This window comes from uncultured Dysosmobacter sp. (genome assembly GCF_947631165.1).
Lineage (GTDB): Bacteria > Bacillota > Clostridia > Oscillospirales > Oscillospiraceae > Oscillibacter.
In genome coordinates, this window is sequence record NZ_CANRKH010000006.1 from 55,775 (window position 1) to 105,820 (window position 50,046).

Annotated in this window: 64 protein-coding genes and 1 tRNA gene (1 of these 65 running past the window's edge); 51 read left to right on the forward strand and 14 right to left on the reverse strand. The window is 58.8% G+C overall.

What is annotated here, in order from left to right:
- On the forward strand, positions 1-939 hold the end of the coding sequence (gene leuS / locus Q0Z69_RS04745; RefSeq protein ID WP_298030159.1) for a leucine--tRNA ligase. 1,488 nt of this gene lie to the left of the window's left edge; only the last 939 of its 2,427 coding nucleotides appear in the window; the start codon falls outside the window, past its left edge; its stop codon occupies positions 937-939.
- A 296-nt stretch (positions 940-1,235) separates the two neighbouring features.
- Complete coding sequence (gene rpsU, locus Q0Z69_RS04750; RefSeq protein ID WP_021750944.1) at positions 1,236-1,418, forward strand: 30S ribosomal protein S21; 183 nt, start codon at positions 1,236-1,238, stop codon at positions 1,416-1,418.
- Positions 1,419-1,461: 43 nt separating this feature from the next.
- Here the strand turns inward: rpsU and Q0Z69_RS04755 are convergent, their stop codons facing one another.
- The gene (locus Q0Z69_RS04755) at positions 1,462-2,220 is read right to left on the reverse strand and encodes a hypothetical protein (RefSeq protein ID WP_298030162.1); all 759 of its coding nucleotides are present in this window, start codon (positions 2,218-2,220) and stop codon (positions 1,462-1,464) included.
- A gap of 81 nt (positions 2,221-2,301) precedes the next feature.
- Here Q0Z69_RS04755 and Q0Z69_RS04760 point away from each other — a divergent pair, with 81 nt between their 5' ends.
- The 3 genes from Q0Z69_RS04760 (at position 2,302) to Q0Z69_RS04770 (ending at position 4,197) form a co-directional block, all read left to right on the forward strand.
- Positions 2,302-2,826 carry a YqeG family HAD IIIA-type phosphatase gene (locus tag Q0Z69_RS04760; RefSeq protein ID WP_298030165.1) on the forward strand — a complete coding sequence of 175 codons (525 nt, stop codon included), beginning with the start codon at positions 2,302-2,304 and terminating at the stop codon, positions 2,824-2,826.
- Positions 2,827-2,949: 123 nt separating this feature from the next.
- Positions 2,950-3,519, forward strand: a complete 570-nt coding sequence (gene efp / locus Q0Z69_RS04765; RefSeq protein ID WP_298030168.1) for an elongation factor P — start codon at positions 2,950-2,952, stop codon at positions 3,517-3,519.
- Positions 3,520-3,750: 231 nt separating this feature from the next.
- Positions 3,751-4,197: a CD1247 N-terminal domain-containing protein gene (locus Q0Z69_RS04770; RefSeq protein WP_298030171.1), complete on the forward strand. Its 447-nt coding sequence runs from the start codon at positions 3,751-3,753 to the stop codon at positions 4,195-4,197.
- Between the two features lie 164 nt (positions 4,198-4,361).
- Here Q0Z69_RS04770 and Q0Z69_RS04775 read toward each other — a convergent pair whose 3' ends face one another.
- From Q0Z69_RS04775 to Q0Z69_RS04785, 3 genes are read right to left on the reverse strand one after another with little or no spacing between them, the layout of a single operon-like run.
- Entirely contained in the window at positions 4,362-4,973 is a 612-nt protein-coding gene (locus tag Q0Z69_RS04775; protein ID WP_298030173.1) for a hypothetical protein, read from the reverse strand.
- Between the two features lie 30 nt (positions 4,974-5,003).
- A complete protein-coding gene (locus Q0Z69_RS04780; RefSeq protein ID WP_298030175.1) occupies positions 5,004-5,387 on the reverse strand; it encodes a DUF5655 domain-containing protein in 384 nt (127 codons plus the stop codon).
- The gene (locus Q0Z69_RS04785; protein ID WP_298030178.1) at positions 5,387-6,226 is read right to left on the reverse strand and encodes a BadF/BadG/BcrA/BcrD ATPase family protein; all 840 of its coding nucleotides are present in this window, start codon (positions 6,224-6,226) and stop codon (positions 5,387-5,389) included. The genes Q0Z69_RS04780 and Q0Z69_RS04785 overlap by 1 nt, the downstream gene beginning before the upstream one ends.
- A gap of 200 nt (positions 6,227-6,426) precedes the next feature.
- Here Q0Z69_RS04785 and Q0Z69_RS04790 point away from each other — a divergent pair, with 200 nt between their 5' ends.
- Positions 6,427-7,875 (forward strand): nicotinate phosphoribosyltransferase, encoded by a 1,449-nt coding sequence (locus tag Q0Z69_RS04790; protein WP_298030181.1) that lies wholly within the window; start codon positions 6,427-6,429, stop codon positions 7,873-7,875.
- 120 nt (positions 7,876-7,995) lie between these two features.
- On the opposite strand, the gene Q0Z69_RS04795 is transcribed toward Q0Z69_RS04790, so the two are convergent.
- Entirely contained in the window at positions 7,996-8,730 is a 735-nt protein-coding gene (locus tag Q0Z69_RS04795; RefSeq protein ID WP_298030183.1) for a DUF554 domain-containing protein, read from the reverse strand.
- A gap of 110 nt (positions 8,731-8,840) precedes the next feature.
- Between Q0Z69_RS04795 and Q0Z69_RS04800 the strand changes: the two genes are divergently transcribed.
- From Q0Z69_RS04800 to Q0Z69_RS04820, 5 genes are all read left to right on the forward strand, one after another.
- Positions 8,841-9,758: a LysR family transcriptional regulator gene (locus tag Q0Z69_RS04800; protein ID WP_298030186.1), complete on the forward strand. Its 918-nt coding sequence runs from the start codon at positions 8,841-8,843 to the stop codon at positions 9,756-9,758.
- A gap of 58 nt (positions 9,759-9,816) precedes the next feature.
- Positions 9,817-11,379, forward strand: coding sequence for a cardiolipin synthase (gene cls / locus Q0Z69_RS04805; RefSeq protein ID WP_298030188.1), 1,563 nt, complete (start codon positions 9,817-9,819; stop codon positions 11,377-11,379).
- Positions 11,380-11,422: 43 nt separating this feature from the next.
- Entirely contained in the window at positions 11,423-12,301 is an 879-nt protein-coding gene (locus tag Q0Z69_RS04810; RefSeq protein ID WP_298030191.1) for an ATP-binding protein, read from the forward strand.
- The gene (locus Q0Z69_RS04815) at positions 12,301-14,697 is read left to right on the forward strand and encodes an SEL1-like repeat protein (RefSeq protein WP_298030194.1); all 2,397 of its coding nucleotides are present in this window, start codon (positions 12,301-12,303) and stop codon (positions 14,695-14,697) included. The genes Q0Z69_RS04810 and Q0Z69_RS04815 overlap by 1 nt, the downstream gene beginning before the upstream one ends.
- An 83-nt stretch (positions 14,698-14,780) precedes the next feature.
- A tRNA-Gln gene (locus tag Q0Z69_RS04820) sits at positions 14,781-14,854 on the forward strand.
- Positions 14,855-15,005: 151 nt separating this feature from the next.
- On the opposite strand, the gene Q0Z69_RS04825 is transcribed toward Q0Z69_RS04820, so the two are convergent.
- The 6 genes from Q0Z69_RS04825 to Q0Z69_RS04850 form a co-directional block, all read right to left on the reverse strand.
- Positions 15,006-16,076 (reverse strand): site-specific integrase, encoded by a 1,071-nt coding sequence (locus tag Q0Z69_RS04825; RefSeq protein ID WP_298030198.1) that lies wholly within the window; start codon positions 16,074-16,076, stop codon positions 15,006-15,008.
- A gap of 1,106 nt (positions 16,077-17,182) precedes the next feature.
- On the reverse strand, positions 17,183-17,470 hold the full coding sequence (locus Q0Z69_RS04830; protein ID WP_298030202.1) for a hypothetical protein: 288 nt from the start codon (positions 17,468-17,470) through the stop codon (positions 17,183-17,185).
- Positions 17,471-17,522: 52 nt separating this feature from the next.
- Positions 17,523-18,443 carry a PolC-type DNA polymerase III gene (locus Q0Z69_RS04835; RefSeq protein ID WP_298030205.1) on the reverse strand — a complete coding sequence of 307 codons (921 nt, stop codon included), beginning with the start codon at positions 18,441-18,443 and terminating at the stop codon, positions 17,523-17,525.
- A 44-nt stretch (positions 18,444-18,487) separates the two neighbouring features.
- Positions 18,488-18,991, reverse strand: coding sequence for a hypothetical protein (locus Q0Z69_RS04840; RefSeq protein ID WP_298030206.1), 504 nt, complete (start codon positions 18,989-18,991; stop codon positions 18,488-18,490).
- Between the two features lie 148 nt (positions 18,992-19,139).
- The gene (locus tag Q0Z69_RS04845) at positions 19,140-20,060 is read right to left on the reverse strand and encodes a BRCT domain-containing protein (RefSeq protein ID WP_298030209.1); all 921 of its coding nucleotides are present in this window, start codon (positions 20,058-20,060) and stop codon (positions 19,140-19,142) included.
- Positions 20,061-20,128: 68 nt separating this feature from the next.
- On the reverse strand, positions 20,129-20,515 hold the full coding sequence (locus Q0Z69_RS04850; RefSeq protein WP_298030212.1) for a hypothetical protein: 387 nt from the start codon (positions 20,513-20,515) through the stop codon (positions 20,129-20,131).
- A 151-nt stretch (positions 20,516-20,666) separates the two neighbouring features.
- On the opposite strand from Q0Z69_RS04850, the gene Q0Z69_RS04855 reads away from it, so the two are divergent.
- The 34 genes from Q0Z69_RS04855 to Q0Z69_RS05020 all read left to right on the forward strand — a co-directional run bounded on the left by Q0Z69_RS04855 (position 20,667) and on the right by Q0Z69_RS05020 (position 40,151).
- Positions 20,667-20,801: a hypothetical protein gene (locus tag Q0Z69_RS04855; protein ID WP_298030215.1), complete on the forward strand. Its 135-nt coding sequence runs from the start codon at positions 20,667-20,669 to the stop codon at positions 20,799-20,801.
- 91 nt (positions 20,802-20,892) lie between these two features.
- Positions 20,893-21,108 carry a helix-turn-helix domain-containing protein gene (locus Q0Z69_RS04860; protein ID WP_298030218.1) on the forward strand — a complete coding sequence of 72 codons (216 nt, stop codon included), beginning with the start codon at positions 20,893-20,895 and terminating at the stop codon, positions 21,106-21,108.
- Between the two features lie 14 nt (positions 21,109-21,122).
- On the forward strand, positions 21,123-21,365 hold the full coding sequence (locus Q0Z69_RS04865) for a hypothetical protein (RefSeq protein ID WP_298030220.1): 243 nt from the start codon (positions 21,123-21,125) through the stop codon (positions 21,363-21,365).
- 15 nt (positions 21,366-21,380) lie between these two features.
- The gene (locus Q0Z69_RS04870; protein WP_298030223.1) at positions 21,381-21,662 is read left to right on the forward strand and encodes a hypothetical protein; all 282 of its coding nucleotides are present in this window, start codon (positions 21,381-21,383) and stop codon (positions 21,660-21,662) included.
- A 33-nt stretch (positions 21,663-21,695) separates the two neighbouring features.
- Positions 21,696-22,292, forward strand: coding sequence for a helix-turn-helix transcriptional regulator (locus Q0Z69_RS04875; RefSeq protein WP_298030226.1), 597 nt, complete (start codon positions 21,696-21,698; stop codon positions 22,290-22,292).
- A 93-nt stretch (positions 22,293-22,385) separates the two neighbouring features.
- Entirely contained in the window at positions 22,386-23,111 is a 726-nt protein-coding gene (locus tag Q0Z69_RS04880) for a helix-turn-helix domain-containing protein (RefSeq protein WP_298030229.1), read from the forward strand.
- A complete protein-coding gene (locus tag Q0Z69_RS04885; RefSeq protein WP_298030231.1) occupies positions 23,108-24,553 on the forward strand; it encodes a replicative DNA helicase in 1,446 nt (481 codons plus the stop codon). The genes Q0Z69_RS04880 and Q0Z69_RS04885 overlap by 4 nt, the downstream gene beginning before the upstream one ends.
- Complete coding sequence (locus Q0Z69_RS04890; protein ID WP_298030234.1) at positions 24,550-24,738, forward strand: hypothetical protein; 189 nt, start codon at positions 24,550-24,552, stop codon at positions 24,736-24,738. Before Q0Z69_RS04885 ends, Q0Z69_RS04890 begins: the two co-directional genes overlap by 4 nt.
- A 26-nt stretch (positions 24,739-24,764) precedes the next feature.
- A complete protein-coding gene (locus tag Q0Z69_RS04895) occupies positions 24,765-25,532 on the forward strand; it encodes a ParA family protein (protein WP_298030237.1) in 768 nt (255 codons plus the stop codon).
- Positions 25,533-25,534: 2 nt separating this feature from the next.
- Positions 25,535-26,722, forward strand: coding sequence for a ParB/RepB/Spo0J family partition protein (locus Q0Z69_RS04900; RefSeq protein ID WP_298030239.1), 1,188 nt, complete (start codon positions 25,535-25,537; stop codon positions 26,720-26,722).
- On the forward strand, positions 26,716-26,976 hold the full coding sequence (locus tag Q0Z69_RS04905) for a hypothetical protein (protein WP_298030240.1): 261 nt from the start codon (positions 26,716-26,718) through the stop codon (positions 26,974-26,976). The genes Q0Z69_RS04900 and Q0Z69_RS04905 overlap by 7 nt, the downstream gene beginning before the upstream one ends.
- Before the next feature lie 120 nt (positions 26,977-27,096).
- Positions 27,097-27,315 (forward strand): hypothetical protein, encoded by a 219-nt coding sequence (locus tag Q0Z69_RS04910; RefSeq protein ID WP_298030242.1) that lies wholly within the window; start codon positions 27,097-27,099, stop codon positions 27,313-27,315.
- On the forward strand, positions 27,315-27,503 hold the full coding sequence (locus tag Q0Z69_RS04915; protein ID WP_298030245.1) for a hypothetical protein: 189 nt from the start codon (positions 27,315-27,317) through the stop codon (positions 27,501-27,503). Before Q0Z69_RS04910 ends, Q0Z69_RS04915 begins: the two co-directional genes overlap by 1 nt.
- Positions 27,500-27,694, forward strand: a complete 195-nt coding sequence (locus tag Q0Z69_RS04920; protein WP_298030248.1) for a hypothetical protein — start codon at positions 27,500-27,502, stop codon at positions 27,692-27,694. The genes Q0Z69_RS04915 and Q0Z69_RS04920 overlap by 4 nt, the downstream gene beginning before the upstream one ends.
- 57 nt (positions 27,695-27,751) lie before the next feature.
- Positions 27,752-28,423 carry a DNA methyltransferase gene (locus Q0Z69_RS04925; protein ID WP_298030250.1) on the forward strand — a complete coding sequence of 224 codons (672 nt, stop codon included), beginning with the start codon at positions 27,752-27,754 and terminating at the stop codon, positions 28,421-28,423.
- A 48-nt stretch (positions 28,424-28,471) separates the two neighbouring features.
- Complete coding sequence (locus tag Q0Z69_RS04930; RefSeq protein WP_298030252.1) at positions 28,472-28,984, forward strand: hypothetical protein; 513 nt, start codon at positions 28,472-28,474, stop codon at positions 28,982-28,984.
- A 62-nt stretch (positions 28,985-29,046) separates the two neighbouring features.
- The gene (locus Q0Z69_RS04935; RefSeq protein ID WP_298030253.1) at positions 29,047-29,334 is read left to right on the forward strand and encodes a hypothetical protein; all 288 of its coding nucleotides are present in this window, start codon (positions 29,047-29,049) and stop codon (positions 29,332-29,334) included.
- Positions 29,327-29,599, forward strand: a complete 273-nt coding sequence (locus Q0Z69_RS04940) for a hypothetical protein (protein ID WP_298030255.1) — start codon at positions 29,327-29,329, stop codon at positions 29,597-29,599. The genes Q0Z69_RS04935 and Q0Z69_RS04940 overlap by 8 nt, the downstream gene beginning before the upstream one ends.
- Positions 29,592-30,320: a hypothetical protein gene (locus Q0Z69_RS04945; RefSeq protein WP_298030256.1), complete on the forward strand. Its 729-nt coding sequence runs from the start codon at positions 29,592-29,594 to the stop codon at positions 30,318-30,320. The genes Q0Z69_RS04940 and Q0Z69_RS04945 overlap by 8 nt, the downstream gene beginning before the upstream one ends.
- An 87-nt stretch (positions 30,321-30,407) precedes the next feature.
- Positions 30,408-30,608 carry a cysteine-rich KTR domain-containing protein gene (locus Q0Z69_RS04950; protein ID WP_298030259.1) on the forward strand — a complete coding sequence of 67 codons (201 nt, stop codon included), beginning with the start codon at positions 30,408-30,410 and terminating at the stop codon, positions 30,606-30,608.
- A 74-nt stretch (positions 30,609-30,682) separates the two neighbouring features.
- Positions 30,683-31,051, forward strand: a complete 369-nt coding sequence (locus tag Q0Z69_RS04955; protein WP_298030327.1) for an HNH endonuclease — start codon at positions 30,683-30,685, stop codon at positions 31,049-31,051.
- A 397-nt stretch (positions 31,052-31,448) separates the two neighbouring features.
- Positions 31,449-31,961, forward strand: coding sequence for a P27 family phage terminase small subunit (locus tag Q0Z69_RS04960; RefSeq protein WP_298030262.1), 513 nt, complete (start codon positions 31,449-31,451; stop codon positions 31,959-31,961).
- A 3-nt stretch (positions 31,962-31,964) separates the two neighbouring features.
- A complete protein-coding gene (locus Q0Z69_RS04965) occupies positions 31,965-33,761 on the forward strand; it encodes a terminase large subunit (RefSeq protein ID WP_298030264.1) in 1,797 nt (598 codons plus the stop codon).
- Between the two features lie 24 nt (positions 33,762-33,785).
- Complete coding sequence (locus Q0Z69_RS04970) at positions 33,786-33,965, forward strand: hypothetical protein (protein WP_298030265.1); 180 nt, start codon at positions 33,786-33,788, stop codon at positions 33,963-33,965.
- Positions 33,962-35,293 carry a phage portal protein gene (locus Q0Z69_RS04975; RefSeq protein ID WP_298030266.1) on the forward strand — a complete coding sequence of 444 codons (1,332 nt, stop codon included), beginning with the start codon at positions 33,962-33,964 and terminating at the stop codon, positions 35,291-35,293. The genes Q0Z69_RS04970 and Q0Z69_RS04975 overlap by 4 nt, the downstream gene beginning before the upstream one ends.
- Complete coding sequence (locus Q0Z69_RS04980; RefSeq protein WP_298030267.1) at positions 35,283-35,981, forward strand: hypothetical protein; 699 nt, start codon at positions 35,283-35,285, stop codon at positions 35,979-35,981. Before Q0Z69_RS04975 ends, Q0Z69_RS04980 begins: the two co-directional genes overlap by 11 nt.
- Before the next feature lie 3 nt (positions 35,982-35,984).
- Positions 35,985-37,214 carry a phage major capsid protein gene (locus Q0Z69_RS04985; RefSeq protein ID WP_298030270.1) on the forward strand — a complete coding sequence of 410 codons (1,230 nt, stop codon included), beginning with the start codon at positions 35,985-35,987 and terminating at the stop codon, positions 37,212-37,214.
- A 14-nt stretch (positions 37,215-37,228) separates the two neighbouring features.
- Positions 37,229-37,588 (forward strand): SH3 domain-containing protein, encoded by a 360-nt coding sequence (locus Q0Z69_RS04990; protein WP_298030273.1) that lies wholly within the window; start codon positions 37,229-37,231, stop codon positions 37,586-37,588.
- A gap of 3 nt (positions 37,589-37,591) precedes the next feature.
- Positions 37,592-37,912: a head-tail connector protein gene (locus tag Q0Z69_RS04995; protein ID WP_298030275.1), complete on the forward strand. Its 321-nt coding sequence runs from the start codon at positions 37,592-37,594 to the stop codon at positions 37,910-37,912.
- Positions 37,913-37,922: 10 nt separating this feature from the next.
- Positions 37,923-38,270 carry a phage head closure protein gene (locus tag Q0Z69_RS05000; RefSeq protein WP_298030277.1) on the forward strand — a complete coding sequence of 116 codons (348 nt, stop codon included), beginning with the start codon at positions 37,923-37,925 and terminating at the stop codon, positions 38,268-38,270.
- A complete protein-coding gene (locus tag Q0Z69_RS05005; protein WP_298030280.1) occupies positions 38,267-38,623 on the forward strand; it encodes a hypothetical protein in 357 nt (118 codons plus the stop codon). The genes Q0Z69_RS05000 and Q0Z69_RS05005 overlap by 4 nt, the downstream gene beginning before the upstream one ends.
- Positions 38,616-39,113, forward strand: a complete 498-nt coding sequence (locus Q0Z69_RS05010; protein ID WP_298030282.1) for an HK97-gp10 family putative phage morphogenesis protein — start codon at positions 38,616-38,618, stop codon at positions 39,111-39,113. The genes Q0Z69_RS05005 and Q0Z69_RS05010 overlap by 8 nt, the downstream gene beginning before the upstream one ends.
- A 15-nt stretch (positions 39,114-39,128) precedes the next feature.
- On the forward strand, positions 39,129-39,710 hold the full coding sequence (locus Q0Z69_RS05015; protein ID WP_298030285.1) for a hypothetical protein: 582 nt from the start codon (positions 39,129-39,131) through the stop codon (positions 39,708-39,710).
- A 51-nt stretch (positions 39,711-39,761) separates the two neighbouring features.
- Positions 39,762-40,151: a hypothetical protein gene (locus Q0Z69_RS05020; RefSeq protein WP_298030287.1), complete on the forward strand. Its 390-nt coding sequence runs from the start codon at positions 39,762-39,764 to the stop codon at positions 40,149-40,151.
- Positions 40,152-40,282: 131 nt separating this feature from the next.
- On the opposite strand, the gene Q0Z69_RS05025 is transcribed toward Q0Z69_RS05020, so the two are convergent.
- On the reverse strand, positions 40,283-40,621 hold the full coding sequence (locus Q0Z69_RS05025) for a hypothetical protein (protein WP_298030289.1): 339 nt from the start codon (positions 40,619-40,621) through the stop codon (positions 40,283-40,285).
- 80 nt (positions 40,622-40,701) lie between these two features.
- Here Q0Z69_RS05025 and Q0Z69_RS05030 point away from each other — a divergent pair, with 80 nt between their 5' ends.
- Genes Q0Z69_RS05030 through Q0Z69_RS05040 form a run of 3 tightly spaced genes read left to right on the forward strand, consistent with a single transcriptional unit; the run spans position 40,702 to position 47,529 of the window.
- Positions 40,702-44,898 carry a phage tail tape measure protein gene (locus tag Q0Z69_RS05030; protein WP_298030290.1) on the forward strand — a complete coding sequence of 1,399 codons (4,197 nt, stop codon included), beginning with the start codon at positions 40,702-40,704 and terminating at the stop codon, positions 44,896-44,898.
- A gap of 2 nt (positions 44,899-44,900) precedes the next feature.
- On the forward strand, positions 44,901-45,278 hold the full coding sequence (locus Q0Z69_RS05035) for a hypothetical protein (RefSeq protein ID WP_298030292.1): 378 nt from the start codon (positions 44,901-44,903) through the stop codon (positions 45,276-45,278).
- Positions 45,271-47,529, forward strand: a complete 2,259-nt coding sequence (locus tag Q0Z69_RS05040) for a hypothetical protein (RefSeq protein ID WP_298030294.1) — start codon at positions 45,271-45,273, stop codon at positions 47,527-47,529. Before Q0Z69_RS05035 ends, Q0Z69_RS05040 begins: the two co-directional genes overlap by 8 nt.
- A 56-nt stretch (positions 47,530-47,585) precedes the next feature.
- Here Q0Z69_RS05040 and Q0Z69_RS05045 read toward each other — a convergent pair whose 3' ends face one another.
- Complete coding sequence (locus Q0Z69_RS05045) at positions 47,586-47,972, reverse strand: type II toxin-antitoxin system HicB family antitoxin (RefSeq protein WP_298030296.1); 387 nt, start codon at positions 47,970-47,972, stop codon at positions 47,586-47,588.
- Between the two features lie 35 nt (positions 47,973-48,007).
- A complete protein-coding gene (locus Q0Z69_RS05050) occupies positions 48,008-48,181 on the reverse strand; it encodes a type II toxin-antitoxin system HicA family toxin (protein WP_298030299.1) in 174 nt (57 codons plus the stop codon).
- Positions 48,182-48,272: 91 nt separating this feature from the next.
- Here Q0Z69_RS05050 and Q0Z69_RS05055 point away from each other — a divergent pair, with 91 nt between their 5' ends.
- From Q0Z69_RS05055 to Q0Z69_RS05065, 3 genes are all read left to right on the forward strand, one after another.
- Positions 48,273-49,385: a hypothetical protein gene (locus Q0Z69_RS05055; protein WP_298030302.1), complete on the forward strand. Its 1,113-nt coding sequence runs from the start codon at positions 48,273-48,275 to the stop codon at positions 49,383-49,385.
- On the forward strand, positions 49,385-49,780 hold the full coding sequence (locus Q0Z69_RS05060) for a hypothetical protein (RefSeq protein ID WP_298030305.1): 396 nt from the start codon (positions 49,385-49,387) through the stop codon (positions 49,778-49,780). The genes Q0Z69_RS05055 and Q0Z69_RS05060 overlap by 1 nt, the downstream gene beginning before the upstream one ends.
- Before the next feature lie 12 nt (positions 49,781-49,792).
- On the forward strand, positions 49,793-50,046 hold a 254-nt coding region (locus Q0Z69_RS05065; RefSeq protein WP_298030308.1), incomplete at its 3' end, for a hypothetical protein.

Here is a 50,046-nt window from a genome sequence, read left to right on the forward strand (position 1 = left end):
CAGTGGGCCGGTTCCTCCTGGTATTTCCTGCGGTATATGGACCCCCACAACGACAAGGCCCTGGCCAGCAAGGAGGCCCTGGACTACTGGTCTCCTGTGGACTGGTACAACGGCGGTATGGAGCATACCACTCTGCACCTGCTGTACAGCCGGTTCTGGCATAAATTCCTCTATGATATCGGTGTGGTGCCCACCAAGGAGCCTTACGCCAAGCGCACCAGCCACGGCATGATCCTGGGCGAGGGCGGCGAGAAGATGTCCAAGTCCCGGGGCAACGTGGTGAACCCCAACGATATCGTGGCCCAGTACGGCGCGGACACCATGCGGCTGTATATCATGTTCGTGGGCGATTTCGAGCAGGCCGCCACCTGGTCCACCGAGGCTGTGAAGGGATCTAAGCGGTTCCTGGACCGTGTGTGGAACCTGGCGGAGAGCGCAAAGGACAGCTATGACCTGACCCCCGCCAACCAGCCCATCCTTCACAAGACCATCAAAAAGGTCACGGACGATGTGGATAATCTGAAGATGAACACCGCCATCGCCGCTATGATGACCGCCCTCAATGAGCTGAGCGCCAATGGCGTGACCAGGGGCGATCTGCACGATTTCCTGCTGCTGCTGAATCCCTTCGCTCCCCACATCACCGAGGAGCTGTGGGAGATGCTGGGCTTCGCGGCCAAGAGCGGAAAAATGTGCTGCCAGGCAGATTGGCCGGTCTACGACGCCAGCAAGACCGTGGCCTCCACGGTGGATATGGCCGTGCAGGTCAACGGCAAGCTGAAAGGCACCATCACCATGCCCGCCGGCAGCGAGGAGAAGGCTGTGGTGGACGCCGCCCTGGCGGTGGAGAAGGTCCAGAAGGCCACCGAGGGCATGAAGATCGTCAAGACCATCCTTGTCAAGAACCGCTTGGTGAACCTGATCGTGAAGCCCCAGTGATGCTCCGTGCCGAGTGGCCGTCCAAGGGTTTTGCCGCAAGGCAAAACCCTGAAATGGGCGCCTATTTGAGTCAAATGCGGGTCCCCCGCAAAATCGCAGGATTTTGTGAGGAGAGGTGGTTTTGTTGCGGAACAGCGGCGGTTCGGCCTTCGGTTGCAGGAAAATCGACCGGTTTTCCACGAAAATATCTTGACAATTTCCCGGGCACTCTGTATAATGGGCATGTTGAAGCCATAAATTATGGCCCTTAAAGTATCCTGGATAGAGCCGGATACCTCGGAGGGAGGGAAATATAGATGTCTGAGATCCACGTGAAGGACGGCGAGTCCATCGACAGCGCGCTGAAGCGGTTCAAGCGTTCCTGCGCCAAGGCGGGTGTTATTGCCGAGGTCCGTAAGAGAGAGCATTATGAGAGCCCCAGCGTGAAGCGCCGCAAGAAGTCTGAGGCTGCTCGCAAGAACAAGAAGCGTTATTATTGATGAAAAAAGTGCTGTGCCGTGTGGTACAGCACTTTTTTTGCCTTTATCTGCGGAACAAGGCCGGGGCGATGTCTGCTACCTCCGGCCAGGTGAAGAACGCGGCTGCGGCGCCCAGGGCTTCGCCAGACCGCAGCTTCCGCTGGAGCGTGCCGGCGTCGTCGAATAGGACGAAGTGGGCCTCACCGCCGACAGCATAGGTAAAGTACCGGGCACAGAGATCCGGGGAGAAGAACACGGCGGGGGACTTCTCTTCCATCAGGCTGGCCAGCTCTCCGGCGGTGAGGGGCGTTCCCTCACCGGTGGGGGCGGGCAGGCGGAAGTCCATCCGCAGCCGCTGGATGTCCAGGGCCAGCCGCGGGTATTTCCCGGCGGCCTCCTGGAGCCGCTCTTGAAACTCCCCGCCGGAGAGGGCCGTACAGACCAGCACCGTTCCATTTTTTGCCGCCGGGGCGTAGTGCTCCGGCAGATACAGGGACTTTTTGGCGGCGGCCAGGACCCGGTCCAGCTTTTCCGCAAAGACCAGACGGTCCCGCCGGGGCGGCTCCACGAAATCCAGCACTGCCCCGCCATAGCCCCGGCGGCCGCACTCCCGCAGCACTGCGCCGCAGAGAGCCTCCGGGTCCTCGATGGGCGGGGCCTCCCGGTCGCCCACGGACAACAGGCCGCCCCGGCTCTCCAGCAGCAGGTTCTGCCGCAGCAGTGTGGAGCCGGGCCCTACGCGGTAGGCCGCGTGGCACAGGTCCCGGCAGTGGGCGGCGGCCTCCCGCTCTCGGTCCGGCGTAACGGCTAAATAGATCTGCAATCCCATTCCCCCTTGTGTAGGTCTCAAAAAACTGTTATACTATATAAAACGATAATACGATATGATGACAAGGAGCCGCCTATGCCCTTTTCGCTGATCCCGCATCGTCTGTTTGATCGATATGACCAGATCACCCCCGCCTATCTGCGGGAGCGGGGGATCACGCTGCTGCTCAGCGATTTGGATTTTACCCTGGCGGCCAAGTCGACCCGCCGTCCGGACCAGCCCCTGCGGGACTGGATCGCTGGCCTGGGGGAGAACGGCGTCCAGTTCATGATCGTATCCAACAATCGCTCCGGGACCCGGGTGACAGAGTTCTGCGCCGAGCTGAGCGTGCCTTATCAGGGCCGCGCCGGCAAGCCTTCTCCCAGAGGACTGGAGACCGCTATGGCCCGGGCGGGAGCGGACCGGACCAGCACCGCCATGCTGGGGGACAAGCTGCTGACGGACGTGCTGGCAGCCAACCGGGCGGGGGTCCTGGCCTTGATGGTGGAGCCGGTGGGCGGTGCTGTGACGCTCTGGCAGAAGGTTCTCCACGCCTTACAGGCTCCGTTTAAGGCGGCCTGCCGCCGCCGCTGCGGAAAAAGAACTGAAAAAAACCAGTAATTGGACGAAAAATGCTTGCATTAGCGGACAACATACGGTAAAATATCTTCGGTAATTTTACTGGATGTGGGGAAGCGTCCCTCCGGGCCGTTTTCTCATAAGATCTATAAGGAGGAAAAAAATATGCCTACTATCACTGCCGGCGATTTCCGGAAGGGTATGATCTTTGAGATGGACGGGAAGCCCATGGTCGTTGTGGACTTCCAGCATGTGAAGCCCGGCAAGGGCGCCGCTTTCGTGCGGACCAAGTACAAGAACGTCATCAGCGGCACCATCCGTGAGGAGTCCTTCAACCCCACCGCCAAGTTTGAGCAGGGCGCTGTGGAGCGGAAGAGCGCTGAGTACAGCTACAACGACGGCGACCTGTATTACTTCATGGACCCGGAGACCTTTGACATGACCCCGCTGAACGCCGATGTGCTGGGCGACGCCTTCCAGTTCGTCAAGGAGAACACTATGTGCTCTCTGGTCAGCTATAAGGGCAATGTGTTCGCCGTGGAGGTCCCCAACTTCGTGGATCTGGTGGTCACCGAGACCGAGCCGGGCGTGAAGGGCGATACCGCCACCAACGTCACTAAGAACGCGACCCTGGAGACCGGCGCCCAGATCAAGGTGCCCCTGTTCATCAACGAAGGCGAGAAGATCCAGATCGATACCCGCACCGGCGAGTATCTGGGACGGGTCAAGGACTGATATGAAAAGGGGGGACCAAGTCCCCCCTTTCGATTCCCCCTCACCGCGGCGGAACAAGCTGTATCACGGCTGCTCCGCAGAGGCAAGAGACGCATGCTGGCGGGCACTGCGCCGCCAATATCTCATTTGCCTGTTCTATTATCGGCAGATCGACTGGAGGAAACCGCAAAGCGCCGCCTGCGGGCGTGGAAATGGGAAGATACGATCTAAAAAATGAAAGGAGTTACCGCTATGGAGATCACTGAGAGAGTCGCTTATCTGAAGGGCCTGGTGGAAGGCATGGAGCTGAACACGGATAAGAAGGAGGGCAAGCTGCTGGCCGCCATTATCGACGTGCTGGACGACATCGCCCTGGAGCTGGAGGACATCAAGGACGAGCAGACGGAACTGGCCGACGGTCTGGACGTGGTCAGCGACGACCTGGAGGATGTGGAGAACATCGTTTTTGAGGATTGGGACGACGAGGAGGACGACGATTACTACGAGGGTGACCTGAGCGACCTGGACGAGGATGAGGATTGTTACGCCACCACCTGCCCCACCTGCGAGGAGACCATCTATTTTGACGAGTCCATCCTGGAGGACGGCGAGGTTATCTGTCCCAACTGCGGCGAAAAGCTGGAGTTTGATCTGGGCAGTCTGGAGGAAGAGGAAGAGGAGAGCTCCGACGAGGAGTGATCCAAATCCAAATAACGAAGAAAAGCCGCCGTGGACATGTCCCGTCCACGGCGGCGTATTTTGCGTGCCGTTCATTCTGGCAGCCTATGGGTTCGGTTAGCGTTGTGATCTTCCCGACAAAGACCGATTTATCCTGCTCTTACTTATGTCTCTGCTTTAGGGGCTCAGCAAACTGATCTCTCTCGCATCTTTTTCAGCAGCTTCACGATCCGTTCCCGGTTCTTCGCGGTCTTCATGAAGGTCGGGAGGTGGTCCGCCTGGGTCTTCATGACAGCTGTCCCGGCGGGCTTCTCCCGCAGACTGGCGCCGAGGTAGTCGATCAGATACGAAAGATGCTCCCGGTTGACGGCCCAGACCGGCTTGCCCTGAAAGGACTCGAGGAACCAAAGCTCCAAACCGAAGTAGGGTTCCCGCCCGTTTTCGATCTCGCCGGTATAGAAAAATGCCTCTGCTGTTTTATGGACTTCTCCCGGCATGGTTGTCCCGCAGTACGGACAGGCCACACGGAGCATAGGGAAGTGCTGTTTTACTTCGTCTTCAATGTCGACCCGATAATACCGTCCGCAGTGCCTGCACTGGTTGTGGACATCGTATCGATAGACCGTGCGGTCTTTAGACGCCTGGTGGCCGCAGTTAGTGCATCGAAAATAGGCAGCGCTGCGATCCGCGGTCACGATACCAAGCCCCTGACATTTAGGGCATTTCACCTGGATGCCGAAGGTCAGGGCGCTGTATGCGCTATGGGTGAAATAGGGTTTATCGACGATCCGGTCCATACGCCCAGACACTCCTTTCTGCCTTTTGCCTTATTTTTTGCACCGGAAGCGACGGGCCTCCTCTGTCCAGGCCCACAGCTCCTCATCCAGGTCCTCCGGTGTTTTCAGGCAGAAATGAGTCGTCCAGCGGCCGGGATACGGCTCCACCGCCGCCGCGATCCGGGGGCTTTCCAGCCGCCGGGGGAGGAACAGGCTCAGCATCACGCAGTTCCGGTCCCGGATGCCGCCGTGGGTCGGCGGCCACAATGCGCAGTAGAGCAGGGGGTCCCGCAGACCCACCTGGGATTTCTGCGTGACGATCTCCGTGTCAGGCCACCGTTCCAGCGCCCCCAGCAGAAACGCCCGGACCACCGGCAGGTATTCCGGCTTCCGGCTGAAAAGCGCTTCCGCCAGCCGCAGAGTCTCCAGATCCATCACTCCACCGCCCCTTTTTGCAGGCTGCACAGGCCCGCGCCGATGGCGGTGGCGAAGGTGGCGTTTTCCGGGATGATATAGTGGAGGCCGTACAGCCGCTCGAAGTTTTCAAAATTTGGCTTCACCTGGTCCAGGGTGGTCATGGAGCCGGTGAGGATGACGGTTTTTGTCCCGCAGCTCTGGCAGGCCAGCACTGTCATGGTGCCGATGGCCTGAAGCACCAGATTCACCGTCCCGGCAGCCAGGTCGGCGGGGGTGGCGTCCTCCGCCAGATTGCCGAAGTTGGCGGCGGTAAGAGTTGGGTCCAGAGTTGGGGCCGGATGGTTGGTGATGTCCTTGATGGTCAGGTCCACTTGTCCCAGGTCCCCCTGGGCCGCCAGCTTTTTGATCTGGCCGAACCGCTCCATGCCTACCAGCTTGCGGCACAGGCCGCCCAAGGTGCCGCCGCCGATGCCGCTGCCGCAGAGGTGCCGCACGGCGCCGTTCCGCTCCGCCCAGAGAAAGGCGGTGCCGGTGCCCATGGTCACCACCACGCCGGAGGCCTGGCCGGACAGGGCCAGCGCTCCGGCGCCGCTGGCGGAGAATTCGTCCACCTTGCAGGTGGGCAGGCCGAAGATGTCTCCTTCCACAAAGCTGGCGCCCACGCCGGTGAGGACGACCCGCCGCACGTCCTCCAGACGGAGGCCGTTGCCGCTGAGGTAATTGCCCAGAGCGCCGTACAGGCTGGTGACCTGGTCCTCCGCCCGGACCCGCAGCATGGAGACCACGCCGCCGCTCCGGTCCAGGCCCACGATCTTGGTGGTGGAGCCGCCGATATCAATGCCTAAGATCACATCCATGGTGAATATTCCTTTCCTTTGGCGGCTTTGCCGCCTGTACCCTCATCATAGGGGAGGGAGGGGGACTTGTCAATCCAATTTGACAAAAGTTTGACGAGTTTTTGTGAAAAACAATTGCTTTTCCAGGCGGGGACGATTATAATAGAGAAAATATCAAGGCAGGTGACAAGACACTGCCTGGATCGTTATCGAGGTGCGACATGCATACAGAAGAAAAGCTGAACATGACCATGCTCTGCGACTTTTACGAACTGACCATGGGCAACGGCTATTTTCAGGCGGGCTATCAGGACCGCATCACCTATTTCGATGTGTTTTTCCGGGACGTGCCGGACAGGGGCGGTTTTGCCATCTGCGCCGGACTGGACCAGCTGATCGACTATATCGAGAATCTGCATTTTGACGAGGCGGACATTGCTTACCTGCGGAGCAAGGGCATTTTCTCCGAGGACTTTTTGGCCTATCTGCGGGACTTCCGTTTCACCGGTGATATCTGGGCCATCCCCGAGGGCACCCCCATCTTCCCGCGGGAGCCGGTGGTGACAGTCCGCGCCCCGGCCATTGAGGCCCAGCTCATCGAGACCTTCACCCTGCTGACCATCAACCACCAGAGCCTCATCGCCACCAAGGCCAACCGCATCGTCCGGGCGGCCCAGGGGCGGACAGTGCTGGAATTTGGTTCCCGCCGCGCCCAGGGGACCGACGGCGCCATTTCCGGCGCCCGGGCGGCCTATATCGGCGGCTGCAAGGGTACGGCCTGCACCATCTCCGACCAGCTCTATGGCGTTCCCGCCGGCGGCACTATGGCCCATTCCTGGGTCCAGATGTTCGACAGCCAGTATGAGGCGTTCAAGACCTACTGCCAGATATACCCCACCAACGCAACGCTCTTGGTGGACACTTACAGCGTGCTGAAATCCGGTGTGCCTGACGCCATCCGGGCCTTCAACGAGGTGTTGAAGCCCCTGGGTATCAAGAAGTGCGGCATCCGGCTGGACTCCGGCGACATGGCCTATCTGACGCGGGAGGCTCGAAAGATGCTGGATGAGGCGGGCTGGCCGGAGTGCCAGATATCTGCTTCCAACTCCCTGGATGAGTATATCATTCGGGATCTGATCCAGCAGGGCGCTCAGATCGACCTGTTCGGCGTGGGCGAACGGATGATCACCGCCAGCAGCCAGCCGGTGTTCGGCGGTGTGTACAAGCTAGCGGCCGTCGAGGACGCGGATGGCAATATCCTGCCCAAGATCAAGGTCAGCGAAAACGTGGACAAGATCACCAATCCCCATTTCAAAAAGGTCTACCGCATCTTCGACAAGACCACCGGCAAGGCGGAGGCGGACTATATCACCGTGTATGATGAGACTGTGGACGAGAGCCAGCCGTTGGAACTGTTCGACCCCCGGGCTACCTGGAAGCGAAAGACCTATACCAATTTCACCGCCAGGCCTTTGCAGGTGCCTGTGTTCCAGGGCGGCAGGCTGGTCTACCGGCAGCCTGCGCTCCAGGAGATCCAGAAATACTGCGCGGAGCAGGTGGAGACGCTGTGGGATGAGGTCAAGCGCTTTGAGAATCCCCATGTGTTCTATGTGGACCTCAGCCAGAAGCTGTGGGACATCAAGCAGGAGCTGCTGCGGAAGAGCAGATAATAACAGCAGAGGGGCCAGCTGAAAGCTGGCCCCTCTGTTGTCTGAAAACATGTGAGGGACGCGGCACATGGAACGGCGTGGACGTTCGCAGCGGCGCGGAGGGTCCCGGCAGATGGGAACTCACATGAATCGGAACAGAAGAACAGGCAGAAAAATGGCGGGGAGCAGGTTCATGACCTTGATGCGGGTCACGCCCAGCAGATTCAGGCTGATGGCCAGGATCAGCAGGGACCCCACACAGGTGATCTCCGCGATGACGGCCTCCGGCAGCAGGGGAGCCAGCAGGGAGGCGGCCAGGGTCATGGGCGCCTGGTAGAGAAAGACCGCGGCGGCGGAAAAGGCCACGCCGATCCCAAGAGAGGCGCTGAAAATGACGGAGGAGATGCCGTCGATGAGGGACTTCGCCAGCAGCATCCCATGATCTCCGGTCAGGCCGCTGTTTAGTGCGCCCACGATGGACATGGCTCCCACACAGTACAGCAGGCTGGCGGTGACAAAGCCCTCGGAAATGGAGGCGCTCCCCTCCAAGGGGAAACGGCGGGACATGCCCGCCTGGAGCCGGTCCCCAGCTCGCTTCATGGCACCGTCCAGGTCCAGCAATTCGCCAATGCAGGCGCCGGCCACCATGGACAGGATCATCAGCAGAGTATTTTGTCCCTTCAGCGCGCCGCTGATCCCCATGCAGGCGGTACACAGCGCCAGTCCCTGCATGATCAGCTCCCGCAGCCGCTGGCCCAGCTGGCGGCGCTGGACGGATTGGCGGGAGGAAAACCGCTGGATGGCCCACCGCAAAAGCAGGCCAACCGCGGAGCCTGCCAGGATCGCCGCTGAATCAGCGGCCGTACCGATCAGCATATGTGATCCCTCCTTGACTGTGTTTATTGTAGCGCGGCGCTTGCATTTTGGGAAATGCCGATTTAAAATAAGGATATAAGCAGTGCAAATACCTGGAGAGGAGCAAGGCATTGAATATCCTGCAGATCCAATATCTGCTGGCCGTGGCGGAATGCGGCAGCATTTCAAAAGCCGCTGAGAGCCTGTTCGTCTCTCAGCCTGCGGTCTCCCTGCAGATGAAAAAACTGGAGAGCGAGCTGGGCTGTTCACTACTGTTCCGGACGGCCCAGGGCGTTTCCCTGACGCCCGAGGGCGAGGCGTTCCGGGAGGGTGCCAGACCGGTTCTGGAAGCGTGGGAACAGTTGGAGGCCGTCAGCGCCTGTCTGGCCAAAGAAAAGCGGGAGCGGCTCACCATCCATTTGGGACCCCGCGTGTTTTCCAACGGACTGTTTCCCAAGATCGTGGCCTTTTTTGAGCAGCATCCCGATATAACGGCGGCTTTTACCGTGGCGGGCGGCGGAAATTTTTTGGAGGATCTGCGGACCGGCGCCATCGACGTGGCGCTGAACTATGTATCCTCCTATTTGAAGGACCTTTCCGGTGCGCCGCGTTTTTTTCAATGCGAACTGATCCAAGAGCCGCAGTGTATTTTGACCGGCCTGGACAGCGCTCTGGCGCAACAGGAGCGGGTTTCTTTTGATATCCTGCGGGACCACACGCTGATCGCGGCGCCGGAGGCGTCTCTGGAATCAACCGTGCTGGACAGGATCCTCCAGGACCACGGTATCACGCCCGGCAGGATGTATCGTCTGGACGGCGTCGACACCTCCATGGAGATGGTCCGCGCCGGAACGGGGATCGTACTGGGGCCAGCATCCTTCGCGGATCACTACGGGGTCCGGGCGGTGCCGCTGTATCCGCCGTTTGCGGAGAGCCTCAGCTTCGTCTGCCTGCGGGAGAACAAGGACCGCGCCGGATTGAAGGCTTTTCGGGAGTATCTGATGAAGATGTGTCAGGAAACAGAAGTTTATTTACAGATTAGTGGTTGAAGCGCTGTACTATTTCGAGTATAATATTCAATGACCTGTAAAAAGGGAGGTTCCGTCTGTGCACAAAAGTCTGCCCCGTCCCACTGAGCGCGTTGAGCGCCGGATCTCTGCCGCTACCAGTATCTCCATGTGTGTGCTGACGGTGCTGGCCCAGATCGCCACCACGCTGCTGCTGACCTACTTCCTGCGGGAAAAGGCCAGCTACTGCTATGCCGTATTGGAATGCATCGGCGCCATCATGGCCATCCGGGTATATCTGCGGTCCGGAAGTCCCAGCTATAAGCTGGCTTGGATGTGCCTGCTGCTGGCGCTGCCGGTGTCCGGCATGATCCTGTTCTGCCTGTGGGGCGGCACTTATCAGGCCAAGAGCCTGAGTTTGAAGGCCGTGCCGCCGGTGCCTATGCGGGAGAGCCAGCGAATGGCCAGTGAGAACAACCTGGTGCGCCTGCGCCGCCAGTCCCCGTCCTGGGGGCGGCTGGCCACCTATCTGCAAAAACGGGGCTTTTGCCTGTACCGCAGCACAAAGGCCCAATATTTTGGAGACGGCGCCGCCTTTTTCGAGGACCTGATCGCCCACCTGGAACGGGCGGAGACCTATATCTTCCTGGAGTACTACATTCTGGCAGAGGGCCGGATATGGGACCGTATGTTCCATATTCTGCGGCAGCGGGCCGCCGAGGGCGTGGAGGTCCATATCATCTTTGACGACTTCGGCAACCTGACCCGCCTGTCCGACGATACCCTGCAGGCCATCCAGCGGGCGGGCATCGAGGTGGAGGTGTTCAATCCGGTACACCGTTATGTAAACCGAATCTACTTCAACTACCGGGACCACCGGAAGATCGCTGTGATCGACGGGCAGTACGCCTATACCGGCGGGATCAACATCGGCGACGAATACGCCAACCTGATCGAGCGCTTCGGCCACTGGAAGGACAGCGCCGTCCGCATCGAGGGGGAAGGCGTGTGGGGCTTTGCCGTGCAGTTCATCCAGATGTGGAAAATGATGGGGCGGACGTTGGCCAACGAGGACGATTTCTACCGTCCACGCCACGAGGCCGCGGAGGCCGTTGGCTTTTGCCAGCCCTTCACCGACGGCCCATTGAACAACCCGGACAATCCCATTGAAGAGACCTATCTCCAATTGATCTCCTCCGCTCAGCGGATGTTGTATATCACTACGCCCTATTACGCTGTGGAGGAATCTATGCAGAAGGCACTGTGCATCGCGGCGGACGCTGGCGTCGATGTGCGGCTGATGATCCCGGCCATCCCGGACCACAAGCTGACCTATATGGTGGCGGAGACCTATTGGGGTGAGCTGCTGCGCCACGGCGTGAAGATCTACAAATATGCCCCCGGCTTCATCCATTCCAAAAGCGTGATGGTGGACCGGGAGGTGGCTCTGGTGGGCAGCACCAATATGGACTACCGTACCTTCCAGCTCCATTATGAGTGCGGCGTACTGCTATATCACATGCCCGCAGTGGAGGAGCTGCTGGAGGACATGGACACGGTCATGGAACAAAGCGTTCTGTATACGCTGGAGGAGTGGAAGCAGAGATCCTGGTTCCGCCGGGTATTTGCGTCCATTTTGAAGCTGGGAGCCATTTGGCTGTAACGCATCGGGGGCCTCTTTGGGCGCCTTGTTTTGGGAGGTTTCTATGTCCCGCGAATTGACGCCGCAGGAGACCGCTGAGCGCAGTCTCATCAAAACATATCGAAAAGCTATCTGGAATCCCTTTATCGCTGCTGTGAAGCGGTATGAATTGATTTCTCCGGAGGATCATATCGCCGTTTGCATCTCCGGCGGCAAGGACTCCATGATACTGGCCAAGCTGATGCAGGAGCTGCAGCGGCATACAGACCAGCCCTTTGCGCTGACTTTCCTGGTGATGGATCCCGGCTACGCGCCGGCAAACCGGCGGCTGATCGAGGAGAACGCCGCTCTGCTGGGAATTCCCATCACCGTGTTTGAAAGCGACATTTTCGATGTCACCGTCCAGGTGGACAAAAATCCCTGCTATCTCTGCGCCCGAATGCGCCGGGGCTGCCTGTACGCCAAGGCCAGGGAACTGGGCTGCAACAAGATCGCCCTGGGCCACCACTTTTCTGATGTGGTGGAGACTACATTGCTGGGCCTGTTTTACGGCGCACAGGTCCAGGCCATGCCGCCTAAGCTCCGCAGCAAAAATTTCCCTGGCATGGAGCTGATCCGTCCGCTGTACTGTGTCCATGAGGACGCTATCATCGCCTGGAAGAATTATAATGGCCTGCGCTTTCTTCAGTGCGCCTGCCGGTTCACCGAGGCGCGGGATGCCTCCGGCGACGGCGTGGGAGAGAGCAAACGGCAGGAGATCAAGATGCTGCTTCGGGAACTGAAGCGTACGAATCCCAATATTGAAAAGAGTATTTTCCGGGCCATCCACGGTGTCCAATTGGATACATTTCCAGGCTTCAAATACCATGGAAAGGCCCATTCATTTTTAGAGTTTTACGACGGCGGCGTTTTGGCAGAACTGCCGGGAGAGGAGTCTTTGTGATGAATTATTTCCGATGTGAAAATCCGGACTGCGGCTTTGTGGCCGAAAAGGAGCCGGATGTGTGCCCCCGCTGCGGCGGCACCTTTTTCCAGACGCTGGACGAGGATGAGCTGACAGCCGGCGACTGGGTCACTTTGGGAAATTGCGCCGTTGACGAAAAACGGCAGACGGATGCCTTGGCCTGCTACCAGAGGGCGGCCGCCATGGACGACGTGCTGGGCCTGACCAACCTGGGCTGGTGCCTGGAGGCGGGCGTGGGTGTGCCGGCGGACCCCAAGCAGGCGGTGCTGCTGTACGCGCAGGCGGCAGCGCGGGAGTATATGCCCGCCCTGACCAATCTGGGCTATTGCTACGCCTACGGCATCGGCGTGGACAAGGACGAGGCGAAAGCGCTTGAGTGCTTCCGGAAAGGAGCGGAGAACGGCTTCCCCCGGGCGCAGTTTCTGCTGGCCGAGGCCTATTGCCGGGGGGCCGGTGTGGAGCAGAACGACAGTGAGGCTGTGAAGTGGTATCAGTCCGCTGCCTGGCTGGGATATCCCAGCGCCCAGACGGAGCTGGGCCGCTGCCTGGAATTCGGCACCGGCGTGGCGGAGGATATGGAGCAGGCAATCAAATGGTATACCGCTGCGGCGGACCAGGGCCACGCGCCTGGCCAGTGCTGCCTGGGCTTCTGCTATGAGGCGGGCCGGGGCGTGGAGCAGAGCTGGGAAGAGGCTGTCAAGTGGTATCGTGCTTCCGCTGAGCAGGGTTATCCCCGCGCCCAGTGCAATCTGGCCTGGTGCTGTGAGCACGGTAAGGGCACGGAGCAGGACTATTCCGAGGCTGTTCGGCTGTATCAGGCCGCGGCTGACCAGGGCTATCCCCGAGGTCAGCTGTGCATGGGCTTTTGCTGTGAGCGGGGCCGGGGCGTTCCGGCAGACAAAGGCAAGGCGGCAGAGTGGTATCGCAAGGCCGCTGAGCAGGGCGACGAGGACGGCGCCTGCTGCCTGGGCTATCTCTATGAGATCGGCGAGGGCGTGGAGCAGAGCTGGGAGCAGGCTGTGGCGTGGTACCGCACGTCGGCGGAGCTGGGCCTGCCCCGGGGCCAGTGCAACCTGGCCTGGTGCTATGAAAACGGCAAGGGCGTGGAAAAGGATCTGGCGGAAGCCCTGTCCTGGTATCGCAAGGCGGCGGACCAGGGAAATGAGCGGGGACTTTTCAGCGTGGCCCGGGCCTATGACTACGGTTTGGGCGTGGCTCAGGATGCGGCAGAGGCCGCGCGGTGGTATCAGAAGGCGGTAGACGCTGGCTCCGTGCCTGCCATGTGCGATCTGGGTGTCTGTTATGAGCGGGGCGAGGGCGTGGAGCAGGACTTCGCCAAGGCGGCCGAGCTGTATCGCCGCTCTGCCGAGGGCGGCAACGCCCCGGGCCAGTGCAACCTGGGCTATCTCTATGAGATCGGCCGGGGTGTGGAGCAGAGCTGGGAGGAAGCAGTGAAGTGGTACAGCGCCGCCGCACAGCAGGGCTTTCCTCGTGCCCAGTGCAATCTGGCCTGGTGCTATGAATACGGCAAGGGCGTAGTGGAAAACCTGAAACGGGCGGTCCACTGGTACCGCAAGGCGGCAGATCAGGGGGACCCTCGGGGCATGTTCTGCATGGGCGTGTGCTGCAAGCGCGGCCGGGGCGTGGAGCAGGACTTGGCTGAGGCGGTCCAGTGGTATGAAAAGGCTGCTGCCACCGGCTATGCCGCCGCTCAGTGCAATCTGGGCGTTTGTTATGAGCATGGCGAGGGTGTGGCAGAGGATATGAAAAAAGCCGCAGAGCTGTATCGCAAAGCGGCGGAGCAGGGGGACGCGGCGGGCCAGTGCAATCTGGGATATCTGTACGAATCTGGCCGTGGCGTGGAACAGAACTGGACAGAGGCTGCCAAGTGGTATGAGAAAGCTGCCAAGACAGGCTATCCTCGGGCTATGTGCAATTTTGGCGTGTGCTGTGAATTTGGACATGGAGTCGTAAAGGATACATTTAAAGCTGCAGAGCTGTATCGCAGGGCGGCAGAGCAGGGAGACCGGGTGGCTGCCTGTAACTTGGGTTACTTATATGAGACCGGCGTAGGCGTGGCCCAGAGCTGGGATCATGCGGTGAAGTGGTATCAGCGGGCTGTAGAGCAAGAGCTGCCCCGTGCCCAGTACAACCTGGCCTGGTGCTATGAAAACGGCAAGGGTGTGGCCCGCAGTGTGGAGAAAGCGTTGGAGCTGTACCGTGCTGCGGCGGCCCAGAACTATGAGGATGCCGGAAAGATCGTGGAGCGTTTGGAAAAGGAAAAAGACCGGCCGCAGAGCGCCCCGGCGGAGAAGAAGCCGGAGAAAAAGGGAGGCTTTTTGAAGGGCCTGTTTGGCGGGAAAAAAGATCGCTGAAAAGAGGAAAAAATTGAAATTCCCTATTGACAAAAATCCGCTTTTCAGTATAATAGTATCTGTTCGCTGCGGCGGACGGATATAGCGGGTTTGTGTAAAGGTAGCACAGCAGACTCTGACTCTGTATGTGAGGGTTCGAATCCTTCACCCGCTGCCAAGTAAAAAACCTCGGAACTGCAATGGTTCCGAGGTTTTTTTGTTGTGTGTCAAGGGATTGCGGGACTTACTGACTGTTCCCTGTCAAATCAGAAAGCAACAGCTAGACACAGAAAAATCAAAAGAACAGCGTAAAAGTGCTAACTAAAATGCTAATCGGCAGGCTCCTTTTTTCTGTTTTCCTTTTCAGGTTTCCCATAGAACTTGCCAATAGCATTTTGATAGCGGGTGATGTCGCTCTGTGCGATATGCGTGTAGATTTTGTGCATGGTGCCGGAATCGGACCAGCCGCCGATCTCCTTGGCAATCAGTTCCGGGATCTGAAGGTGATAGGCAAGGCTCGCAAAGCTGTGCCGCAGGCCATGAGGCCCCAGAGAGGGCAGGCCATTTTCCTCACAGATTTTATGGATCGCGGTCCGCAGGCTGTTTTGGCTGATATCCAGCACCGGCCCCTGCGGCTTCCGGTCCCGTTCCAGCGCCGCTGATAGCTCCGGAATAAGAATAGGGACATTGCGGGAGGATGTCAAGTTTTTATTCTGGTTCTTTCTCTGGTATTTGTTATGCTCGTCAAGAACGACTGCGCCGGACACCCGGATGAAATCTGGTTTAGGCGGGATATTTTCCCACCGCAGAGCGTGGATCTCCGAGATCCGCAGCGAGGAGAGCGCAAGAAGTGCCGGGACGGCATACCGGGTATCCTTTACTGCTTGCACAAACTGTTTGATTTGCGGAGGCGTGAGAAACGGTTTGTCCGGGACGATTTCACCGGGGAGCGTCACATCGGGCAGCTTAGAGCCTGTGGCAGCCAGTACTACGCTGCGGACAAAGCCAAAGGCGTTTTTCAGCGTTTTGGGGGCGCACAGCGCGGCTTCAGCGTTGACAATGCCCTGCCACTCCTCTGGGGCTATCTGGTCCAGCCTGCGGGGCATAGTGACCTGGAAACGGTGCTTCTGCACGGAGCGGTAGCCCCGGATCGTAAGAGGGGAGAGGGTGTTCGAGCGGTCTGCAATATAGGCGTCAATTGCCTCTGTCAGCGTAGGCGCTGGCGGGGCTTTCGGCTCTTGGGCTAATCGCTTTCCCGCTTTGTATTCCGCTTTGATCGCACGGGCCGCTCTAACGCAGGCGGCTTTGTCCCAATCCGTAACGGGGATGCTTTCGCCATTCAGGCGGAGCTGGATGAACCACTTTCCGGAGGAAAGCCTGCGCGGTTCAGGTATCTTCATGCTTATGACCATTCCTTTCCGCTGCGTTGCAAGGCAGCAAAGGGAAATGCCCCTCTTTTTCTCCTATAGTCTTGCCATTTCCGCCCAATTATGCTATGCTCTTTGCAAGGCGCTGCCGGTATGCAGCGGTCAGCCCTCCCATCGGAGGGCAGCTTCGCCCTCCGTTTTATCGAAAGGAGGGCTGCCCATGGTTACATATTCGGACCTTATCCAGGTCGGCATATTGATCGTTGGTATTTTGGGCCTGTATTTTCAGGCAAAAAAGAAGTGACCGCTTCCGTCCGACCAAGACAAGCGATCACTTCAAACGTCTCGTGAGGGCTGACCGATAATGTGTATCGGCAGCGCCCCTTTCTAGCTTCAGTATAACCGCTCATTTGGGGACTGTCAAGTATTTTCAGGCAAAAAAGAAGTGACCGCCGGCTCCCTGACAAGAACGGCGATCACTTCAAACGTATACTAAGGGCTGACCGATAATGTGTATCGGCAGCGCCCCTCTCTAGCTTCAGTATAACCGCCAAACTTCAAGTTGTCAAGTGCCGCCCCGGGGATTCCCCGGGGATTTTTTGTGCCCGAATCGGGCACATTTTTATTTATCCGCCTGACTGGGAATCACTTGTTGATTTCCGGATTATCTGTCCGACCCAGAAGATAGTCCACGGAACAGTTCAGATAGTCGGCAATGCGAGCAAGACTATACGAGGACATCCCTTTTTTGTCATTGATTTGTCGAATCGCATTGACGCCTAAATCGCAGTTAATAAGTAAGGTTTCCATGTTTATCTTTTGTGACTTACACAGTTCTTTTATGCGATTTTTCGTTTCTTGCGCATTGTACATAAAGGAACACCTCATTTTGTGCAAACATACAAATCAACGAAATATCGTTGAAAAACGTTTGACATCAACGAAATATCGTTGTAGTCTATAACCACAAGCTAACAAACCTCCAGGAAACAAACGACAAGTAATCCTAAAACAACTGAATACCAGATGTGATACCCGTATGGCGGGGAAGCAGGCATTTGCGTGCCAAGCCATATGTAAAAGCCGCCAAGGCCGAACCGGGTACAGGGGCGGAATTCACAACAACTGGGAAAACTGCATCACTGCGCTTTCTTCAGCTCGGCTACTTCCAGGGACAGGGCCTTGATGACGGATTTCATAAAGATCATCTCGTCCTCCAGCGCCTCCACACGGTTCTTGGGAGCCAGGGTTTCCAGGATGGTCTTCTGGCCCTCGGCCAGCGCCTGGAGCTGGGAAAAGACCTGGTTTTCCAAAGTCAGGTTGATGTTGCGCAGCTCATCGCCCTGCCGCTCCAGCAGCTCGCTGTGCTTTTCCAGCAATTTCCCTTGATTCTCCAGCAGGGATAAAATCTTTTCTTCGTTGGTCATGTTGAATCTCCTATGTAATGTTTTGGTGGTACCATTTCATTAATTAGGACTTTTATCGCCGATCATCGGCAAGTTCTTTCAAGAGCAAGCCGGTTGCTATGGCATCGCTTTCAGCTCGGTGAGCATCAGGATTCAAGATTCCATACCATCCGCACAGCGTTGTTAATTTGTAATCCTCTATTCCATCAGACTCAGGATCGGTGTAATAGTAGTCCAACTCTTTATCATATTTCTTTCTGGCCTTTTTTATGGTTTTTCTCGCAATATCCAGTGTATCATAATATTTTCGTTTTGTTTTGGTAACATCTGCCCCGTAACGGATGATGAATGAAAGATCGAAGGGCAAATTATGTCCCACAAGATTGTCGTTGCCGATAAAATCCACAAGAGCCAGGGCTATTTGTTGGAAACAAGGTTGTCCGGCAACCATTTCATCGGTGATATGATTAATCTCTGTTGCTTCTGGCGGAATTGGTTTTTTTGTAGATAGGAGCATCGATACCTTTTCCACAGGAACATAGTTGCGGAATCTAACAGCGGCAATATCAATGATTTCACAGGAAACAGGGCGCAGTCCCGTGGTTTCTGTATCAATCACCACAAAATTTCCAAGTTTATCACGAGGTGTTTTTTTAGTGATTGTTGAGTAAGTAATTGGCGCTTGATCCTTAACCAGTATTTTAGGGGCTAGGACTGGTGAAATACCAATAGAAATATGCTTGATATTAGCAACCATCTCATCAAATTGGCGTTCTTCCTCTTCCAGCCTCCGCAGATACGCTTCCCTTTCCAGCCGCCTTTTCAGTTCAAGTTCTTCTTCAATACGCTTTTTTTCAGCCGCTTCTTCTGCCAACCGGCGTTCCTCTGCTATGCACTTTTCTTCTGCAACAGCCTTTACACAATCTAGGCAGAGGCCCTCCTTGGAGATTCTGAGAAAAAAGCCACGTTTTCCACACCTTACACATTTTCCCATATGCTCCCCCACCTGTGCCCGAATCGGACATAAGTACTTTCAACTCAGTCTATGTTTCTGTTTTCTCCGAAAAAGATTCTGCCGCTTCTTAAAATCTTTTTGTACCCACATTTCAGAGCAAATTCTTTGTCTGGGTGTATACAGGTTCGTGCATTGCTGCATTCAAGGTAGCGACTACAGCAATCGTATTCTTTGGGGATTCTGTCAATGATCCCTTGCAACATGTCTTGAAGCATGATTGTGTAGGTTTTGATATTTTGAGATGGCCAAATTTTAACTTTAGTGTAGTCACTTTTTTTATTTGCAACCATACTAGAGTAATTGGGAAGGAGTAGTGCCGTTGGAACTGATAGCGTAGGTGTTGGTGAGACAGATATCCGAACAACGACAGATGATGCATTAAACATAACAGAGTAATAGCTTTTTCTTGGTTTCAGTGATAAGTATGATTCATTCAAGCCATTTTTATATAATGTTTTTATGAGGTCTTCTTTGATAGATTTATACATCTGTTCTTCTTGAGATATTAGGATAGACATCTGATCCATTAGAGCAATACCTCCCCTTATGCGTCCAGCATTTTAAAAAATGCGGCTTCGGATAAAATGCGGATATCAATGCCTTTCAGTGCCATCGCTTCCGCGATTCTCCAGCAGGGATAAGATCTTTTTCTTCGTTGGTCATATGTAGTACCTTTCAATCAGTAATGCCCGCCTTAGCATCATCAACGGCATCCCAAAAGTCTGTTTCATTGACAATAATAATATTCGAGCCATCTTTTCGTAATTGCATGGCTTCTTCAATTTTACGACCATAGCAGGCATAGGCCCAACAAGGATTGCCAGCATTTCCGACGACTAGATAATTCGTCTTTGTTGAGACACCAGAGCGAATTTTGCCGCCAAGTTCTTTAACAACATTCCCCATTTCACTGCGAGTAGCCCGATAGGATTCACCTGTGAAGCAGAAAGTCATATCATTAAAGGTTATTTCGGGACATATGGCACAAATCCCACTAATGCTATATTTTTTCTGGAGATCAGTAAAGTCCTTCTCCTTTAGGTGAAGTGAAGATGTAAAGTCGATGATATTTGCAAAGAATGCCATTAACTGATTACGCTCATCAAAAGTGATTTTTTTATCTTCTAGTACAGAGTATAGTAAACTATTGATCTCATCAAAGGGGTAGGTTCCTGCTAAAAAATTATTAGTATCAATCCATGACTTTAGTGTTGATATCTCTTTATCGCTCAGATCTCCGTCAGCCATAATGCCGTATACCAAGCCAGAAAGAAACTGGATTGAGGAGGTCATAAGATCGTAGTAGGAACTATTGTCAACAAAATTGTTGCATAGCCATAATATGTCTTTGGATTCATCATCAGTGATTATACCATCAGAACAAGCTTTCTCAACAACAGGTAGTATTTCCGAAAAGGGGTGGCGGTCTCTTAAAGGTGAGTGAAGTTCGCACCAATGTACTAACTCTTCAATTTCTTTACTGTCGACTTTGGTATCGGAATTGATCCCAGCTACTAATCCCCGGAGTGTGTTGATTGCTTTGTGGAGTTCTGCTGGTTTTGTAAAGGCTTGATAGTCCGAAAGAGCGCCAGTCATGATAAGCCCTCCCACCTGTGCCCGAATCGGGCACATTTTTTATTTTTTGCCCCAGCTGAGGGGCGTGATCACATTGCCTTGTCTTTTGACACGAGGGGCTCTTCGGGAAGGCCCAGGACACGGCGGACGGCGGCCTGCAGCTCCGGGGTAGCCCGGTCATAGGCCAGGGCCGTTTCCTCCGCTGAGCGGCTGAATTTGGGCTGCGTTTCTTGCACAGTTTCCGGCAGAACCTCGCCCGTAAATTGTTTGATGTAGACCTCGCCCAGCAATTCTGACGTGGTGACTCCCAGATACGCCGCCAGCATCTGGACTTTCTCAACGGAGGGTGTGCGGCCCCGGTTGATGTCCCCAATGAAGCTTTTCCCCACGCCGCTCTCAATGCAGGCGGCAGTCGGCAGCAGGTTTCTGATTTTGCAGATTGATTTGATGTTTTGCACAAGTTTTCGTCTATCCAATGGTATCATATCCTCTCAAATATTGTGCATTAAGTCAAATATTCTGAAATTGCCATAAAATATATTGACATTCTGAAATTGCGGAATTATATTTATAACCACAAGGCAAACAGCTTAAAAGAAACAAACCAGACAGAAAGGAGTTGCTTTCATGGAGAGATGTGTACATATCTCTATCGACACTGCGAAATTGGATATTGCTATCAAAAAAGCTGAACAGCTTGTTGAAATTCTGCGGGAAGCACAAAAGCTTATCCGTTCCGCTGAAGGACGGTCAAAAGCCTAAACTTCTTTTCCACTATTTACAAATACAGCTACAAGTTAAATATACCATAAGGGAACAGGTGTTTCAAGAGAAAAAGAAAGGAAGTGATTTTATGACCAGGATCAAGCAACTGCGGGAGGCCGCCGGCATGAAGCAGTATGAGCTGGCGGCCAGGGCGGGCGTGAAAGGCTCCTCCGTTTTCAAGTGGGAACACGGCATGAGCTTCCCCACCGCTGAAAACTTGATGGTGCTGGCCGACATCTTCGGCGTCAGCACGGATTACATCCTGGGCCGGGAGCCGGTCCAGGACGGACAGAATACCGCATGAGAGGAGGCGCAACAATGTGTGAGACATGGAGAGACTTGGACCTGCGGTCCCGAAGCGTGTACGGCCCCTACGATGAGGAGCTGATCTGCCTGAAGCAGGTCTCAAAGTCGGATGCCAAGTACGTCCGGTATGAGGTGGGACGGCTGGAGACCGAGGAGGGCGTGACCTGGTTTCGTGGGAACGCCGGAAGCTGCCTGCGGCTGGCTGACATCCGCAGGAAAAACACCGTGACGTGGGCAAGACTGCCCCAAAAGTGAGAGAGGAGGATGCATATGCCAAAAGTCAAGTTAGGTAAGAGTGTTTTTAATCCTGTGAGGCAGCGGGAGATTTTTAATCTGTACGTAAAAATCGGGATGCTGCGCAAGGGGATCAAGACGCAGGGACAGCTGGCGGCCCGGATGAGTATGGACCGGTCTGTCATCAACAAGCGGATCAACCAGGGGGGCTGGAAGTATGAGGAACTGTGCCGGCTGATTCGGCTGCTGGAGCTGAGCGCGGAAGAAGTTGCACAGATGATGGGTGCGGCCGAGCGGGCCACGGAAGTGGCCTCTTGAGTACCACCATATCACAAAGAAGGAGGGATCACCATGCCGGAAAACGGCACAAATATCTATCAAAAGGCCCGAAAAGAGGCCCGTCTGACCCAGGAACAGGCCGCCGAGCGGCTGTACGTGTCGGAGAAGACTGTGAAGGCCTGGGAGCGGGGGGAACGGATACCGGACAATGAGACGGTGGGGCGGATGGCGGAGGCCTATGGCACGCCCTGGCTGCTGTTGGAGCGTGCCTTTGAAACGCTGTCGCAGCTTGGGATCCTGCCGGGCGGCATCCACGCCCAGTGCTTACAGGGTGCGGTGCTGTCCTACCTGGACCTCTGCAACCAGCAGCTCGACGGGTACCGCAGGCTGATCCAGATCACCGCAGACGGCCGCATTGATGAGACGGAACAGGCGGACTTCGAGGTCATCAAGTCGGTCATCCTGCAAAACGTCGTGGCCGGCCTTCAGGTCGCGCTGTATCAGCAAAAAGAACCGCCGGACATAAAAAGAGGCCGCTCCGTGGCTGGCACCACGAAGCGGCAGGTGTTCCGAGACTTGCGTCACAGGAACGATAGCAAAATTATTATACCACATCGCGGCCAGATTGCAAGTCCTAATTTTGCCAGGGGAGGAGGCGTCTCCCCATGAGCGGCTGGGCTTTGTTTTTTGTGACCGTGGGCGTGGCGGCTGCCGTGCGGCAGCTGTTCCGCCTGGTGGATATCATCGAGAGAGGGTGAGTGGATGGGCGAGAGCATGATCCGCGGGAGACGAAAAAACTTCACGACGATCTACAATTCTGTGCTGCAGGACCGCCGGTTGACCCTGAAAACCATTGGCCTGTTTGCCATTATGCAGTCGTTCCCCGATGACTGGGAGTACAGCATCAGCGGCCTCGCAGCCCGGGCCGGGATCGGCCGGGACAGCATCCGAAAATGCCTGAAGGAGCTGGAAGACGCGGGCTATCTTCTGCGGGAGCAAGGCCATCAGGACAACGGCAAATTTGCCTGCAACACCTATGTTTTGCAGGATGAAGCGCCACCGTGTACTGAAAAACCGTATACGGTGAAACCGTCGACGGCAAAACCGTTGACGGAAAATCGACCACAAGTAAATAAACACTTCAGTAAAGAAACAAGTAGTAAGCCCCCTATATCCCCCCAGGGGGAGGATACGTGGGAACTGTTTGAGGAGTTTTACAAAGCCTATCCCCGGCACCAGAAAAAGCCCCAGGCCAAAAAGGCATGGGACAAACTGGCCCCGGATCTGGCGCTTTACCGAAAGATGGCGGCGGCCCTGGAGCAGTTTAAAGCCTCCCGGCAGTGGTGCAAGGACCAGGGGCAGTACATACCGCTCCCTGCTTCCTGGCTCAATGGCCGCTGCTGGGAGGACGACCCAGGTCCCATGTACAAGCCTTCTCAGCCCCCGCCGGTACCGGCGGAGGATGAACAGGGGGGGCGGTACCTGTGAGCGAGGTCAAAACGGACGCCGTCCTGTCCCAAAACCTGCTGACGGCGCAGGTGGCCGTGCTGGGAGCCATGATGCTGGAGGAGGACTGCGTGGGCTATGTGCTGAGCCACGTCAGCGCCAGGGACTTCCTTGACCGCCAGTATCGGACCATTTTCCAGACCATTCAAGCCTTGTTCCGAGCCGGTCTGCCTACGTCCGCCATCGCCGTGCGGGAGAAGCTGGGCGGCGGACCGTCTGGGAGCTGGAGCCAGCGGCTGACGGAAATCGTGACGGAAGTTGCGGATCTGACGCCCACGGCAGCCAATGTGGAGGGCTATGTCCATCTGCTCCGGGAGTCCTCCACGCTGTACCAGCTCCAGGAGCTGGGCGGCATCCTGCAGGGGGCCGGAGACATGGCAGAGGCTCGGGCGGCCTTGGATAAGGCCATGCAGCTGGTGGTGGGGCAGCCAGACATTCACGCCATCACCTTTGCCCAGGGCTATGAGCAGTTCTTCGACCGCCACAGCGGCGACCACGCGGTGGAGTTTCTGGACTGGGCCATTTTACAGCTCAACAAGGTCCTGCAGATGGAACTGGGCAATATCGCCATCATTGGGGCCTATCCCGGCGACGGCAAGACGGCCCTGGCATTGCAGTGCGCGGCCCGGTTCGGCCAGAAACACAAAGTTGGCTATTTCAGCTTTGAGTCCAGGAGCGAGCGGCTGTATGACCGGCAGGTGTCCCGCGGAGCGCTGATCGACGCCGGGAAGATCAATTCCAATCAGCTGACCGAAGAGGACTTCCAGGAGATCCTCGCTTTGAAGCAGACCCTGGCAGGCCCGGATGTGACACTGATCGACGCTGTGGGCATGACGGCCCTGGATATCGTTGCGTACAGTCAGGCCAAGCACTACGACGTGATCTTCGTGGACTACCTCCAGCAGGTGGAGCAATCCGCGGGACCGCTGTTGAGTGATTTCGCTCGGGTCTCCCAAGTGTCCCGGGCGCTTCAAAAGTTCGCCGTGCGGACCAATACAGCGGTGATCTCCCTGTCCCAGCTGGCCCGGCCGGACAAGATCAAGGTCCGCTACAAGGATGAGGATGGCAATACCCTGGTTCGGAGCATCACACCGCCGCCCACCATGAGTGACCTGCGCTCTTCCGGTCAGATCGAGCAGGACGCGGACATCATCCTGCTGATGTGGCGGGAGGACTACGACCTGAAAAACTCGCCCCGCGTGATCCAAGTAGCCAAAAACCGGAACGGCGAGGCCCTGGACAAGGTACGCTGCCGCTTCGACGGCGAACACCAGACTTTCAGCCGCATTGAGCCGAGAGTTCCGCCCCGTGCAAAGCCGGAGTCTCTACAGCAGTGCTTTTGGGGCGACGGCAGCGACTGGCGGGAGCTGGCGGCAGAGACCAAGACGCCCTTTCCGGACGACCGGAAGGAGGCGCAGTCATGACCCTGGGCCAGATGGAGACCAGAGCAGTCACCTTTGCCAGCAGCTACGGCGACCACAGCGGCGTGTTTCTGGCGGGCAAATGCGTTTATATCCATCCGGAGGGCCGGTTTTACACGCTGGAGTTTACCAGCCCGGTGACCGGGGAGAAATTCCGGGAGAGCTACTATTTTGAGGACCGGGCGTGAGGCCCGGAGAGAGAGGATGCGAAAACATGCGGACGATAGCGATCATGAACAACAAGGGCGGCGTCGGCAAGACCGTCACCGCCATCAATCTGGCGGACATCCTGGTCCGCGACTACAAAAAACGGGTCGTCCTGGCGGACTGCGACGGGCAGATGAACCTGACGAAATTCTACCTGCCGGACTTCGACCCGGAGATCAACTACAGCATGGAGAGCCTGCTGGTGGGCGACGGGGAGCCGGTATGGTGCGACAATCTGACGCCGCTTTCCCCCGGCCTGGATCTGATCCCCGGCTCCTCGGGCCTGTACTCCCTGGACGTGTCAGCCGTCAAGGACGGGCTGTCCTTTCCGGAGCGGCTGCGGCAATTCTGCCAGGCGGCGCGGGACGACGGCGAGACAGACTTTTTCATTTTTGACTGCCCGCCGGGCTTCACGGTGTCCTCCACTGCCGCCCTGATGGCGGCGGACGAGGTGGTGATCCCCATGCTGGTGGATGGCTTCTCCGTTACCGGCATGGACGATATGGCGGCCCAGATCCGCAGCATGCGGCAGGCCAGCAGCCGGATCCGGATCGCCGGTGTGCTGCTGACCCAGTGGCGCAACACGGATGTGGCGCGGGAGGGGGAAGCGCTGGTCCGCTCCATTGGCGTCCCCGTATTCCGTCAGGTGATCCGGCGGACGGAGAAGGTGGCGGAGAGCACCTTTGCCCGGCAGCCTCTTCGCCAGTACAGCCCCGGCAGCGCCGCGGCGCGGGATTACCGGGCATGGGTCCGGGAATTGCTTGGGGAGGTGTGAGCATGAGCAAGTTTGACATGGGCGAGTTCGCCAGGACGCTCCGGCGGACGGATGTGCCCGATTCGGGCACCGGCCTGCGGGAGCAGATCGAGTACATCGACATCGGCCTTTTGGGCGCAGATCCAAAAAATTTTTACTCCTTGAGCGGTGTGAGTGAGCTGGCGGACAATATCCAGATGTGCGGACTGCAGCAGCCGATTCGTGTCCGAGAAACTGGCGGCGGACGGTATGTGATCGTGAGCGGGCATCGCCGGCGGGCTGCTCTCCAACGGCTGGTGGAGGAGGGCTTTGCGCTGTATAGCCAGGTTCCCTGCATCGTGGAGCGTGACGAAGTTTCCCCGGCCATGCAGGAACTCCGTCTGATCATGGCAAACAGCGACTCCCGCAAGCTGACCCCGGCAGACCTGAGCCGCCAGATGGATCGTGTGGAAGACCTGTTGCGTCAGCTTCAGGCCGAGGGGTACGAATTCCCCGGCAGGATGCGCCCCTATGTCGCGCAGCTCTGTAAAATCAGCGATACAAAAGCCTCTAATCTCTCCGCCATCAAAAACGGCCTGAAGGTGCCCGGATTGATCCAGAAATGGGAGTGCGGCGAAATTTCGGAGGCTGCGGCGCTGGAGATCTCCAGGATGGACATGGACACACAGTACCGCCTGCTGGATTGGATGCGTGTTCCTGGCCGTTCTTATTCCATCAAGGAGGTCCGGAAATTCCGGACGATCTGGACATGCGCTGAGCGCAAGTGTCCAGAGACAGCCGGACTCTGTGAGAATGCGGAGGAGATGTATCGGGTGTGTTATCATGCTGGGACTTGGAACTGCGCTGGATGCTGCAAGCGATGCTTGCGGCGCGGGACTTGTGAGGCAGTTTGCCGGTATGCGCCGCCGCTTAAGATCGAGGAGGATGCGCCGCAACGCCCATCGACCGCCTATGAAGCGCCAGAATCTGACACGGCCCCGGCTGGTCAGCTCTGTATTTCCGGATGGCTGCCCTGCGGGACCAATCCGGGGCCGGAGCCGGGACTGTGCGCGGCCCTGATGGATCTGGGCAAGCCGGATCTCCACGCCAAGGTGCTGTGGTGGGACGGCGCAAAATGGCTCTTCAAGAAAAACGGCCCGGAGGCGGGGCTGCTCCCCGTATGGTGGATGCGGCTGCCGGAACCGCCGGCGAAAGGAGAGAAATCATGCTGAAGATCATCATTGGAAGCGGAAAAGAGGACACCGTGGAGTTTGCCGGCAGTGGCGCGGAGCTGTTCCATTCCATCAGTGTCGCGATCCTGTCTCTCAGAAAAGCCCTTGCAGCCAGCGACCAGCGGGCGGCCGCGGGGTTCCGGATAACGCTGCAGCGGGCGATCCGGGATCCGGATTTCTGGAGCCTCGACCTGGGCGCAGACGGCTTTATCAGCATCATTCAGCCCAACGGCGGCAAAGGCGGCCGGTCATGACGCGGAATCAGCGGAAGCGGCGCCGGGCAGAGCTCGCCCGGCTGCTGCTGGCCCTCGTGGCCGCGGCGGGCTTGATCCTATACATCATCGCGGCGCGGTAGCGCCGGAAAGGAACCTTTTATGCTTGATTACAAAGCGCGGTTTGTAAATCAGTCCCTGAGCCGCTGTGTGGCAGCCATGATCCCGGAGGTGGCGCGGCTGGAGTACCGCATCCAGGACCTGGACGAGGCAGTGCTCATCCGCCTGCAAAACGGCGAGACCCGGCAGGTGGACGTGACCGGCCTGGACCTCCAGCAGACCACCCAGGCCGTGCTGGAACGGCTGGAGGAGTGCGCCTGATGCCGCTGCCAAAGCCGCCCTGTACACGGAGCTGTCCCAAGCGCTGCGCCGTCCCCAACTGTCACGATCCGGCGCTCTGCGGGGACTGGGCGGCCTATCAGGAGGAACTGGAGGTATACAAAAGCGCTGAGAAAAAACGCAAAGAGGAAGAAAACGACTATCAGGAGACCAGGAGGAAAACGACATGAAGGACGATTTGGTTTTGCTCAAGATCATCATTGCGGCGAATGCTTTTTGTGCGGTTTTATTGGGAATCATTCCTATTTTGTTCTTTCGCGCCCATGATGTCCGGGCCTGGTATGTGCTGGTTGTAGCGGCCTTGGCGATGGCCTCTGCGGCTATTGGCGGATCGTACGCACACCAGGAGAAAGGAAATTGATATGGAACGGCTGACATCAGTTTGGGCGGCATTGACCACCTTTAGGATGAGAGATTGATGGAAAACAAAGCATTTTGTATGGACTGCATGGAGGCCATGCGGGATATGCCAGACGGTGCCTTTGACCTGGCTGTGGTGGACCCTCCATACTTTTCTGGACCTAATAAGCGAAAGTTTTATGGGTCAAAGAAAAGTGTTGGGCCTCGTGTGATATATGATTCAATCGACGTGTGGGAGACACCAGACCCAGAGTATTTCAAGGAGCTTTTCCGAGTTTCCAAGCAGCAAATTATATGGGGGTGCAATTATTACGCATACCCGCTTGGCCCAGGTCGAATTATTTGGGACAAGTGTAATGGAGCGAGCTCCTTCAGTGACTGTGAAATTGCTTATTGCAGTACACACGATAGCGTAAGACTTTTCCGTTACATGTGGAATGGGATGTGCCAGGGGATACCGGGTAACGGAACGAAGATGCAGGGTAACAAAGCTCTAAATGAAAAGCGCATCCACCCAACGCAAAAGCCTGTGGCGCTTTACTCCTGGATCTTTTCCCACTACGCCAAAACAGGGGACCGTATCCTGGACACCCATTTAGGAAGCGGAAGCAGCCGCATAGCAGCATATGACGCCGGATTGGATTTCGTTGGGTACGAAATAGACAAGCATTATTTTGATAAGCAGGAAGAACGCTTTGCGGCCTATACCGCGCAGTGCAGTCTTTTTTGAAAACCGTTATAGGAGACCCTGGGGAAAGGGGCATGAAGGAAAATTGATATGGAAAGATTGACATTTGACGGAAACTTTTGCGATATTGCCTGCTGTACCGAACAGCGAGGCGGGGAACACTGCCCGGATAGGTATTGTTCTCAGCGGCGGGTGTGGGAGCGGTTAAAAGCTTATGAAGACACCGGCCTGGAGCCGGAGGATATTAAATCGCTTGAAGCAGAATGGTGCGTATGCAAGCAGTTGGTCGAGGAATACAGAGCTATCGGCACCATCGACCACCTTCGCGAGCTGGTGCAGGCCGAGAAGGACGGGCTACTGGTGATGCTGCCGTGCAAGGTGGGAGATACAGTCTACTACAATCTCTGCGGGTGGACTCATGAGGCAGGGGTCAGAACCTTTTTCTGCGGACATCCATCCCATAAATCCGAGCCTGTCAATATCGTGATGATACGGACAACCGAATGTGATCTTGATATGAGAAAGTTTGGAAAAACCGTCTTCCTGACCCGTGAGGAAGCCGAGGCGGCGCTGGAGGCGCAGAAAGGCGGTGGTGGTGCGTGACGCTCCAACAATGCACTCGGGCGGATCTCCTGTTTGTGATTGATCGGATGTGTAAGAACTCTATGGGAAAATGGGAGCTTAAGCGGGCGCTGAGTGACCTTGCCTATGAAAAAGAAAAAGCTAGGATTGAAGAAGCACGAAAGTATGCTAAATTGGCCAATGAAGCCAGGCGAGAGTATATCTCTACGATGTCTCCGTATGTCGGCATGAAACTTTCTGATGTCCCCATGGAGGTCCTGGAAAAGGCAGCGACGCTGCAAAAGCAGATTGATTCGGCGGACCGGAAATGGGCGAAGCTAATGGGGGTTAAACTTTGCGGGCCAAAGAAAGGCGGTGACGGAAATGGCTAAGTGGACGCACATCACGGTGTTTGACCGCCAGTATCCCGCAGATAAGCAGGCGGAGGGCATGGCGGTGCAACAGGCTGTGGCAGAAGGGCATTGTGATCAATGCGGATTTTTGGCGCGGTGTGCCGCTGATGTCTCCTTCGTTCCGCCTGTGTTTGCGTGGTGCGCCAGGCGGAAAAGCGAGATCATGGCAGGCTGGACAAAGGCAGCGGCGTCAAATAGCAAAGAGCGGCGCTGCCGCAGGCCAGAGGAGGATGACCATGCCTGACGGGCCTTTTATCGTTGTCCGCCAGCGGGCCGGGCCGCTGGTCAAGGAGTGCCGGGCGCTGCGGCCCCGGCTGTCCGCCCAGGACACCAGGGCGGACGCGCGAGACAAGAAAGAGATTCTGCGCTGTGCCCGCTCCGCTGTGTGCCACTCTACGGTGGACCGGCTGGAACTGCGGCTGGCCCTCTTTGGCTATGAGGGCAGCCACTATACCCTGACCTTTGATGACGAGCATCTACCCAGAGATTTCGCTGGTGTCCGGCGAGTGCTCCGTGCGTATCAGGCGCGGTGCAAGCGGTGGCGCCACGGCGAGCCTTACGATTGGATATATGCCATCGAGGGAAAGCACGGAAACCACCGCTGGCACGTCCACACGGTCCTGCGAGACAGCCAGTTCTCACCGGCGGAGGTGCGGTATCTCTGGCGGCAGGGCATCGTAGACGACGAGCCGGTGCTGCGGAAAGAGGGCGGATACCGGCGGCTGGCGGAGTACCTGAACAAGGAGAGCCCGGACGGCTTCTGGATACCCATCGGGCGGCATCCGTGGTCCTGCTCCCGGAGCCTGAGCCAGGGGCTTTCACCGCCGGAGAAATGGCGGGACGAGAGCGGGGTCATCCAGATCCCGGATGACGTCCTGTGGGCCAGAAGAGGCCAGCGGGAAAACGATTTTGGAGCCTACTATTACGGTACCTACATCCTGCCGAAAAACAGTGCTTTAATTTAGAATAGGTCGCGCGCACGCACGCGCGCACGTCTATCTTGAAATCTAGTGACAAATCTGACACGTTTGAAAGAAAGTGAGGCAAAACAGTTGCAAAGTGGAAAGCAACCTGTTAAACTGGTCATAAAGAACGGATGGGTGCTTTGCCCGGTGTGCGGCAAAGGGAAGATCCTGAAGGTCAATCCAGACACCACCGCCCACCACCTGCCGCGGCTATGCAAGCGGTGTGGACAGGAAACCATCGTGAATATCGAAGCGCCTGAGCCAGCGTCCAAAGAGACCAGCGCCTGAGCCATGAAACATCCCAAGCGGGTGTGGAAGGCTCAGGCGCTTTTTGTTTTGCCCGGAGGTGATAGCCCGTGGCCATGAAGCCGCTCCGGCCCTGCCGGCACCCTGGATGCACCGTCCTGGTGCGCGACGGCTACTGCGAGGCCCACCGGCCGCGCCGCACCGGCGACCGCAGCGCGGAGGCCCAGTCCTGGCGCTGGATGTACCAGACGTCGGAGTGGGCGCAGCTGCGGGGCGGCCAGCTCCTGCGGGAGCCATTCTGCCGGGAGTGCGCCCGGAGGGGCCTGCGGGTGCGAGCCACCGACGTGGACCACATCCGGGACCACAAGGGCGACTGGCGGATCTTTACCGACCCGGCCAACCTGGAGAGCCTGTGCCACTCCTGCCACAGCCGCAAGACCGCCGCGGAGCTGTGGCAAAACCGCACGGCAAACCGGCGGCGGTGAGGGGTGGAAGCGGTCCGGCTTTGGGCGCTCGGGCGCGGCGCAGGCCATGCGCGGGCGCCTTGGCGGGGATCTTTGCGGACCCTCCCCGGGGTCAAAAAAGTTTTGGCCGGGCGGCAAAATACCGCAGCCTGGGGTAGACGCAGAAAGTTTTCCCCACAGGGGATTTTCGGAGGCGCTCCGGCGTGGTCCCCGGCTTTGCGGCCGGGCATGGTTTCCCTCCTGCCCTGCGCCTTGCGGCTTTGCCGCAGGGCCAGGGAGCGCGCCGGAACCACCAGAGACATCAAACAGCGCGGCCTTCTGCCGGGCGGCTCGCCAGACCGCCCGCACCCCCTTCTCTCACCGGGCGCCCGGCTTCGGCCGGGCCTCCCGGCAGAGGGCCGTGAGAAAGGAGACAGTCATGCCGGGAAAGCGGCAGCCCACCGCACTGGTGGAGGCCAATGGAAGAAAACATCTGACGGAAGCGGAGAAGGACCAGCGCCGGGACCAGGAGGTCCACGTGCCGCCGCCGGACAGGGCGGCGCCGCCCCGGTGGCTTCCCAAGCGGCTCCACCGGGAATTTGAGGAGATCGGCGAGATCCTGCTGGCAGCCGGCCTGTACGCCGAGTTGGACCGGGACGTGCTGGGCCAATATTTCCTGGCCCGGGAACGGTGGCTGAAAGCGGATAAGAAAGCCGCGGCGGCCATCCGGGCCGACGACGAAAAGCTGGCCAGGGAGTGGACCAGCGTGCAGGGGACCTATTTCAAGCAGGCCCGCCAGTGCGCCGAGGTCATGGGCCTGTCGGTCACCAGCCGTTGCCGCATCGTGGTGCCGGCGGCGGTGGTCAACGCGGCAGGGGCGGCCTCGGAGGCTGGAGACGATGAATTTACACAGCGGCTCCGGGCCAGGCAGGCGGCCGCTATGGATGTGTGACATATGCCAGTTCTTGCGGAGGCCTATATCGACCAGGCGGCGGGCGCTTTTGTGTGCGACTTTGTGGAGCGGCTGCCCCGGACCTCAGACAGCCAGCCCCTGCGGCTGTTCCCCTGGCAGCGGGAGGTGCTGAGCGAGTTTTACAGCACCATGGAGGCCGACGGGGACACCGGGGAGCGGCTGCGGAAATACTGGTATCTCTATCTGGAGATCCCCAAGAAGAACGGCAAGAGCGAGCTGGCGGCGGCCCTGGGGCTGTACCACCTGTTTGGCGACGGAGAGTTAAATGCCGAGGTCTACGTCTGCGCGGCGGACAAGGACAACGCCTCCATCGTGTTCAACGCGGCGGTGTTTATGGTCCAGACCGCCCCCTGGACCGCCAAGATGGTGGCCCGGGGCGAGCTGAAGATCCAGGAGTCCCAGAAGAAGATCGTCTACCGCCGGCGGGTCCGCACCGGCAACGGCGGCTTTAAGTGGGTCAGCGTGGGCGTGATGAAGGTGCTGTCTGCCGAGGCGTACAGCAAGCACGGCTACAAGCCCAGCTGCGTGATCTTTGACGAGCTCCACGCCCAGCCCAACCGGGATCTGTGGGACGTGATGACCGGCCAGGCCGGCGACAGCCGGAGGCAGCCGGTGTGGATCGTGCTGACCACCGCGGGCGACGACCCGGACCGCGGCTCCATTGGCTGGGAGATCCACCAGCAGGCGGTGGCCATCCGGGACGCCCGGCAGCTCCGGCGCATCCGGGCCGAGGGTGGCGATGTGCGGCAGGTGCTCTCCCTGCGCCATGTGGAGGAGGCGGACCTGCCGGCGGCAGAGGAAGCGCTGCTGGACCGGGACCTGCCCAACTGGCTGCCGGTGCTGTACGGCCTGACGGCCATGTTCGGCGACGACCCGGACGACCTGGCTAAGATGGATATCTACGACGAGCGGATCTGGTATCTGTGCAACCCCTCTCTGGGTCTGAACCTGTCCCTGCGGAAGGTGCGGGCGGCGGCCAGGGATGCCAAATTGAACGAGGCCAACGAGAAGCTGTTCCGATGGCTGCGGCTGAACCAGTGGATCGCTGTGAAGGCCGTGTCGTGGATCTCCCTGACGCTGTACGACAAGTGCCAGTGGGGCCCCAGCAAAAAGGCGGAACGGGAAGCCTGGCTGGAGCAGCTGAGGGGGAAGCTGTGCTACGGCGGTGTGGACCTCTCCACCAGCCGGGACATGACGGCCTTTGTGCTGCTGTTCCCGCCCCAGCCGGGGCTGGATACGGCGGTGCTGCTGCCCACCATCTGGCGGCCGGGCGGCACCGTTTTGGAGGCGGAAAAACGGGACCACGTCCCATACAGGGACTGGGAGCGGGCCGGCTTCCTGCGGCTGTGCGATGGGGACACCATCGACTATGACGAGATCGAGACGGAGATCAAGCGGGCGGCGGAGATCTACGATCTGAAGCTGGTGGGCTTCGACCCCTATCTGAGCCGGACCATCACCCAGCGGCTGACGCCCCATGTCAACGTCATCGAGATCCCCCAGGACCTGAAGAACATGAGCCCCGCCATGAAGGAGATCGACATGCTGATGGCCAAGCGGGAGCTGCTGCATGTGCATAACACCTGCTTCCGGTGGACCTTTGGCAATGTGCGGTGCTACGAGGACGGCAACGGGAACCTGAAGCCCCAGAAGCACCGCTCCACCGGCCGCATCGACCCCGCCGTGGCCTCCATCATCGCGGTGGCGGTGTGGATGATCGCGAGAAACCAGAAGCCGGACCTGGCGGAGGTCATGCGGACACGGGACTATCATTTGTGACGCCGGGAGGCGGAAAGGAGTTTTATGAAACAGCTTGTGAACGGATTTGTGGCCCATTTGCCGGAGGTGACGCTTCTGGCGGGAGCCGCCGCTGTGGCGGTGGGCGTGGGGATGCTGTGTCTGCCGGCGGGGGTGATCACCGGCGGCGTACTGGCCATGGCCGGAGCGGTGTTCTCCATCTGGGGGGCAGGTGACGGCAAGTGAGTCTGCGGAACGGCCTGGTCAGAGCCGGGCGGACACTGGACAGTCCCCGGAAGAGCCTGTGCGGCGTGATGCGGACGCTGACGCTGGACGATCCCGCCGGATGGCTGACGGGTGACAGCGCCGTGGGCATGAGCCGGGACCGGGCAATGAAGATCTCCACGGTGAACCGGTGCGTGGAGGTGCTGTCCAACAGCATGGCGGTGCTGCCGGTGTACATCATGAACGAGGGGACCAAGCAGCGGCTGCCGGAGCACCATTTGGGCCGGGTCCTGTGGGGCCGGTCCAACGAGGCCATGACCACCTTCGACTACCAGCGGCTGATGCTGTGCAACGAACTGCTGCGGGGGAACGCCTATGCGTGGATCTATCGAGATCCCAGCTCCGGCCATCCTCGGGAGCTGATCCCCCTGCCGCCGGACTATGTGTCCATCCATGTGGACACGGCGGGGCATCTCTGGTACTTCTTTACCCACCCCGTCACAGGGGAGACGACCATGCTCCGGCCGGATGATGTGCTGCACTACAAGGCGTACAGCGAGGACGGCATCGAGGGCGTGAGCGTGCTGCGGCGGGCGTCCATGACGCTGGACACGGCCAGGGCGGCCCAGCAGTATGAGAACAGTACCTGGCGGAGCGGCGGCCAGCCCTCCGGCATCCTGACCACGGAGAGCGACCTGGGCAGGGCCATCGAGGTGGTGCAGCCGGACGGCACCAAGGTCCTGATGGACCCCAAGGAACGGCTGCGGCAGTCCTGGGAATCCTGCCACCGGGGGGCGGGAAACGCCTTCCGTGTGGCCGTGCTGGACATGGGTTTGAAGTATCAGCCCATCAGCATGACGAACTCCGACGCCCAGTTTGTGGAGAGCAGCGAGATCCGGGTCGCGGATGTGTGCCGCTTCTTCGGCGTGCCGCTGCACCTGGCCTTTGCCGGAAAGCAGAGCTACGAATCCAATGAGCAAAACGGCATTGAGTTCGTCAACTACACTCTGCTGGCTTATGAAACGCAGTGGGGCCAGGAGGATACCTACAAGCTCCTTCTGCCCGGTGAGCGGGACCAGGGCTTTCGGATCAAACGGGAGCTGAAGGTGTTCCTGAAGGGCGACACCGCGGCCCAGTCGGCCTGGTACCGGACCATGCGGGAGATCAGCTGCTTGAACGCCGACGAGATCCGGGCGCTGGAGGACATGGGAGAGATCCCGGGCGGCGATCAGTATTACGCCAACTGGGGCTTCGGACCCCTGGAGGACTGGGCGCGGCTGAGCGTGCTGCGGGCCCTGGGAGGACAGACAGGCGCTAATGCGCCGGGAGGAAACGAGAATGGCGAATGAGATCTTGAAAGCCGCCCATGTGGAAAAACAGGCGGCAAACGACGGGGAGCTGGCGCTCATCAACCGCCAGACGCTGCGGGCGCTGACGGCGGAGGAGGTCTACACTTTTCGGCTGGCGGCCTGTGACAACCAGGTGGACCGGGACAGTGAGCGGTTCACCGAGGCCACGCTGGAGGGCCTGGCCTCCCTGTTCGTGGGAAAGCCCGTCCTGATGGACCACCTCTGGAGCGCGGGGACGCAGACGGCTCGGGTCTATGCCGGAAGCGTTGAGGCCTCCGGCGGCGTCAAGCGCCTGGTCCTGCGGTGCTACATGCCCCGGACGGAGAAAACGGCGGAGACCATCACCGCCATCGAAACCGGCATTCTGCGGGAGTGCAGCGTTGGCTGCGCGGTGGAGCGGGTCATCTGCTCCATCTGCGGCGCGAACCAGACGGAGACGTGCTGCCGGCACAGGCCGGGCCGGGAATACGACGGCCAGGTGTGCCACATGGACCTGGACGGCGCCAGGGACGCCTATGAGGTCTCCCTGGTGGCGGTCCCGGCTCAGGCGGAGGCCGGCATCGTGAAAAGCAAGCGGTACGGCGGCAAGGAGGCCCCGGAGGTCCCGGAAGAGTCCGGGGATGATGAAGAACTGAAAATGGCCCAGGCCATTCAGGAACAAGAAGAAAAACGATATGGAGGTATGTGAAAGATGACGTATCAGGAACTGCTGGAGCTGAAAAGCAAGCGCGCCCTGAAGCTGGCCGAGGGCAAGGATCTGCTGGCCAAGAAGGATTTTGAGGCCCACAAGACCCTGATGGGGGATGTGGAGAAGATGAATACGGAGATCGACGCCGCTGAAAAGCAGCTGGCCGAGGAGGGCCGGTTTGCCGACGGCGACGACAAGCTGAAGGGCCTGTATGCTGAGTTCAAGGCCCGCCAGGAGGAGAAGGCCAAGGGCAAGAAGGTGGACGATATCCGCAGGACCAACGAGTATGCGGAGACCTTTGCCAAGGCCCTGCGGAACGGCGTGAAGGTGAAGCAGGTGTGGGGAAGCGAGGAGTACGGTATCCTGGGCAAGGCCCTGACGGAGACCGGCGGCACGCCGGAGGGCTCTGACGGCGGCTTCCTGGTGCCCGCCGAATTTGACAACATGATCCACGAGTACGAGAAGGAGTACGTGGATCTGGCGCAGTTCTTCACGGTGGAGAGTGTCCGCAGCCTCAGCGGCTGGCGTGCCGTGGAGCAGGGCAAGCGGAAGCCCCTGCCCAAGATTGCGGAGATGGGCAACATCGGCAAGGATGACCAGCCCAAGTTCAGCAAGGTGACCTACACCGTGGAGAAGTACGGTGACCGGCTGCCGGTGTCCTCCGAGCTGATGGAGGACAACACCGCCGGCCTGCTCCAGTATCTGGCGGGCTGGTTTGCCCCCAAGTACATCCTGACCAAGAATACCCTGCTGCTGAGCCTGCTGACCGGCCTGGCCACGGAGATCTCTCTGGCCGCGGGCACCGAGGCCAAGCAGCTGCGGAAGGCCCTCATCAAGAATCTGAACACCGCCCACAGCATGGCGGCCGTGCTGCTGACCAACCAGGACGGCTATGCGGAGATGGACGGCTGGGAGGACAAGAACGGCCGGGGCCTGCTGGTGCCCAATCCCGCGGACCCCAACGTGTACCGCATGATGGGCCGCCGGGTAGTCTACGCAGACAACGACCTGATCCCCAATGAGACCTCCAAGACGCCCATCTATGCGGGCAATTTCAAAGCCCTGGGCACGCTGTTCGTCCGCAAGGGCATTGAAGTGGCGGCCACCGACGTGGGCGGCGACGCCTGGGCCACGGACAGCTATGAGATCCGCGGCCTGTGCCGCCTGGCCGCTGTCACTATGGACGAAAAGGCCGCCTTCAAGGCGACCATCGGCACCGGCGCCGCCGGTTGATGGGAGGTATTGGAATGGGTAAGAAGAAAACCACCGCTCCTGCACCGGAGACCGTGAACGTGGCGCCGCCCCAGGCCAAGACAGACGCAGAACTGCCCGCGGCGGCTGAGGGCGTTGCTGTGGAGGATATCTTCCCCGAAGGGGCGGACGCCGGCGAGCTGGTCATGGTGGTTCCCGCCAGCGGCCTGAACCTGCGGGAGGGCCCCGGCGTGAACTTCCCTGTCGCGGAGGTGCTGCCGGAGGCCGCTGTGCTGGCGGTGCAGCCCCTGCCCTGCGGCGCGGAGGTGCCCGGCTGGGCGCTGGTCCACACCGGAGCGCGTACTGGCTGGGTAGACAGCCGGTACATCCAGGCTTTGACGCTGGCGGAGGGCTGAGCCATGGCGGAGCTGACGGAGGTTCGGCAGGCGGAGCTGATGGCCTACTGCCGTATCGACGAGCTGGGGCCGGGAGAGGATACCCTGCTGGCCGCGCTGTACAGCAGCGCGGTGGGCTATATGACCCAGGCTGGTGTCAGTGAACCGGCGGCGGGAACGGACCGGCGGTGCCAGTATGACCTGTGTGTGAACTATCTGGTCCTGGACGGTTACGACCGGCGGGAGGTAACGATCACGGGAACCATCGTTGCGGCAAATCCTGTTTTCCGCCAGCTGCTGAACCAGCTGAAATTCACGGAGCCGGTGCCCGAATCGGGCACATAAGGAGGCAGTCATGGAAGTCAACGCCGGAAAGCTGAACAAGCGCATCCAGATCCTGCGGTACACGGAGACGCGGAACGGGGCCGGGTATCTGGCCCCGGCCGCGGAGCCGGAGGTGGTACACAGCTGCTGGGCACAGTTCTCCCGGACCTCCGGCACGGAGGCCCAGAAGCAGGGAGCGGATCTGGGCGAGGTGAAAGCCCGCTTTCTGATCCGCTGCACCCGGAAGCCCATCGACCGAAAGATGTTTGTCCGGTACCGGGGCGGCGACTACGAGATCCAGTACATCAACGACTACGGAGACAGCCACGAATACATCGAGCTCTGGTGCCAGTGGCGGAGCCTGGAGGGAAGGCCATGAGCTTGAATGAGACGATCATCACGGCGCTGTCGCCGCTGGGATATCCGGTAAGGCCGGACCGATACAAGGGAGATGAGCCGGTATACCTGACATTCAACTACAATAGGCAGTGCAGGCTGTTTGCCAATGATATGCCGCAGTTTGACATCTGCTTTGTGCAGGTCCATCTCTTTGCGCCCTGTGGCTGGGACAGCGAAGCGGTCCGGCTGGAGATCAAGCAGAAGTTATTTGCGGCGGGATTCACCTGGCCCGAGGAAACGGACGCCGGAAGCGGTGATGAGACATTGGACCCGGAGGGACAGCACATCGTTTTCGAGTGCGAGATCGGGGAAGGGGTGGAAGTGGATGGCTAAATTGGATCTGGGCGATTGGGACGGCCTGATGCTGGACCTGGAAGAGATCGCCGACCTTCCTGACGATGTTGCGGAAGAAATGCTGGATGCGGAGGCGGATATCGTACTTGCGGCCCAACGCAGCGAGGCTGAAAAGCTAGGCATGTATACCGGTTACGACACGCACAACAATACCCGGGATACATCTCCCACCAACTCGCTGCCGGGGCAGACCAGGAAGTATTCCACCAAAGAGCTTGCAAAATCCATCAAAAAGGGGAAGATGCAGGTCGATGGCGGAAAGCGGTCTAAACACATCTATTTTTCCGGCAGCCGCAAACGCGGCAAAAACAGAACAAAAAACTCCGAAATCGCATTTTTCAATGAGTTCGGCACCCGAACTATCAACGCCCGAAATTTTATCTGGGTAGCCAACGAAAAGTCCGCAGGCGCGGCTGTGCAGGCGGCGGCAGAAGTCTATGACAAATTCTTGAAATCAAAAAATCTGTAAACGGAGGTTCATCACATGAGCAAGGTTCGGATGGGGTGCAAGTATCCCAGATTTGCGGCAATCGCTGCTGAGACGCCCACCACACGGCCCACCTACGACAGCAAGATCACCGATATCGGCGAGGCCATTGCGGCAAACCTGACGATCAATTATGCGACCGGAGAGCTGTACAGCAATGACGCACTGAACATCAAAGCGGAGGAGTTCGCCAGCGGCACCATCGCCATGGAGACCGACGGCCTGGAAAGCGAAGTGTACGCGGCACTGTTCGGCGCGAAGCTGGACGCGGAAAGTAAAGAGGTCTCCCATTCCGCAGAGGATGTGGCGCCCTGCGGTGGCCTTGGCTATTACACCCGCATGATGGACAAGACGAAGAAGGTCTATTATGAGGGGCACTACTTCCCCAAGGTCCAGGCAACACTGAGCGGGGCAAATGCCAGCACAAAGAGTGGCTCTATCAACTTTACCACCGCCAGCGTGAATTTCACAGTGATGCGGTGCGGGAGCGGCGAGTTCTGGGTCCATGAGGTGTTTGAGACCGAGGCGGCAGCCAAGAGCTGGGTGGACGGCTGCCTGTCTCCCGCAGTCTCTGGCTGATAATGAAAACGCGGGAGAGGGATCTCCCCTCTCCCGCTGTGAGGTAGTGCCATGAAAACAGTCAAAATCACACTGGCAGGGCAGGACTATTACCTGACTTTCAACGGGGTAGCCATGTTTGCCCTAGAAGACGTGTTCGGCGGCAATAACGCCTATTTCGAAAAGTCCGCCGTTCCAGGGCGGGAGGGCTTCGAGGCGGTCTGCAAGGCGGCGGCGATCCTGGCGGAGCAGGGGGAGCTGGCGCGGCGGGCCCTGGGCTATGACAAAGGCCCCATCCCTACAGAGGAGCATCTGATGACGTGCTCCGCGCCGGTGGACCTTCTGCGGCTGCGGCAGGCGAACCTTGCCGCAATCGTGGCCGGATACGGCAGAGAAGTGGAATCCGATGGACCTGTGGATCTGGAGCTGCTGGAGCTGGATCGAAAGCGGGGAAAAGACTGACCCGGGCACATTATCTGCGCATGGCCTCCTGCCTGGGTCTGGATGCGATGGAGGCCATGCGGATGTGTCCGGGTCTGGTGTTTGATATGTGGGAGCTGTACACGGCAAAAAGGGAAACCGAGTGAATCTCTTCAGATCTCCCAGCCGCGCTTATGCATGGTGGTGCAGATAAAGCGATACAGTTCGTTTGTTGTCATGCCATAGCAATTCCGAGCGTATAGCGTATCTCTGGCATAAAATGACCAATTTGTATTCTTTCGCTGCTCTGGAGACATTTGCTCGATCTCCGCAACGACCTGCCGCTTGAGGCTCTTGATGCGTTTCTTCTTTTGATATTCCATGCGTGGGACACGGAAGAGCTTTGGGAACAAAGGCGTGCGGATGATGATCGCATTGAGGATCCAGCAAAATGCGAAAAAGAGCAGCCACGGCAGAACCGGTCCACACTCCAGCAGCGGTACCCACATCATGCATCCCTCCTCAATTTTTCTGCTATCCGTAGATATTATATCATCAAAGTTCAGGCCGCGCAACAGGAAATGGAGGCTCTATGGCCGTAAGAACGATCAGTACGAAACTTGCCATTGAGGGCGAGAGCGAATACAGGCAGTCTATCGCCAACATCAACAATTCTCTGCGGACAGTGAAGTCGGAGCTCACGCTTGTAAACAGCCAGTTCCGAAACAACGCAAACAGCCAGGCCGCGCTGACGGCCAAGGGCAAAGTCCTTGCCGAACAGCTGGAGATCCAAAAAACAAAGCTGGACGAGACGAAGGAGGCGCTGGAGAACGCCAGGAAGGCGCAGGCGCAGTATGCGGAGACCGTGGCCGATTACGGCGCCAAGATCGCCGCGGCCAAGGACCGGCTGGCGAGCCTGAAATCCGGCGCCGGTGATACCGCAGAGGAACAGGCGCAGCTCAACGCGGCACTGGAGGACTACCGGGAGAAGCAAGCGGAGGCTCAGAAATATCTGAACGCCGCGCAGAAGGGCGTGGAAGAGTGGCGGCGCTCGGTCAATTACGCCCAGCGGGATATCAATAACCTGAATGGGAAAATCGAAGAGAACAACGAATATCTTCAGGAAGCGGAGACTTCCGCAGATCACTGCGCCACCTCCATCGACCGATACGGGAAAAGGACCAACCAGGCTGCCCAGGAGTTGAAAAACGCAAACGAAGTCATGAACGCCTTGGCTGCAGCCCTTGCGGCTGCCGGTATTACTCGCGGCCTGCGTGAGATCGTGGGAGCCGTCAAGGGCTGTGTGGATGCTTCCCTGGAGTTTGAAAGCGCCATGGCGGGCGTTTCCAAGACCGTGGACGGTACGCCGGAACAGCTGGCGGCTATTCGAGACGGCATCAGGCAGATGTCCACGGAGATCCCGGCTACCACCACGGAGATCGCTGCCGTAGCTGAAGCAGCCGGACAGCTGGGGATTGCCTCGGAGGACGTGCTGGCATTCTCCCGGGTCATGCTGGACTTGGGAGAGAGTACCAATTTGAGCGCGGATGAGGCCGCTACGGCTCTGGCCAGGTTTTCCAATATCGCCGGAACATCAGCGGCAGACTATGACCGGCTGGGCAGCGTCATTGTGGGCCTGGGCAACCATTTCGCCACCACGGAGGCGGAGATCACGGAAATGGCGACCCGCCTTGCCTCCTCCGGGACCCTGGCGGGTCTGACGGAGGCAGAGATCATGGCGCTTGCTGCCGCTATGTCCTCCGTGGGTATCGAGGCGGAAGCGGGCGGCACAGCCATGACCCAGACGCTGGCGGCCATAGAAAAGGCAGTAACCTCCGGCGGAGACGATTTGGAGGAATTTGCCCGCATTTCCGGTATGGCCGCCGCCGAGTTTTCCGTGGCATGGAAAAATAATGCAATCACCGCCATCCAGGCATTTATATCCGGCCTGGGCAAGCTGGGTGAGCAGGGGGAGAGCGCCACGCTGGCGCTGGATGAGCTGGGGCTTTCCGGTATCCGGCAGAGCAACATGCTAAAATCCCTGGCGCTGGCTTCTGACACCCTGACGGGCGCTGTGACCCTCGCAAATCAGGCGTGGGCAGAAAACACCGCCTTGGCTGACGAGGCCAACAAGCGGTATGAGACCACCGAGAGCAAGCTGGCTATGTGCGCCAACGCCTTTGACAACACAAAAGCAGCTATTGGCGATGCTCTGGCTCCGGCGCTGCGGGACGCGGCGGAAGCCGGGATAGACGCGTTTGCCTGGTCGGCGGAGTTCATTGAGGAAAATCCGTGGCTGGTGCAGGCACTGTCAGGCGTGACAGCCGGTGTTGCACTGCTGACAGCAGGCGTTACGGCGTATACGGCAATAACCAGGTACGGAAGCATCGTCACAAACGCATTCAGCGCTGCCTTAAAGAACTGCCCTGCTATTTTTGCCGCATCCGCTATGGTCGGTCTTATTGCAGTGGTCGGTACGTATGCTGCCGCAGCAGGAGAGGCCAGCGAGGAAAACCGGGAATTGCTTGACGGACTTGAGGAATCCCGAAAGGCATTTGAAGAGACTGCGGAAGGGATCCAAAAGGAATCAGACAGCGTCCTGGCGTCCGTCACGGCCCTGGAGAGCCTAGCGGCGGTAGAGGTCAAGTCTGCGGCCCAGAAGCAGGCCATGGCGGACATGGTGGCCCAGTTGAATCAGACGGTCCCGGAGCTGTCCCTGGCCTATGACGAGCTGAACGACAGCCTGAGCATGACCGCCGAGGACATCCGGGCGGTAGCCCAGGCCCAGGCGGAGCAGCAGCTTCGGGAGGCGGAGATCCAGCGCCTGACGGAGCTGTATGTGGAGCAGGCGCAGATCGCCACCGACCTGGCCGCGGCAGAACGCCAGATGGAGGAGGCGCAGGCCGCGCTGGCTGCCGCCCAGGAGGCAGGTATCTACGGGGCCGCCGGGTATGAGGCGGAGACCGAGGGACTGCTGGGGGCGATGCTGGACGCAAAGAAATCCGTGGACGAACTGACGGCGGCACAGGGCGAGAATCAGATGTCTCTGGAGGCCATGGAGGGCAAGTACGACGACGCCCAGGCAGCCATTGAGGACGCCGGAGAGACGGCCAAGACCGTCGCTGAGCGGATCGCGGAATTGACGGAGGGTCTTGAAGACCTTTCAGATGGAACGAAGGGTTTGGTGTCCGAATTGGACACGCTGTCCGGCGCATTACAGGAACAGCAGGAAAAAGGGAGCCTATCCCTGAACACCACGCTGGCCCTGATCGACGCTGGATATGCCGCAGCATTGTCCATCAACGAGGAAACTGGGGCCGTCACGCTGAACAAAGACGCATATATCGAGATCGCCAAAGCAAAACTGGACGAGCAGATCGCCTCGCTTCAGACACAGCAGACCAGCGTTGATACGGCCATCCAGCTGAAGCAGGAGGCCATGGCTGCCCTGACGGATGCCTGGGCCTATGCTGAGCTGAAAGCGGCCAAAGACGAGCTGGAGGGCTTGAAGGGACAGTCCAAGGCCTATGAGGCGCAGATCGCCGCCCTGCAGAAGCTGAAAGACAGTCTGGGAAGCGTCACCACCGCGGCCAAAGCCAGCGCTTCCGCATCGAAACAGGCCCAGACGCAGGCGCAGAAAGACCTGGCTGCATACCAGGAGCTGAAGGCGGCGCTGGACCATGAGAAGGCCATGGACCTGGTCAGCGAGCGGGAATATTACACGAAGCTGAAGGAGTACCGTGACCAGTACCTGACTGACGAGGACAACCTGAGCACATACCGGCAGATCACAGAACAGATCTACAGCTATGATAAGTCTCTAGTGGACGAGGAGGCTGCCCTGTGGGAGGAGGCCACGGAGAACCTTGTCAGCGAGCTGGAGGACCGGATCGCGTCTATTCAAAAAGCCCAGGATAAGATGGCTCAGACCCTGGCGGGCTATGGAGACCTGTTTGCCATCGAGGAAGACAGGATGTCCCTGGGAAACCTTCAGGACCAGATCGACGCCATCAACGCCTACGAGGAGGCCCTGACCGGTCTGAAAGACCGGGGCATCTCCGACAGCCTCATGGGCGAGGTGCTGGCAATGGACGTGGACGAGGCCACGGAGTACGCCAGGCAGCTGATCTCCATGACGGAGGGCCAGTGGGACGAGTACAACGCCCTCTGGGAAGAGAAGCGGCAGCGGGCCGTTGAAGTGGCGCAGAAGTTCTACCAAGATCAGCTGGACGCCTTGCGGACAGAGTATGACGACAAGCTGGGAGAGGCCCTGAGCGGACTGACTGACACGGCCTATACCAGCGGCGTGGACACAGCTCAGGGGCTGATCGACGGTTTGGCTGCCAAGGAATCCACGCTGTATGCCAAGGCAAAGACCATAGCTGATGAGGTATCCCGCATCCTATCTGAAGCGTATGCCGCATCCGGAAACGTGGATGGTTCCCACGCGGCGGGCCTTGCCTATGTGCCCTACGACGGTTATCTTGCGGAGCTGCATCAGGGAGAGCGGGTCCTGACAGCGGCGGAGGCAAGGAATTATATTGCCCGGTCCATGCCAAAGACCTATGATCCTCCAAATGACAGCAGTACACAGCAAGTATTTGGCAGTATGCTCGCTCAGGCGGTAAATGCTGTAGCTACGCTGAACAGTGGACAGGAGGGCCGTTTTCCGGAAGAGATCGTGCTTAAATTAGAATCTGATGACGGTACGGCCTTTGGCCGCTGGATGGTGCCCTTTGTGCACAGAGAGAACAAATCCAATCCTGAGGTGGTGAGCGACAAGCTATGAGTATGCCTATACAACTGATTATCAACGATATCCTGATCCCCACGACTACTCATGACCGGTATCAGTGCTATGAGGAGGAACTGAAGGTGCAGCTGACCATGATCTCCGGCCGGATGGTGGAGGAGGTCCGAGGGGTCGTCCAGAAGATCGTGTATTCCTACGACTACATGGAGGATGACAAATGTCGGGAGGTCCTGGGAGTCCTCCGGGCCAAGGGAACGAAGACGGTGGCGTATCTGCCGGACGACGGCAGCGAGTTAGTGACCTCTGTGTTCCTGGTGGAGAGCCTGACGCCGCCTACGCTGGCTTTTTTCCGGAACGGCGCAGCCAAGTGGCACAACCTGTCATTTGTGCTGCGGGAGGTGCGGCCCCATGCTTGAGTGCAGCGACGGCTACAGGAGCGCTATTGTGGGCGACACCCGGCGGATGTACATCAAGGCGGTGCTGGAGATCCTGGACCCGGATATCGTGTACGGCGCCGTGGACAGCAGCGGCGCGGCAGCTTGGAGCAAGCCGGCCCAGCTGACAGACAAGGAGATGGAGGCCCAGGCCCGGTATGCCACTCTGGAGCGCAACCGCTGGCTGCTGGACGGCAGCTTCCGCCTGATCCCCAACGACCCCGCGGCCCTCACCGGCCAGGTGGGCTTTGTGGGGGACGGTCTCAGCGGCGCGGACGGCAGGTTTGCCGTGCCGGTATACGTGGAGCAGCGGTTTTCCAGCGTGTCCGTGCTGCAGGCGTGCAGCGTGTACTTCTCTCAGGACGCCATCGACGGCGTGGCGGCGGACTTCACCGTGGCCGTCCGCTCCAACGGTCAGGACATCTATACTCGGGAATTTACCGGGAACACCGCCGTCTCCGTCAGCCTGGACGGCTTCACCGTCTACGACCCGGACGCTATCCGGATCACGGTGACGCGATGGTCCCTGCCGGGACGGCGGCCGCGGATCATGGAGATCGTGCCGGGGCTGTATGAGGCCTGGACGGAGGACGTTCTGGCGTCGCTGGAGATCCAGATGCGGGGCAATTTCGCCTGCCTGGCCTTGCCCTACAATACCTGCACGGTGCGGATGGACAACCTGGACCGGCGGTTTGAGCCGCGGTTCAAAAGCGGCATCTTCCGATCCATCGAGGACCGGCAGGGCATCCAGATCGCCATCGGCACGCGGCTGAAGAACGGCAGCAAGGAGTATAAGCGGGCCGGTATCTTCTACCAGACCTCCGGCGGCTTTTCCACTTCCGACAACGACATCAGCATGGAGTGGTCCCTGGTGGACATCGTGGGCCTGGTGGCGGATCGGGAGTTCATCTGGGAGGGAGATCTGCCCGCTGTCCTTTCCGGCTGGCTGGCGGCCATTGTGGGCCAGCTGGGGGCTAACTTTGCAAACCGCTGGCACGTGGACCCCGCCTATGGGGACCTGCCTGTGACAGCCAACGACCCGGCGGACGTGCTGGGGAAAAAGTGCGGGGACCTGCTGCGCTTTGCCTGCATGGCCACCGGCACCTGGCCCCGGGCGGACGCGGAGACCGGTGACCTGACGGCGGAGCCTCTGTGGAGCCAGGGCAACAAGGTGACCCTGGACGACCTGGCGAGCTACCCCACCATGCGGGACAACGACGCCCTGGCGGCCCTGATCTTCAAGCTCTACGACGGCGCCGGCACCACCGACGTGATCTCCGGCAACGCCACCAGCAGCTCCAAGACCCTGACCGTCAGCAATCCCTTCATCCACACCCACGAGCAGGCCCTGACGGCGGCCCGGCAGATCCTGAGCCAGTACGGCGGCCTCAAGCTGGAGACCACCGGCCGGGGAGATCCCGCCAGCGAGATCGGCGACGTGGACACCGTGTGGCTGGACGAGAGCAGCGCCGCCGCTGCCCGGCGGATGGAGCAGAGCTTCCACTTCTCCGGCGGCGTGCTGCAGGACTGCAAGAGCGTGCTGCTGCAGGCGGACGGCTCCTTCCTGTTCACGGAGCGGCAGGTATTTACGGAAAGCGGCGTGTGCCACATCCCGCCCGGTGTGGACCGGGCGCGGCTGGTGCTGGTACCCGGCGGCCAGGGCGGCAGCCGGGGCGCAGACGGCCACGTGGGCGGCTCCGGAAATCTGCCCGGCTCCGGCGTGTCCAGCGGCCAGGGAGACCCCGGCCTGGACGGCGCGGGCGGCAAGGTGTGGCAGGGCGTCGTCAACGTCAATCCGGACACAGACTACGCCATCCAGATCGGCCAGGGCGGCGCGCCGTCGGATGTGTTCGGCGTGCCCGGCGCGCTGGGCGGGGCCACCACCTTCGGCGTGTACTCCTCCGACAACGGCGAACTGTTCCCCTACGGCTTTTCCGACCTGGCCAGCGGCGACAGCTACGGCCGCACCGGCGTGGAAAAGCCCCTGCCGGGCACCGGAGACGGCGGCAGGGGCGGCGAAGGCGGCGAGGCCGGGCAGGGCTACTGGCGGCAGCTCTACTGGACCCAGAGCGACGTGGACAGCGGCCGGCATCCCGGCACAGCCATAGGCGGCGGCAGCATCGTGGGCCACTCCCGGGGCTGGGAATTTGTTGTCACTAAGAAGCCCGGCAAGGGCAAGCCCGGCGTGGCCGGCGCCAGCGGCCTGTGCGTGATCTCCTGGGACAAGCCCTGATGTGCCCGATTCGGGCACAAAGAAAGCCGCCCCGGTCAGGGGGCGGCGTGGGTGAGTTATTGGATGCCAAGTTGCTGTTTAAGCGCGGCCTGAAGGACGGCGGAAACATTGAGGTTGGCAACATCAGCGGCATTATTCAGCCATGCGGGCAAAGACACATTTCTGCGGACTGTTTTGTGCTCAACAGAGCGGCGGTAAGCGGCAAGGTCTACATCGACTAGAGATACAATCTCGTTTTCCTGATGTGGGATATTTACCGAGGGAACGGGAAACGCATCACCATCATCCTCTATATCCAGTCCAACGACCCCGATTGCATCACGGGCCATAGCAATGGCATCAGCCAAGTTTTTCCCTTCCGTGTTAATTTGCAGGTCTGGAACATACGCCAGGTATCCGCCCTCGTCAATCTGGGTGAATACTACGGGGTACACAACGGTCATATGGATTCCTCCTTTACTGTTTCAAGGCGGAGGGCTTATTTCAGCCCTCTCCGCCGGATAATTGCCTGTGCTAGCTGTTCTGGGATTTCGCGGTGCCGCTCTATGGCTTCTCTTTGATCTCCTTTGGCATATACATCATGATTACCGCCTGCACGTTTGAACGTCCAACCATTTTCCTCTAGAAGTTTTATCAAGTCCCGCCGCTTCATTCTCTCACCTCTTGACTATATTATACACATTTGTTGTGTATATGTCAAGGAGAAAATACACAATTTTTACACACTCTTGAAAGGCGGTATTATGAGCACATTTGATTTTACCACCCTCGTCACCGACCGGGCCGCCAAGGACGCGGAAACACTGCGGGCGGCGCTGGCCGCTGTCAACGCCGGAACGGCCTCAGCGGAGCAGCTGGCCCTGGCGGCGGCTCCCACGTCGAAGGGCGCGTACAACTATACCGACCTGAACCGGGTCACGGAGGCGTTGGAGGCGCTAAACGCGCTGCTGGCCTCCTATGGCTATGTGACGGGCTACGCGCCCATCCTGCTGCCCCGGCCCGGGCGGGTCGAGACCACCACGCAGACCGTGGTGAAACAGTTCACAGAGACCGTTACAGAGGCCAATGTGGCGTCGTATTTTGACGTTTCCAACAGCACCTACTATTTCGCTGGGGCTGACGGCGTGTGGACCAGCAGCAACGGCGGCAAACAGAGCACCACGGCCTCCACGGTGTTCACCGCAAAGCAGGCAATGGATGTTCGCTTTGCCTATTCCTATTCCAGCGAGACCAATTACGACAAATTTACCTTGAAGGTGGCGGGTACGGTAGTGGAAAACGCCGTCAGCGGCGCGACGACTTCCAAAACCTACGCCGGGACCATGGCGGCAGGGGACAAGATCGAGCTGAAATACACCAAGGACAGCTCCAATGACAAGAACGACGACAGATGCACCCTGTCCGCCCTGCAGGTGACTGTTGAAAAAGAGGTCACGGAAACCGTCATTGTTGTCATCCCAGACAGCCGGGACCCCAGGCGGTGGTATGAGGAGGACCATATGACCCCCGCCCAGGCGGAGCGGTTTCTGGGCAATGTGCTGTCGGTCTACAGCGCCATCCTGACAGCCCCGGAGCTGCCGGAGACGATGACGAAGTTGGACTACAACGGGGCCAACCAGATCGAGCGGGCGCTGGTGGCCGTCAGCGAGGCGGTGGACAAGATCGTGGCGGGCTTCTCCCGCTCCGGTTCCTTTGCCTTTTGGAGCGGGACCCGGCCTTTTCCCACGGCCAAGTCGGACCGGGGCCGGACCTGGGCGGAGCTGGACGATATGCATACCACATGGCGGAACTGGCAGGTGGCAAGCTGGTACCTGCTGCTGTATGGAAATTTGGAAGCGGAAGGAGATGTGGTCTAATGGCGTTCACGCCTTTTGTAGAGAGCGATCAGCCGACAATGGCGGCGTTTAACGAGAAGTTCCGGGAGCTTATCGCGGAGGCGGTGGGGCAGGCCCCCAAAATTGAGATGGGGTCTTATGTGGGAACAGGGACTTCTGGAAAGGAAAATCCAGTTTGTTTAACATTCAATTTTGTACCAAAACTCATTGCAATTGGAGCTTTTAAATCCTCTTCTCCCAGTCTAATACCCGCTGTCAACGGGCAGAGGGTAACACACATTGCCCATGGTGGAACATCTGGTCTGGATTATATGTATTGGACGTGGGATGAGAAAACGGCGTTTTTTTATCCCAGTGGCTCGGGCAGCTTATTCAACGTTGCTGGTGAGTCCTATTGCTATATCGGAATCGGCTAGAGGGGGTGCTATATGAAAGACCGACAAGTACAATTTCCCAGCCGGTACCGGTTGGTGAAGGTCCCTGGGACGGACGATATCTTTGACCTGACCCCGGCCCCCGGCGCTGTGGACGAGGAGGGGACGTTGGTCAACAAGTCCACGCTGTTAAAGGACGCTACGGCGGCGCTGTACGGCCTGGGAACGGAGGCCGTGCCGGATGAGGTGCTGGCGGCGCTCTCTAAGGCAGCGCTTTTAAAAACTGTCGGACATGAGCCAGTTTATCA

What these genes read in the sequence shown, in the direction of transcription:
- rpsU (WP_021750944.1), top strand. Translation starts at nt 1,236, where the DNA reads ATGTCTGAGATCCACGTGAAGGACGGCGAGTCCATCGACAGCGCGCTG.
- Q0Z69_RS04760 (WP_298030165.1), top strand. Translation starts at nt 2,302, where the DNA reads ATGCCCTTTTCGCTGATCCCGCATCGTCTGTTTGATCGATATGACCAG.
- efp (WP_298030168.1), top strand. Translation starts at nt 2,950, where the DNA reads ATGCCTACTATCACTGCCGGCGATTTCCGGAAGGGTATGATCTTTGAG.
- Q0Z69_RS04770 (WP_298030171.1), top strand. Translation starts at nt 3,751, where the DNA reads ATGGAGATCACTGAGAGAGTCGCTTATCTGAAGGGCCTGGTGGAAGGC.
- Q0Z69_RS04775 (WP_298030173.1), bottom strand. Translation starts at nt 4,973, where the DNA reads ATGGACCGGATCGTCGATAAACCCTATTTCACCCATAGCGCATACAGC.
- Q0Z69_RS04780 (WP_298030175.1), bottom strand. Translation starts at nt 5,387, where the DNA reads ATGGATCTGGAGACTCTGCGGCTGGCGGAAGCGCTTTTCAGCCGGAAG.
- Q0Z69_RS04785 (WP_298030178.1), bottom strand. Translation starts at nt 6,226, where the DNA reads ATGGATGTGATCTTAGGCATTGATATCGGCGGCTCCACCACCAAGATC.
- Q0Z69_RS04790 (WP_298030181.1), top strand. Translation starts at nt 6,427, where the DNA reads ATGCATACAGAAGAAAAGCTGAACATGACCATGCTCTGCGACTTTTAC.
- Q0Z69_RS04795 (WP_298030183.1), bottom strand. Translation starts at nt 8,730, where the DNA reads ATGCTGATCGGTACGGCCGCTGATTCAGCGGCGATCCTGGCAGGCTCC.
- Q0Z69_RS04810 (WP_298030191.1), top strand. Translation starts at nt 11,423, where the DNA reads ATGTCCCGCGAATTGACGCCGCAGGAGACCGCTGAGCGCAGTCTCATC.
- Q0Z69_RS04815 (WP_298030194.1), top strand. Translation starts at nt 12,301, where the DNA reads ATGAATTATTTCCGATGTGAAAATCCGGACTGCGGCTTTGTGGCCGAA.
- Q0Z69_RS04825 (WP_298030198.1), bottom strand. Translation starts at nt 16,076, where the DNA reads ATGAAGATACCTGAACCGCGCAGGCTTTCCTCCGGAAAGTGGTTCATC.
- Q0Z69_RS04830 (WP_298030202.1), bottom strand. Translation starts at nt 17,470, where the DNA reads ATGACCAACGAAGAAAAGATTTTATCCCTGCTGGAGAATCAAGGGAAA.
- Q0Z69_RS04835 (WP_298030205.1), bottom strand. Translation starts at nt 18,443, where the DNA reads ATGGGAAAATGTGTAAGGTGTGGAAAACGTGGCTTTTTTCTCAGAATC.
- Q0Z69_RS04840 (WP_298030206.1), bottom strand. Translation starts at nt 18,991, where the DNA reads ATGGATCAGATGTCTATCCTAATATCTCAAGAAGAACAGATGTATAAA.
- Q0Z69_RS04845 (WP_298030209.1), bottom strand. Translation starts at nt 20,060, where the DNA reads ATGACTGGCGCTCTTTCGGACTATCAAGCCTTTACAAAACCAGCAGAA.
- Q0Z69_RS04855 (WP_298030215.1), top strand. Translation starts at nt 20,667, where the DNA reads ATGGAGAGATGTGTACATATCTCTATCGACACTGCGAAATTGGATATT.
- Q0Z69_RS04860 (WP_298030218.1), top strand. Translation starts at nt 20,893, where the DNA reads ATGACCAGGATCAAGCAACTGCGGGAGGCCGCCGGCATGAAGCAGTAT.
- Q0Z69_RS04865 (WP_298030220.1), top strand. Translation starts at nt 21,123, where the DNA reads ATGTGTGAGACATGGAGAGACTTGGACCTGCGGTCCCGAAGCGTGTAC.
- Q0Z69_RS04870 (WP_298030223.1), top strand. Translation starts at nt 21,381, where the DNA reads ATGCCAAAAGTCAAGTTAGGTAAGAGTGTTTTTAATCCTGTGAGGCAG.
- Q0Z69_RS04875 (WP_298030226.1), top strand. Translation starts at nt 21,696, where the DNA reads ATGCCGGAAAACGGCACAAATATCTATCAAAAGGCCCGAAAAGAGGCC.
- Q0Z69_RS04880 (WP_298030229.1), top strand. Translation starts at nt 22,386, where the DNA reads ATGGGCGAGAGCATGATCCGCGGGAGACGAAAAAACTTCACGACGATC.
- Q0Z69_RS04890 (WP_298030234.1), top strand. Translation starts at nt 24,550, where the DNA reads ATGACCCTGGGCCAGATGGAGACCAGAGCAGTCACCTTTGCCAGCAGC.
- Q0Z69_RS04895 (WP_298030237.1), top strand. Translation starts at nt 24,765, where the DNA reads ATGCGGACGATAGCGATCATGAACAACAAGGGCGGCGTCGGCAAGACC.
- Q0Z69_RS04900 (WP_298030239.1), top strand. Translation starts at nt 25,535, where the DNA reads ATGAGCAAGTTTGACATGGGCGAGTTCGCCAGGACGCTCCGGCGGACG.
- Q0Z69_RS04905 (WP_298030240.1), top strand. Translation starts at nt 26,716, where the DNA reads ATGCTGAAGATCATCATTGGAAGCGGAAAAGAGGACACCGTGGAGTTT.
- Q0Z69_RS04910 (WP_298030242.1), top strand. Translation starts at nt 27,097, where the DNA reads ATGCTTGATTACAAAGCGCGGTTTGTAAATCAGTCCCTGAGCCGCTGT.
- Q0Z69_RS04915 (WP_298030245.1), top strand. Translation starts at nt 27,315, where the DNA reads ATGCCGCTGCCAAAGCCGCCCTGTACACGGAGCTGTCCCAAGCGCTGC.
- Q0Z69_RS04920 (WP_298030248.1), top strand. Translation starts at nt 27,500, where the DNA reads ATGAAGGACGATTTGGTTTTGCTCAAGATCATCATTGCGGCGAATGCT.
- Q0Z69_RS04925 (WP_298030250.1), top strand. Translation starts at nt 27,752, where the DNA reads ATGGAAAACAAAGCATTTTGTATGGACTGCATGGAGGCCATGCGGGAT.
- Q0Z69_RS04930 (WP_298030252.1), top strand. Translation starts at nt 28,472, where the DNA reads ATGGAAAGATTGACATTTGACGGAAACTTTTGCGATATTGCCTGCTGT.
- Q0Z69_RS04935 (WP_298030253.1), top strand. Translation starts at nt 29,047, where the DNA reads ATGGGAAAATGGGAGCTTAAGCGGGCGCTGAGTGACCTTGCCTATGAA.
- Q0Z69_RS04940 (WP_298030255.1), top strand. Translation starts at nt 29,327, where the DNA reads ATGGCTAAGTGGACGCACATCACGGTGTTTGACCGCCAGTATCCCGCA.
- Q0Z69_RS04945 (WP_298030256.1), top strand. Translation starts at nt 29,592, where the DNA reads ATGCCTGACGGGCCTTTTATCGTTGTCCGCCAGCGGGCCGGGCCGCTG.
- Q0Z69_RS04955 (WP_298030327.1), top strand. Translation starts at nt 30,683, where the DNA reads ATGAAGCCGCTCCGGCCCTGCCGGCACCCTGGATGCACCGTCCTGGTG.
- Q0Z69_RS04960 (WP_298030262.1), top strand. Translation starts at nt 31,449, where the DNA reads ATGCCGGGAAAGCGGCAGCCCACCGCACTGGTGGAGGCCAATGGAAGA.
- Q0Z69_RS04965 (WP_298030264.1), top strand. Translation starts at nt 31,965, where the DNA reads ATGCCAGTTCTTGCGGAGGCCTATATCGACCAGGCGGCGGGCGCTTTT.
- Q0Z69_RS04970 (WP_298030265.1), top strand. Translation starts at nt 33,786, where the DNA reads ATGAAACAGCTTGTGAACGGATTTGTGGCCCATTTGCCGGAGGTGACG.
- Q0Z69_RS04980 (WP_298030267.1), top strand. Translation starts at nt 35,283, where the DNA reads ATGGCGAATGAGATCTTGAAAGCCGCCCATGTGGAAAAACAGGCGGCA.
- Q0Z69_RS04985 (WP_298030270.1), top strand. Translation starts at nt 35,985, where the DNA reads ATGACGTATCAGGAACTGCTGGAGCTGAAAAGCAAGCGCGCCCTGAAG.
- Q0Z69_RS04990 (WP_298030273.1), top strand. Translation starts at nt 37,229, where the DNA reads ATGGGTAAGAAGAAAACCACCGCTCCTGCACCGGAGACCGTGAACGTG.
- Q0Z69_RS04995 (WP_298030275.1), top strand. Translation starts at nt 37,592, where the DNA reads ATGGCGGAGCTGACGGAGGTTCGGCAGGCGGAGCTGATGGCCTACTGC.
- Q0Z69_RS05000 (WP_298030277.1), top strand. Translation starts at nt 37,923, where the DNA reads ATGGAAGTCAACGCCGGAAAGCTGAACAAGCGCATCCAGATCCTGCGG.
- Q0Z69_RS05005 (WP_298030280.1), top strand. Translation starts at nt 38,267, where the DNA reads ATGAGCTTGAATGAGACGATCATCACGGCGCTGTCGCCGCTGGGATAT.
- Q0Z69_RS05010 (WP_298030282.1), top strand. Translation starts at nt 38,616, where the DNA reads ATGGCTAAATTGGATCTGGGCGATTGGGACGGCCTGATGCTGGACCTG.
- Q0Z69_RS05015 (WP_298030285.1), top strand. Translation starts at nt 39,129, where the DNA reads ATGAGCAAGGTTCGGATGGGGTGCAAGTATCCCAGATTTGCGGCAATC.
- Q0Z69_RS05020 (WP_298030287.1), top strand. Translation starts at nt 39,762, where the DNA reads ATGAAAACAGTCAAAATCACACTGGCAGGGCAGGACTATTACCTGACT.
- Q0Z69_RS05025 (WP_298030289.1), bottom strand. Translation starts at nt 40,621, where the DNA reads ATGATGTGGGTACCGCTGCTGGAGTGTGGACCGGTTCTGCCGTGGCTG.
- Q0Z69_RS05030 (WP_298030290.1), top strand. Translation starts at nt 40,702, where the DNA reads ATGGCCGTAAGAACGATCAGTACGAAACTTGCCATTGAGGGCGAGAGC.
- Q0Z69_RS05035 (WP_298030292.1), top strand. Translation starts at nt 44,901, where the DNA reads ATGCCTATACAACTGATTATCAACGATATCCTGATCCCCACGACTACT.
- Q0Z69_RS05040 (WP_298030294.1), top strand. Translation starts at nt 45,271, where the DNA reads ATGCTTGAGTGCAGCGACGGCTACAGGAGCGCTATTGTGGGCGACACC.
- Q0Z69_RS05045 (WP_298030296.1), bottom strand. Translation starts at nt 47,972, where the DNA reads ATGACCGTTGTGTACCCCGTAGTATTCACCCAGATTGACGAGGGCGGA.
- Q0Z69_RS05050 (WP_298030299.1), bottom strand. Translation starts at nt 48,181, where the DNA reads ATGAAGCGGCGGGACTTGATAAAACTTCTAGAGGAAAATGGTTGGACG.
- Q0Z69_RS05055 (WP_298030302.1), top strand. Translation starts at nt 48,273, where the DNA reads ATGAGCACATTTGATTTTACCACCCTCGTCACCGACCGGGCCGCCAAG.
- Q0Z69_RS05060 (WP_298030305.1), top strand. Translation starts at nt 49,385, where the DNA reads ATGGCGTTCACGCCTTTTGTAGAGAGCGATCAGCCGACAATGGCGGCG.